We start from the raw sequence: 57,671 nt of genomic DNA, 5'->3' as shown, positions 1-57,671 counted from the left end.
GGCCCAGGTGGCCAGCAACATCCAGGCGCTCGCCTCGCCCGCCTTCGCCAAGAAGGCCGGGTGGAGTGGCCCGGTGGGCGAGGTGGACCGGGAGCGGGTCAACGTGAACGGCGGCTCCATCGCCCTGGGCCACCCATTCGGGGCGACGGGGGCGCGCATCGTCACCCAGGCGCTCCAGGAGCTGAAGCGCCGGAACAAGAACACGGTGCTGTGCACCGTCTGTGCCGCTGGCGGCCTGGGGGCCGCGGTGATTCTGGAGCGTGCGTGATGGCCATCCAACTGGAAGAGCTCGAGGTGAAGCACGGTTTTTCCTACCAGGTCGACGACGGCGTCGCGGTCTTCACGTTCGACCTGCCGGACTCGGCGGTGAACACGCTCTCGCCGGAGACGGGGCTCGCCTTCGACGCGCTGCTCACCCGCGCGGAGCAGGCGCCCGAGGTGAAGGCGGTGGTCTTCATCTCCGGGAAGAAGGACAACTTCGTGGCGGGGGCGAAGATCGACTTCCTCCAGAAGATCAAAACGGCCGAGGAGGCCGCTACCGTCGCCCGGAACGCCCAGAAGGGCTTCGACCGGCTCGATGCGTTCCCCAAGCCCGTGGTGGCCGCCATCCACGGCTCGTGCCTGGGTGGCGGGCTGGAGTGGGCGCTGGCGTGTGACTACCGCCTCATCACCGACAGCCCCAAGACGGTGCTGGGCCTGCCCGAGGTGCAGCTCGGCCTGTTGCCAGGCGGGGGCGGCACGCAGCGGCTGCCGGCGCTCATCGGCGTGCAGGCGGCGTTGGACCTCATCCTCACCGGCAAGCACGTGAAGCCCTCGAAGGCGAAGCGGCTGGGCCTGGTGGACGAGGTGGCGCCGGTGTCCCTGCTGCGCTCCCTGGCGCTGCGGCGCGCGCGCGAGCTGGCCGCCGGGACGCTGAAGGTGGAGCGCGCCCACGGCCAGGGGCTCAAGGCGGTGGCGGCCCAGTCCAAGAAGGGCCTCGCGGGGTTCTTCAAGGGGCTGGCCAACAAGGAGATGTGGACCGAGGTGGCGCTCGAGGACAACCCCCTGGGCCGCAAGCTCCTCTTTGACCAGGCGCGCAAGCAGCTCCTGAAGAAGACGCGCGGCCACTACCCCGCGCAGGAGAAGGCGCTGGAGTCCGTGCGCGTGGGCGTGGTGTCCGGGCGCCAGGCGGGGCTGGAGACCGAGGCGCGGCTGTTTGGCGAGCTGGTGGTGTCGGACGTCTCCCAGCGGCTCGTGGAGCTCTTCTTCGCCACCACGGCGCTGAAGAAGGAGAACGGCACCGCCAACCCCCAGGTGAAGGCGCGCGAGGTGAAGAAGGTGGGCGTGCTCGGCGGCGGGCTCATGGGCGGCGGCATCGCCTATGTGTCCTCGGCGCTCCAGGGCGTGCCGGTGCGCGTGAAGGACAAGGATGACCTGGGCGCCGGGCGTGCGCTCAAGCAGGTGCAGAGCATCCTGGATGAGCGCGTGAAGAAGCGCTCGCTGACGGGGCGCGAGGCCACCGCGAAGATGGCGCTCGTCTCCGCGGGCACGGACTACAGCGGCTTCAAGACGGTGGACCTCATCATCGAGGCGGTGTTCGAGGACCTGAAGCTCAAGCAGCGCGTGCTGGCCGAGACGGAGGCGGTGACGCACGATGGGTGCATCTTCGCCTCCAACACCTCCAGCCTGCCCATCACCGAGCTGGCCAAGGCCAGCCGCCGGCCGGAGCTGGTCATCGGGATGCACTACTTCAGCCCGGTGAACAAGATGCCGCTGCTGGAGATCATCACCCACCCGGGCACCGCCGAGTGGGTGACGGCCACCTGCGTGGAGGTGGGCCGCAAGCAGGGCAAGACGGTCATCGTCGTCAACGACGGGGTGGGCTTCTACACCTCGCGCATCCTCGCCCCGTACATGAACGAGGCGGCCTACCTGCTGGCCGAAGGCGCGGACATCGCCGAGCTGGACAGGGCGCTCGTGGACTTCGGCTTCCCGGTGGGCCCCATCACCCTGCTGGACGAGGTGGGCATCGATGTGGCGCACAAGGTGGGCCCCATCATGGAGGCGGCCTTCGGCAAGCGGCTGGCGGCCCCGAAGACGCTCGACCGAGTCATCGAGGACGGGCGCCTGGGCCGCAAGAACAAGAAGGGCTTCTACACCTACAACGGGAAGAAGAAGGAGGTGGACCCGTCGGTCTACGCGCTGCTGCCCACCGGCCAGGACCGCAAGGCCATCGATCGCGCCGAGATGGCCGAGCGGTGCGTCCTGCAGATGGTCAACGAGGCGGTGCGTTGCCTGGGCGAGGGCATCCTCCGCAGTCCGAGGGATGGGGATGTGGGCGCCATCTTCGGCCTGGGCTTCCCGCCGTTCCGGGGCGGCCCCTTCCGGTACGCGGACAGCCTGACGCCCGCGGCGTTGCTTCAGCGCCTGGAGCACTACCACGACACGTTCGGGGAGCGCTTCGCCCCGGCGCCGCTCCTGGTGGAGACGGTGAAGGCGGGGAAGACCTTCCACGCGCGCTAAAGCCCCTTGACCGGGGGCAGAGGTCTGGACCATGCCTCGCCCCCGCATGAACCGCTCTCCACCGCTCACCATCGCGCTCCTGGTTCTGGTCTCCGTCGCCGCCTGTGCCGTGGCGGCGGGGGCGGGCGCCTGGTACTTCCACCACAAGGACCCTGCGGCGCCCTCGCTGCGCCTGGACGAGTACCTGTCCATGGGCTGGGTGGCCTGGGATGCGAGCTGGTACAAGCGCATCGCCGAGGAGGGCTACAGGTATACGCCGGGCCAGCAGAGCTCGGTGGCGTTCTTCCCGCTGTACCCGCTGGCCATCCAGCTCTTCATGGGCCTGGGCCTGTCCGTCTACACGGCGGGCATCGCCGTCACGCTGCTGTGTGGCCCGCTGGCCATGGTGCTCTTCACCCGCTGGGCGGGCACCCGGGTGGAGCCCACCACCGCGCTTCAGGCCGGGATGCTCATCAGCCTGTATCCGTTCGCCTTCTACCTCTACGGCGTCATGTATTCGGACGCCCTGTTCCTGCTGCTGGTGGTGGGTGCCTTCCTGCTCCTGGAGAAGGGGTACCTGGTGCCCGCCGTGGTGCTGGGGGCGGTCGCCACGGCGGCCCGGCCCGTGGCCCCCGCCGTGGTGCTGGGGCTGCTGGTGCGCCGGCTGGAGTGGAAGCGCGAGCGGGGGCTGCGCTGGGACGTCTGGGATGTGCTCCCCGTGCTGTCCGCGGCCGGGTTCATCGCCTACGTGCTCTACCTGGGGGAGACCTTCGGTGCGCCCTTCGCCTTCGTGGAGGTCCAGGGCGCGCCCGGGTGGGATCAAGCGCCGGGGTGGCGCACCTGGCTCAAGCTGGCCTGGTTCAAGGCCGTGTTCTTCTCGGGCAACAACGCGGAGGTGGTGGGGCGGTTCATCACCCACGCGCTGCTCACCTTCCTCGCGCTGGGCCTGATCTGGCCCACCGCCCGCAGGCTCGGGTGGGGCTATGCCGTCTTCACCCTGGCCATCGTGGGCTTGCCCGCCCTGTCCACCAAGGACTTCATGGGCATGGGGCGCTACCTGCTCTCCGCCTTTCCCCTGTTCCTGACGCTCGCCCTGCTGCTGAAGGAACGTCCCCTGCTGCGCCGGGGGCTCCTCGCCGTCAGCGCCGTGGGGCTCGTGGTCCTCAGCGCCGCTTTCGGAATGGAACGGTACATCTCATGAGCACGCTTCAGTCCCAGGCGCTCGCCCTGTTCTCGGCGCTCCCCGCCCCGGAGCGCTTCCACGTCCACGCCCGGGCCTTCTCCGCCCCCCTGGAGGCGGTGGCGCGCCGGGCCCCGGCCGGTGCCTCCATCGCGGACGTGGGGTGTGGCCATGGGCTGCTCTCGGCGCTCCTGGCGCTGGAGGACCCCGCCCGCAGGGTGGTGGGCGTGGATCCGGATCCCCGCAAGGTGATGTGGGCGTCGAGGGCGCTGGGCCGGTTGCCCAACGTCCACATCGAGGTGGGCACCGTGGAGCGCCTGGCCGAGGCGCGCGAGGGCCAGTTCGATGCTGCCGTGGTGTGCGACGTCCTCTACCTGCTGCCCGAGGCGCGGTGGCCGGCGTTCTTCGCCACGGTGCGGCGCCTGCTGCGGCCGGGAGGGCGGTTCCTGTTGAAGGAGGCCGAAGGGGCGGGCTCCTGGAAGCACTACAAGTGCCTGGCGCAGGAGTGGGTGATGGTGAAGCTGCTGCGCAGGACCCAGGCGGGCGGCGCCCTGGCGCTCCAGCCGCGGGAAACCCTGCAGGCCTTGCTGCGGCAGGCGGGGTTCGAGGTGCACGAGACGGTGGAGATGGACCGGGGATACACCACCCCGCACATCCTCTACGTGGCGCAGGTGCCGGGGGCGGCCCCGCCTTCCCCGTAGGCTTTACGGGGTGGGCGCCGGGAGGTCGAGCACCATGCAGGTGCCCTGGCCCGGCTGGCTCTGGACGCGGACCTGCCCGCCCCAGGACTCGACGAGCTGCTTGACGACGGCCAGCCCCAGGCCCGTTCCGACGCCCGGAGGCTTGGTGGTGAAGAAGGGCTCGAAGATGCGGGCCAGGACGTCCTCGGACATGCCCGGCCCGTTGTCCCGGACCCAGGCCTCGAGCCGCCCGCCGGGCTGCGTCCGGATCCCCGCCTCGATGCGGGCGCCCGGGGTGGACACCACCGCGTCCGCGGCGTTGCCAATGAGGTTGAGGAACACCTGCTGGGCCTGCACCGCGCTGGCCCGGAGGACACAGCGCTCCTGGGGCAACACCAGGGAGACCGCCGCATGGCGGATGCGCCCGGTGAGCCGGAGCATGTGGTGGACCTCCTCCAGGATCTGCCCGAGCTCCACTTCGGGGGTGGGCCCGCCCGAGGGACGGGCGATGTGGAGCAGGGTCCTCGACAGCTCGGTGACGTGGTTGGCCACGTGGGTGAGCACCGTCTTGGATGTGGAGTTCTCCGCCAGGGCCCAGCCGTCCTCGTCCGATGCGCCCGGATCCAGGGCGCTGCGCAGCACCTGGGAGATGTTGTTCAGCTCGTGGCTGACGCTGGCGGCCAGGGTGCCCAGCGTGGCCAGGCGGTCCGCGTGCAGCACCTGCTGGCGCAGCAGCTCCACCGTGGCCAGCGCGCTGTCGCGCTGGGAGGCCAGGAGCTGATGGTAGGCGCGCACCTTGAGGAGGTTGGAGACGCGTGCCCTCAGCTCGGCGCCATGCACCGGCTTGTGGAGGAAGTCATCCGCCCCGGCCTTCAGCCCCTGGACGACATCGCCCCGGCCATCCAGCGACGTGACGAGGATGATGGGCACGTACTCGCCGCTCAGCCGCTCGCGCAGCCTGCGGCACACCTCGAAGCCGTCCAGGCCCGGCATCATCACATCCAGCAGCACCAGGTCGGGCCGCTCCTCGCCCACGGCCGCCAGGGCTTCCTCGCCGCTCGTAGCGAAGCGGATGCGGTAGTCCGAGGCGGCCAGCAGGGCGGCTGCGATCTTTCGACTCGCTGCGTCGTCGTCGGCGATCAGAACCTGTCGAGGGGATGGGAGCTGACCGTCAGAGGGAGGGCCCGACGTGGACGCCGTTGGTTCCATCTTGAATCACGGTATCACGGTTGCTGTATGGAGGGGCAGGGATAGAATCCGCGACGGGAGCCCCGCGTGCCCTTCTTGAGATGGCTGTGCATCCTGGCCTGGATCCCCGCCCTCGTGGCGTGCAGCGACTCCCAGCGGCCCATGGTGCCCGAGGTGGTCGCCTCCGTGTCCCCCCAGGCCCGGGGAGAGCCCGAGACCGCTCCCGACGCCCGGAAGATCGCCCTGGTGATGAAGACCCTCACCAACCCCTTCTTCATCGAGATGGAGAAGGGGGCGCGGCGCGCCCAGAAGGAGCTGGGCATCGAGATGCTGGTGAAGACGGCCTCCCAGGAGACCTCCATCGAGCAGCAGATCCAGATCATCGAGGATCTGATCCGGATGAAGTTCGATGCCATCGTCATCGCCCCGGGGGATTCGCTGCGGCTGGTGCCAGTCCTGAAGACCGCCCAGGAGGCGGGGCTTCAAATCATCAACATCGACAACCGGCTGGATGCCGAGGCCATGAAGGGCCTGGGGATGGCCCCGATCCCCTTCATCAGCGTGGACAACGAGAAGGCCTCGTACGAGTCCGCCGCGTTCATCGCCCGGCAGGTTCACAAGCCGGCCAAGGCCGCGATCCTCGAAGGCATCCGCAGCGCGGACAACGCGCGCCAGCGGAAGCTGGGGGCCGAGCGCGCCTTCAAGGAGAACCCCCTCATCCAGGTCGTGGCCCGCGAGACGGCGAACTGGAAGATCGACGAGGGCCGCGATGTGGCCAAGCGCCTCTTCTCCGCCCACCCGGACATCCGCCTGCTGTTCTGTGCCAACGACATGATGGCCCTGGGGGCCCTCCAGTACCTCCAGGAGTCGGGGCATGACGGGGTGCTGGTGGCCGCCTACGACGCCCTGGACGAGGCCAAGCGGGCCATCCGGGCCGGCCGCCTGCAGGTGACCGTCAATCAGCAGGCGGCCGAGCAGGGCTACCAGGGCATCCTCCTGGCGCATCGCGCGCTCCAGGGTGAGAAGGTGCCCGAGGTGGTTCTGGTCGAGGCGCGCCTGGTGACCTTGGAGAGCCTGAAGTAGTCCGGCTCCGGGACCCCGCGTGCCGATCCGACTGTCCATCACCATCAAGCTGATCGGCTACCTGCTCGCGGCCAGCGTGGTGCCGTTGGTGATTTTCGGGATGACCTCCTACCAGCTGTCGCGCGATGCCATCGTGCGCCTGGCCAGCGAGTACAACGCGCGGCTGCTGGACAATCAGCACGACTACCTGCGGCTCCAGACCGAGCAAGTCGAGAGCCTGGCCTCCAGCATCATCGGCATCGAGGACATCGCCGAGGCGCTCGTCTCCGTGGATGCCGACGACGGCTACGCCGCCTTGGCCACCCAGGCGAAGATGGGCTACATCCTGAGCGGCTACAGCGGCCTGAAGGGGCTGGAGTCCATCGACCTGTTCACCCCGTCGGGGCGGCACTTCCACGTGGGCTCCACGCTGGACATCTCCACGGTCCGGTGGGAGCTGCGCAGCCGCCTCTACGCCGCGTCGCTCGCCTCCCCGCAGACCATTGTCTGGCATGGGGTGGAGGACAACGTGAACGCGTCCTCGCCCCAGCGCAAGGTGCTCGTTGCCACGCGGCTCGTCCGGCGCATTCCCCCCGGGGGGATGACGCCCGAGCCGGTCGGCATGGTGGTCATCAACTACTCGACGGACCACCTGCACGAGCACTTCAGCCGCCTGGATGTGGGCCAGGGCGGCTACCTCATGGTCGCCGACCGGCGGGGGCGCCTGCTCGTCCACCCGGACAAGGCCCTCATCGGCCAGTTCCTGGTGCCGGGCTTCGAGGCCCTGCTCAAGGGCGGGCAGGGCCGGGTGGCGCTGCGGCTGGGCGGGCAGGACGTGCTGCTCAACTACCTGCGGTTGGACCCCATGGGCTGGCAGGTCATCAGCATCCTGCCCCAGGCGAGCCTCATGGCGCCCATGTTCCGCATCGGCGGGTTCGGGCTGCTGGTGCTGCTCGCCTGCTTCCTGGTGATCAGCCTGGTGGCGATGCGCTACTCCCGGCGGGTGGTGGCGCCCATCCGGGCCATCTCCGAGGGCTTCCAGAACATCCAGCAGGACCGGCTGGCGCAGGTCCAGCCGCTGCCGCCATCGCGCACCCAGGACGAAATCAAGGAGATGGTGGGCTGGTTCAACGCCTTCCTGGACAACCTGCATGGCAGGCGCCGGTCCGAGGAGGAGCTGCGGCAGGCGAAGGAGTCCGCCGAGGAGGCCAACCGGGCCAAGGGCGAGTTCCTGGCCAACATGAGCCACGAGATTCGCACGCCCATGAACGCCATCATCGGCATGACGCAGCTCGCGCTCGACGCGGGCTCCGCCGAGGAGAAGCGGGACTTCATCGTCAAGGCGAACCGTTCGGCCCAGTCCCTGCTCGGCATCATCAACGACATCCTCGACTTCTCGAAAATCGATGCGGGCCGGCTCGAGCTCGAGAACGTGCCGGTGCCGTTGAATGAGCTCATCTCCGGTCTGGCCGATGTCTTCGCCAGCGCCGCCCAGGACAAGAACCTCGAGCTGCTCTTCGACGTGGAGCCCTCGCTGCCGCGCACCCTGTCCGGAGACCCCTTGCGGCTCCGGCAGGTGCTCCAGAACCTCATCAACAACGCGCTCAAGTTCACCCCCGCGGGTGAAGTCGTCGTCCGGGTGGAGAAGGTGGAGGAGCGGGCCTCAGAGGTCGTCTGCCGCTTCTCCGTCCGGGACACCGGCATCGGCATCGAGGCCGGGCAGCTTCCGCGGCTCTTCCAGTCCTTCTTCCAGACGGACAGCTCGGTCACGCGCAAGTATGGGGGCACGGGGCTTGGCCTGGCCATCAGCAAGCGGCTCGTGGAGCTGATGGGCGGCCGCATCGGCGTGGACAGCCAGCCCGGCCAGGGGAGCTGCTTCTGGTTCGAGCTGGCGCTGGCCAAGCTCCCCGGGGCGGAGCGCGTGCCCCCCTCGCTGCTGGGGCCTCTGCGGGTGCTCGTCGTGGACGACAACGCCAGTGCCCGGCACATCCTCTGCTCGATGTGCACGTCCTTCGGCTTCGTGGCGCATGCGGTGGAGGGGGGCCCGCAGGCCCTGGACGCGCTGGCGCGCGGCATGAACGGCCAGCCCTACCACCTGATGCTCATCGACTACCACATGCCCGGGCTCGACGGCATCGAGACCAGCCGCCAGCTCCGCCAGCGCCAGGGCCTGGCGCAGCTGCCCACGGTCATCATGGCCTCCATGGACGAGCGCCCCCTCGTGGCCCAGCAGGCCCAGGCGGCCGGGGTCCAGGCCTACGTGAACAAGCCGGTGACGGCCTCGACGCTGCTGGATGCCATCCAGAAGGCCCTGGGCCACCCGTCCACGCAGGTCCGGGCGGCGCCGCTGTCGCCGGAGGCGGGCGTTCCGGAGGCCTACCGGCACCTGCGCGGCGCGCGAATCCTGCTCGTGGAGGACAACCGCCTGAACCAGGAGGTGGCGCTGCACTTCCTGCGGCGGGTGGGCCTGAAGGTGGACGTGGCGGCGCATGGCGCGGAGGCCCTCGAGCGCTTGGAGCAGGGCCCCTACGAGGCCGTCCTGATGGATTGCCAGATGCCGGTCATGGACGGATACGAGGCCACCCGGCGCATCCGCGGCATGGCCCGGTTCGCGGCCCTGCCCATCATCGCGATGACGGCCAATGCCCTGGAGGGCGACCGGGAGCGCAGCCTGGCGGCCGGCATGAACGACCACCTGAGCAAGCCCATCGACGCCAACCACCTCTACCAGACGCTGGGCCGGTGGGTGGTGCCCGGAGCTTGGGGAGGCGAGGCCGTACCGGCGCCTCCGGCCGAGGCGCCTTCGCCCGGTGATGGCCCCGCAGGGGCGGCGCCGGGCGTGCCCGACCCCCGGCACGTGAACATGGAGAGCGCGCTGCTCAACCTGGATGGGGATGTCGGCCTGTACCGGACGGTGGCGGAGCTGTTCCTCGGGGACGCGCCGGACTCCTGGGCCCAGTTCCTCGGGGCCTGGGCGGGCGGGGACCGGGAGGGGGCCCACCGGGCGGCCCATACGCTCAAGAGCATGGCGGCCAACGTCGGCGCCGAAGCCCTGCGCGAGCACGCGAAGGCCCTGGAGGCCGCGTCGCGGGAGGGGGACTCGCCCTCCATCGAGGAGCGCTTCCCCCTGCTGGAGCAGGAGCTGCGCTTCGTGGTTTCGGCCCTCCAGGGGTTCCTGGAGGCCTCCGCCCGCTGAGCCGCTCAGCGCGTGAGGCGGGCCCCGGCGTAGGTGGTGAGCTCGATGCCGCGCTCCTGGAGCCGGGCCTTCACGCGCGGGCTCGTCAGGGCCGCCAGCTCCGCCTGCCAGCCGTAGGTCCACGCCGGATCCTCGGGCACATGCGGGGCTCCCTCGCCCGGGTGGCACCCCACCTCGAAGTCCCCCTCGGGCAGCGTCTCCAGCAGGTTCAGCAGCGTGGCCTCATCGAGCCTGCCCGCCTCGAAGACGCCCCCGGCGCTCACCCGGCGGACCCCGGGTGGAGGGCGCGGCGCGGTCCGGGCCAGCACGGTGAGCAGCAGCGTCTTCAGCGCGGGCCCGGGCGCCTGGAGCCACGTGGCGCGCGGGAGCTGATCGGGCCAGCGCACCGGCAGCCCCTCGCGGCGGGCCAGCGCCTCGACGCAGCCCCGGAGGCCCGGCAGCAGGTGCAGGTGCTGGTGCGCATCCAGGTGGTCCACCTGCGCGCCCAGCTCGCGCGCCCGCGCCAGCTGCGCGGCCAGCTCCTGGGCCACCTCCGCGCGCCGCACCCGCCCGGTGAGCCACGCGCGCGCGAAGTCCGCCCAGCTCGCGCGCAGCCGGCCGCCGGGGGCCACGGAGGCCACCTCGGCCGCGGGGGCCGCGCAGGGCAGGCGCGTGGAGAGCGCCAGGTGCACGCCCAGGGCGAGCCCCTGCGCCTGGGCCTGGCGGATGGCCTCCGGCGCGCTCGGGCCCATGGCCAGCACCGTGGCGCTGGTGACGATGCCCTCGCGGTGCGCGCGGAGGATGCCGGCGTCCAGGGACGGGTGCATCCCCAGGTCATCGGCGTTGACGATGAGGCGCGTGGGGCGTCGCACGGGGGCCCTTAGCCGTGGGTGCGGCGCTTGGCCTGCGGGGCCGGGTGCAGCGCGGCCACGGACGGGGGCAGGCGCACGGGCTTCACGGGCTGCTGGGGCTTGAGCGTCTCGGGGTACAGGTCCACCAGCTCGCGCACCATCTTCAGGATGACCGAGGGCGAGGCCAGCGTGGACACGCCCCGGGTGCGCGGGAAGTAGTCCACGCCCATCTGGAAGACCCGGAAGCCCTTGCGGATGGCCTTCACCACCAGCTCCGCGTCGATGAACGAGCCCATGCTGCGCAGCTCCATCGACTCCAGCACCCGCCGGTGCATGACCTTGAAGCTGAAGTTCACGTCCTTGATGTTGATGTCGAAGAGCGAGCGGATGAGCAGGTTGTAGACGAACGAGTAGATGATGCGCTTGGGGCCCTCGCTCGTGCGGTCGAACCGGAAGGCGCAGATCATGTCCGCCTCCAGGTAGTCCATCAGGTGCAGCGCCCGCTCCAGCTCCCGCAAGTCCCACGGCAGGTCGATGTCCGTGTAGACGACGATGTCCTTGGTGGAGGCCGACAGGCCGGTGCGCATCGCCCCGCCCAGCTTCAGGTTCGTCTCGTGGGTGATGACGCGGAGCTGGGGAATCCGCTCGGCCAGGGACTCGGCGATCTCCTGGGTCCGGTCCGTGGACGCGTCGTTGACGACGATGATCTCGAAGTCGCTGGTGAGCCGGGGAAGAACATCCAACGCGCGGGTGACGGCGCGCTCGACGTAGTCCTCCTCGTTCCACGCGGGAAGGAAGAGGCTGATGCTGGGGTAGGTGCCCACGAATGGACCTCGTGACGGTTGATTCTGGAGGCTGGGTAACAGAGGCCGGTAGGGGGACGCAATCGTCAGGGTCGCTCCGCCCGCGAGCGGCATGCTAGCTTGCCGCGCCGTTCATTCGATGGGGGCACCGTGGGAGAGAAGCCCTTCGCCTTGCTGGTGGTGGATGATTCCCGGTCAACGGCGGCGAAGCTGGTCCAGAGCCTGACGCCCGAGGGCTTCGTGCTGCGCGTGGTGCCCCCGGCCCCCGAGGTGCCGGGGCTGGCCTCCGAGGTGGATCTCGTCATCCTCTGCCTGGGCCCGGAGACGCCCGCGGACCTGTCCCTGGTGCGCCGCTTCATGGATGTGGAGGCGCCGGGCCGCGGGGCGCCCGTGCTCGTGGTGGCCCCGCAGGAGGCCCGCGCCACACGGCTGGAGGTGCTCCGGCTGGGCATGGAGGTGGTGGCAGAACCTTGGGACACCGAGGAACTGCGGGCCCGCATCCACCGTTGCTTCTCCAATCACCACACGCTCTCGACGCTGGCCGCGCAGGTGATGGAGCTACAGCACCTCTCGGTGCTCGATGGGCTCACCCAGCTGCACAACCACCGCTACTTCCAGGAGCGGCTGCGCGAGGAGTTCCGCCGCGCCCAGCGCTACGACGATGCGCTGTGCCTCATCCTCCTGGACCTGGACTTCTTCAAGGACGTGAATGACCGCTACGGGCACCCGGTGGGGGACACCGTGCTGGTGGAGGTGGCGCGCATCCTCCAGCAGAGCGTGCGCGAGACGGACATCGTCGCCCGCTACGGGGGCGAGGAGTTCGCCGTGCTCCTGCCGCGCACCCACCTGGCCGGTGCCATCACCGTGGCCGAGCGGGTATGGAAAGGTGTGGCCAGCCAGCCCATGGGGGCGGGCGGCGCGCTGCGGATGACGGCCTCCCTGGGGGTGTCCGGTTTCCCCCACCGCACCGTGCTCACCCCGGAGCAGTTGCTGCTGACCGCCGACGAGGCCCTGTACCGGGCCAAGCGTGAGGGCCGCAACAGGGTCTGTCTGCACTCACCCATTCCGCTTCACTCCGCGTCCCGGGGATGGGAATCTAAGAGTGTTGACGACAAATGACCCGGGTCATTTTTCCCCCAGGGAACAGGGGTCATTTGCTACCCGTTTGTCAGTAATGGGTACAGGTTGACCCATGTTCTGGTCAGCGTACGAAATTGAAAGTACATAAGAATCAATGGCTTGGCCCAAGGGTCGAAAAAGACGCGGATGGCCACGTCATTGCAAATGTTCGACAACGAAAGATAGGTGGGACTGCGAGTGGGATTGGCGCACACACAGGAGGCGGGGGCTCGCGGCCGGCTGCTGTTGGTGGACGATGAGGAGAACATCCTCAAGTCCATTCGGCGGGTGCTGAGGCGGGGCGATTGGGACATCGAGACCGCCACGGACGCCGAGGAGGGGCTGAAGCGGCTGGAGCAGTTCCTGCCCCAGGTGGTCATTTCTGACTTCCGGATGCCGGGGATGAACGGGGTGGAGTTCCTGGCCCGGGTGAAGGAGCAGGTGCCGCGCGCCCAGCGCATCATGCTCACCGGGCAGGCGGACCAGACGGCCATCGAGGAGGCCATCAACCGCTCGGAAATCTTCCGCTTCATCTCCAAGCCGTGGAACGACAGCCACCTGGTGCTCACCGTCAAGAGCGCCTTCGAGCAGTACGCGCTCCTGGCGGAGAACGAGCGCCTGCACCGCATGACGCAGGACCAGAACGCGGAGCTCAAGCGGCTCAACGCGGACCTGGAGGCGCGCGTGGAGACGCGCACGCTGATGCTCAGCCAGGCCAAGCGGGACTGGGAGCAGACGTTCGACTGCATCGAGACTCCCCTGGCGGTGATGCAGGGCACCGACTACACGGTGCGCCGTGCCAACCTCGCCTACCTGAAGGTGGCGGCCTCGGGGGACGGGGCCACCGCCTCGGCGGTCAACTGCTTCCAGTACCTCTTCGGCCGGGACTCGCCGTGCATCGGCTGCCCGCTGCCCTCCGCGCTTGAGACGGGCAAGGGCGCGCGCTCGGAGATTCAGCAGAAGGGGCGCACCTTCGTGGTGGCCGCCTACCCCATGCCCGGCGAGGGCCGGGTGGTGTGCACCTACCGGGACGTCACCGAGGAGTACTCGCTCACCAAGCGGCTCATCGAGACGGAGAAGATGGCGGCGGTGGGGCAGCTCGCGGGCGGCGTGGCGCATGAAATCAACAACCCGTTGGGCGGCATCCTCGCGTTCGCGCAGCTGATGAAGCGCGACCTGGGCCGCTCCGAGGCGGACCGCGAGTCGTTGGATCTCATCGAGGAGAGCGCGCTGCGCTGCAAGCGCATCGTCGAGAGCCTGCTGAAGTTCAGCCGCCACTCCAAGGTGGAGGACCGCCGCCACTTCGAGCTGTCCAAGTGCGTGGAGGACGCGGCGGTGCTCTTCAAGGCCCAGCTCAAGTCCAACCCCCGGGTGACGCTGGAGCTGAACCTGGCCGCTGGGCTGCCCAAGCTCTTCGGGGACCCGGCGCAGCTGTCCCAGGTGGTGCTCAACCTCCTGCAGAACGGCCTCCAGGCGCTCCCGGGCGCCGAGGGCACCTTGAAGATCGACACGGGGCGCGAGGGGGACCGGTGCTTCTTCGCCGTCTCCGACTCGGGCACCGGCATCGAGGAGCGCCACCTGCCGCGCATCTTCGAACCGTCCTTCACCACCAAGCCGCCTGGCGAGGGCACAGGCCTTGGCCTGTCCATTGCTTACCGCATTGTGCAGGACCATGGCGGCGTCTTCCAGGTCGACACCCAGGTCGGCCATGGCTCCCGTTTCACCGTTTTTCTTCCTATCCCGCTGCAGCTTGAGAGGTTGCCGTGAACCAGCCCAAACGCGCCAAGATCCTCGTGGTGGACGATGACCCCGTAGTCCTCAAGGCCGTCACCTCGATTCTCCAGCGCGAGGGGTACCCCATCGTCGCCATCGACGATGCGGTGGAAGGGCTGACGGCGGCGAAGGATCCGTCCATCGACGTGGCGGTGCTGGACATCAACATGCCCCACCTGTCCGGCATGGACCTGCTCAAGGCCATCAAGGCCGAGCGGCCGGACGTGGAGGTCATCATGATGACCGCCTACGCCACGGTGGAGACGGCGGTGGAGGCGGTGAAGGCCGGCGCGTACGATTACCTCACCAAGCCCTTCGAGGACATCGACGACCTGAGCCTCACGGTGGGCAAGGCCGCCGAGCGCAAGGCGCTGAAGGACCGGACGCGCGCGCTGGAGGAGGCGCTCACCGCGCGCAGCCAGTTCGAGGACCTCATCGGCCAGTCCTCGCAGATGCGCGCCGTGTTCAAGCTGGTGGAGACGGTGAGCCACTCCACCGCCACGGTGCTCATCCAGGGCGAGAGCGGCACGGGCAAGGAGCTGGTGGCCCGCGCCATCCACTACCGCAGCGCGCGCAAGGACAAGCCCTTCGTGGCGGTGAACTGTTCGGCCCTCACCGAGACGCTGCTGGAGAGCGAGCTGTTCGGCCACATGAAGGGGGCCTTCACGGGCGCCACCGGCAACAAGAAGGGCCTCTTCGAGGCGGCCGACGGCGGCACCATCTTCCTGGATGAAATCGGCGACGTGCCGCCCGCCACCCAGGTGCGCCTGCTGCGTGTGCTGCAGGAGGGCGAGGTGAAGCGCGTGGGCGCCAACGAGCCCGTGAAGGTGGACGTGCGCGTGATTGCCGCCACGCACGTGGACCTGACGCGCGCCAAGGAGCAGGGCCGCTTCCGCGAGGACCTCTTCTACCGCCTCAACGTCATCACCATCGACCTGCCGCCGCTCCGGGACAGGCCGGAGGACGTGCCGCTGCTCGCGCACCACTTCCTCAAGCTGTACGCGGCCAAGCTGGACAAGAAGGTGACGGGCTTCACCCCGCGCGCCATGGAGGCGCTCACCGTGAACCGGTGGACGGGCAACGTGCGCGAGCTGGAGAACGTCATCGAGCGCGCCGTGGTGCTCACCTCCAACGAGGTGCTGGACGTGGAGGACCTGCCGCCGGGCTTCCAGGAGGCCCCGCAGGCCGGCTCGCCCGTGGAGGTGTTCAGCCTGGCGCACCTGCCGTACGCCCAGGCCAAGCGCCTGGCGATGCGCGCCTTCGAGCGGCGCTACCTCACCGCGCTCCTGGAGAAGAACAACAACAACGTCTCCAGCGCCGCGCGCGCCGCCGGGGTGGACCGCTCCAACTTCCGCCGCCTGCTCAAGCAGTACGAGGTGGCCGGCCGCACCATGAAGCAGCGCAAGGCGGACGGCAACGACACCTCCCCATTAGAGGTGGCCTGAAGCGGTGGCCCGAGGGCCTCAGCCCTCTTCGCCCGGCTCGCGTCCCCGTGAGGCGAGCTGGCGCTGGATGTCCGCGTAGCGCTCGGACAGCTCCCGCTCCAGCCCCTGGGTGCTCGGCTTGTAGAAGCGCCGGGCCTTGAGCGCCTCGGGCAGGTAGTCCTCGGGGACGTAGTTGCCCTCGAAGTTGTGGGGGTACTTGTAGCCGCCGCCGTAGCCCAGGCTCTTCATCAGCTTCGTGGGCGCGTTGCGCAGGTGCAGGGGCACCGGCAGTGCGCCCTCCTGGGCCACCGCCGCGCGCGCCGCGCCGTACGCGCTGATGACGGCGTTCGACTTGGGCGCCAGCGCCAGGTACGTCACCGCCTGGGTGAGCGGCAGCGCCCCCTCCGGCAGCCCCATGAGCTGGAAGGCGTGCAGCGCGTCCACCGCCACGCTCAGCGCCCGCGGGTCCGCGTTGCCGATGTCCTCCGAGGCGAAGATGACCATGCGCCGGAAGAGGAACACCGGGTCCTCGCCGGCCTCCAGCATGCGCGCCATCCAGTAGAGCGCCGCATCCACGTCCGAGCCGCGCATGGATTTGATGAAGGCGCTGACGACGTTGTAGTGCTCCTCGCCGCCCTTGTCGTAGAGCAGCGCCTTCTGCTGCATCGCCTCCTCCGCGGCCTTCCGGTCCACCCGGGTGCCGCCATAGGAGGCGGCGGCCTCCAGGGCGGTGAGCGCCTTGCGCGCATCGCCGCCGGCCGCCTGGGCGATGAACTGCAGGGCCTCCTCCTCCACCTGCACCTTGCCGCCCAGCCCCTTGGCATCCGTCAGCGCCCGGCGCAGCACGGCCAAGAGTTCCTCCTCCTCCAGGCCGCGCAGGGTGATGACGCGGGCGCGGGACAGGAGCGCCGCGTTCACCTCGAACGAGGGGTTCTCCGTGGTGGCGCCAATGAGCGTCACCGTGCCCTTCTCCACGTGGGGCAGGAGCGCGTCCTGCTGGGACTTGTTGAAGCGGTGAATCTCATCGATGAAGAGCAGGGTGCGCTGCCGGTGGAGCCGCCAGCGTTCCTGGGCCCGGGCCACCGTCTCGCGGATGTCCTTCACGCCGGAGAGCACCGCCGAGAGCGACTCGAACGAGGCGCCGGCGGCCTGGGCGATGACGCGCGCCAGGGTGGTCTTCCCCGTGCCCGGGGGCCCCCAGAGGATGAGGGAGGGCACCTGGTCCTGCTCGATGACCCGGCGGAGGAACCGGCCCTCGCCCGTCAGGTGCTCCTGCCCGGCGAACTCGGCCAGCGTGGTGGGGCGCATGCGCTCGGCGAGCGGCGCCTGGGCTTCCTGGTCCTTTTGGCCCGCGTGTTCAAAGAGGTCCATATGCGTGGAACCTATCGCTTGGGCACATTTCCTCCAGCGCCCCTTGCCTTCCTGGACTAAAAGCTTCCGCCACCGTGCAGACCCTGGCCATCGTCGCGAAGAGGGACAAGAAGGAGGCGGTCGCGCTGGCGGCCCAAATCTGCGAGCGCTACCCGCACCTCACCGTGCTGGGAGAGCGTTACCTGTCTCAGGAACTGGGCTGGCCGCGGGTGGAGGACCGGGAGCTGGCCCAGCGGGCCGACCTGGTGGTGGTGCTCGGCGGGGATGGCACCCTCATCTACACCGCGCGGCTGCTGGCGGGCCGGGCCGTGCCCATCCTGGGGGTGAACCTGGGCAGCCTCGGCTTCATGACCGAGGTGCCGGTGGAGGAGCTCTTCTACCACCTGGATGAGGTGCTGGCGGGCCGCTTCAACGTGGACTCGCGCATGAAGCTCACGTGCCGGCTGGTGCGCGAGGGGCGGGCCATCATCGAGGAAGAGGTCCTCAACGACATCGTCATCAACAAGGGGGCGCTGGCGCGCATCGCGGACCACGAGACGTCCATCGATGGGGTGCCCATCACCACCTACAAGTCCGATGGCATCATCCTGGCCACGCCCACCGGCTCCACGGCCTACTCGCTGTCGGCCGGCGGCCCCATCGTCCACCCCTCGGTGGACTGCACCATCCTGTCGCCCATCTGCTCGCACGCGCTCACCCAGCGCGCCATCGTGGTGCCTGCCGACCGCGTCATCCGCATCACCCTGCGCCGGGAGACGGCTGACACGTACCTCACCCTGGATGGGCAGACGGGCCATGGGCTGCAGGGCAATGACTGCATCGAGGTGGTGCGCTCGCCCAACCGGGTGAACCTCATCCGCAACCCGCGCGTGGCGTACTTCACCATCCTCCGGCAGCGGCTCCACTGGGGCGAGCGCTGAGCGGCCAGGCGAGGGGATGGGGCGGGGGCGGGAGGCGGTGCTAGGGTGCACGCATTGTGCGTGAGACCCAGGCCGTCCCTTTCGGGAAGTACGAGCTCTTGGAATGTCTGGGGACGGGGGGCATGGCGGCCGTCTACCGCGCGCGGTACCTGGCCGCGCCGGGCGTCACCAAGCCCCTGGTCATCAAGCGTGTCCTGACGCAGTACGCGGAGCACCCGGCCTTCGTGGAGATGTTCATCCAGGAGGCCCGCGTCTCGGTGGGGCTCAGCCACGGCAACATCGTCCAGGTTTTCGACTTCGGGCAGGTGGAGGGCGAGTACTTCCTGGCCATGGAGTTGGTGGAGGGCCAGCCCCTGTCGCGCGTCCTCAAGCGCGCCCAGGCGAAGGGGCTCGCCGCGCTGCCCGCGCCCCTGGCGGTGAGCATCGCCATCGAGATGTGCAAGGGCCTGCACCATGCCCACACGCGCACGGATGAGCACCGGCGCCCCCTGGGGCTCGTGCACCGGGACATCTCTCCGGACAACGTCCTGGTCAGCTACGAGGGCGAGGTGAAGATCTCCGACTTCGGCATCGCCAAGGCGCGGCTCGCCGGGCGCCAGGAGACGGAGGCCGGGGTGGTGAAGGGCAAGTACCTGTACCTCTCCCCGGAGCAGGCCCTGGGCCGGGAGCTCGATGCCCGCTCGGATGTGTACTCCGTGGGGGTGGTGCTCTACCGCCTGCTGTGTGGGCGCCTGCCGGCGGAGGGCGCGCAGCTGCAGGTGATGGAGCGCATCGTGAAGGGGCGGCTCGACCCGCTGCTCCAGAACAACCCCACCGTGGAGCCCTCGCTGGCCCACCTCGTGGACCGGGTGCTGTCGACCCGGCGCGAGGCCCGCCCCGAGAGCGCGGAGGCGCTGCGGCTGGAGCTGACGCGGTGGTTGGCCCAGCGGGCGCCGCTGTTCGCGGCCAACACCCTCAAGCACCTGATGGAGTGGCTGTACACGCCGGAGCTGGTGGCGCGGGGCACGCCCCCGCCCGTGACGGGGACGTTCCAGGAGCAACTGGCCGAGTGGACCTCCGCCGTGCCTCCCACCCCGCCGCCGAGGACTGCGGCCGTCCCCGAGGCCCCCCGGACGCTGGAGGTCCAGACGCTCCCCGAGGAGCGCCCCTCGCTCCCCACCGCGCCCCAGACAGTGGCCGTGGCCGAGGGCCGCTCGTACACCGGCTGGGTGGCGGCTGGGCTGGTGGTGCTGGGGCTCGCCTGGGTGGTGTGGCTGGAGCGCAGCAAGCCGGATCCCCTGGAGATCCGCTCCGAGCCCTCCGGTGCCCAGGTGCGCATCAACGGCCAGATTCTGGGCGTCACCCCGCTGGTGCTGGACACCATCGAGCGGGAGGAGCCCCAGCGGGTCGAGCTCTTCCTGCTGGGGCGGGCCCCGTGGGAGCAGGAGTTCGCGGCGGGGACGCTTCAGTCGCGCCTGGACGTCTCCCTGATGGAACCGCAGCCCCAGGAGCCCACCCTCCAGGCTCCCGGGGGGGAAGCCGTGGACCGCTTTGGCACGAGGCAGGTGCCGGCCACCTTCCTCCTGAGCGAGGCGTTGCACTCCTTCAGCCCGGTGGCGCGCTCCCTGCGCGTCGAACTCCACCCGGACCGGGTCTACACGGTCTGGACCACGGGCCGGCACTTCGTGCGGGATGGGCGCCGCTCGAACGTGCCGCCCCCCTTCTTCCGGCAGGCCTCCCTGTTCCTGGAGGGCGCGGACCTGGCTCCCGCCGCGCGGCTGATGCCCGTTGCCGCCGCGCCCCGCCAGGTGACGGGCGCCAGCGCGCTGAATGCCTTCGTGCTGTTCGGCGACTCGGTGGAACAGAACGACCACCAGGATTTCACCCTGAACGTGCGCGACGAGTCGGACCAGAAGACCCTTCGCAAGGAGCTGAACCCTCGCAGGTTCGCGCACCAGCTCGCCCTGGAAGGGCGGTACACGGTCCGCCAGCTCGACCCCAAGAGCCGTTACCAGCTCGCCATCCGGGCCCGGCCGGGCGCTCCCGTGAGCCCCGTGGCCCTGATGGCCCTTGCTGGCGAGAACGACACCGTGCAGGTGTCCTCGCAGCCCGCGGGCGAGGCGCTGCATGTGCTGGCGCCCGGCACCTACACGGTGACGGGGGCCCGGGAGCTGTGGCTCGCGCTTCCCCGGTGGAAGGACGATGGGGACGCGGAGGTGGACGTGAGCATCGCCGCGGCGCCCGCTGCGGCCTCCTCCCGGCCGAGCCTCCGCATCACGTCCACGGCCAACCCCTCGCCGGCCACCGCGGCGGAGAAGTACCGGCAGGCCCGGGACAAGCTCGCCCGCAGGCAGTTCCAGAAGGCCAAGGAGCTGTTCTGGGAGTGCCTGGCGAACGATCCGGCCGCGGCCCAGTGCTTCCACGGGCTGGGCGAAGTCTCCGTACGGCTTGGCAATGCCGAGGAGGCCATGGAGTACTACGGCCGCTTCCTGGAGCTGGCGCCGGAGTCCCTGAAGGCGCAGGAAGCGCGGGATTACATCCAGCTCCATCGCGGCAGGCAGGACGGGTAACGTCCAGTCCCGCTTCCCATGTTCCTCATTCTCTCCAAGATTCTGGATCTCTTCCTGGGCCCGCTCACCTGGGGCGTGCTGTTCCTCGTGCTGGGGCTCCTGTGGCGCCGGGGCGGACGGCGGGCCCTCGGGCTCCAGGTGCTGGGGCTGGGGGTGCTCTACACCTTCTCCATCGAGCCGGTGGCCGGCGCGCTCATGCGCTGGGTGGAGTCCGGCGCGAAGGAGACCTACCGGCCCGGCGTCGTCTACGACGCGGTCATCGTGCTGGGGGGCGGGTTGGATCCCGATGCCACCGAGCGCTCGGGCCGCCCCGAGTACAACGCCGCCGTCGAGCGGATTCTCCGCGGCTACGAGCTGCTCCGGGAGGGCAAGGCGCGGCACGTGCTGCTCTCCGGAGGGACGCTGGACACCCGCCCGGAGGCCGTCGTCGAGTCCCAGGTGCTCCAGCGCCAGCTCCAGGCGTGGGGCATCGCCCCGGAGCGCATCGTCATCGAGGGCCACAGCCGCAACACCCGCGAGAACGCCCTGGACTCGAAGCTCATCATCCAGGAGCGGGGCTGGAACACGCTGTTGCTCATCACCAGCGCGGCGCACCTGCCCCGGGCCTATGGGTGCTTCGCCGCGGTGGGCCTGCGCCCCGACACCCTGGCCGCGGACGTGCGGGCCTCGGACGGGAAGCGCCCGCCGAGCTGGCTCCCCCGCGCCAACCACCTCAACGCCAGCACGGATGCGCTCCGGGAGCTGGCGGGGCGGGTGGTGTACCGGCTGCGCGGCTGGACGGTGGAGTAGGGCGCGCTCAGCGGCTGGCGGCGGGGGGCGGCGCGCACTCGCCGGGCCGCAGGCTGGCGCGGGCGATGCGCTGGATGCGCCCGTCGCCCTGGCTCATGGGCCGGGGCTTTCCGGTGCGCAGGGCCTCTCCCACGATGTCCCGGGGCGTCTTTCCCTCCGGAAGCAGAGGCTTGGAGGGGAGGCCGCGGAGCATCTCGTAGCCATCCTTGCCGCCGGCGATGAAGCGCGTGACGGCGAGGCTGTACGTGGCGGTGGGGGACACCGGCTTGCCGCCCACCGTCGCGCAGAGGACGCGCTGGCCCTTGGGCAGGCCCGGATCAAACGAGAAGCGCAGCCCGGAGACCTGGGGGAACCGTCCGGGCTCCGGATCCTCGGCGCTCTTGCTCACCCCGTTCTCCAGGGCCGCGAGCAGCACGGCCCCGGTGACGTCCAGCCGGACCAGGTCGTCCCGGAAGGGGAAGATGGCGAGCAAGTCCCTCCGGGTGAGGGGGCCCGCGGGGAAGATGGTGTCGCCGCGGATGGCGCCGCCGTTGACGAGCACCACGTCGGTGCCTGTGACTTGGCGGAAGGTGTCCGTCACGAGCGAGGCCAGGTTCGTCTCCTGGCTGCGCACGGCCGTCTTGCGCGCATCGAGCGGGACGGGGGTGTTGCCCAGCGGCTGGGACAGATCCGCGACGAGCGCGTCGTAGGGCCGCATGGCCTCGGCGAAGGCGGCATCGTCCGGGATGGCGTCCGTCACGGGGAACACGTGCCAGCCGAGCGTCTTCAACTGGCCGGTCCGGCCATCCACGTCCAGGTCGAGCCGCCCCAGCTCCCGCGCGTCCGCCTCGACCTTGAAGATGGGGGTGCCGGTGGAGCGGTCCTCGATGCGGTAGTGCTCGTGGCCTCCGACGATGAGGTCCACGGACACGCAGCGCGCCAGCTCCTGGTCCAGCGCCAGGTCCAGGTGGGTGAGGGCGATGATGAGCGTGGCGCCTTGCGCGCGCAGCCGGGAGACGACGGGGCGGGCCGTGGTGCAGACGTCCCGGATGTTCGTGTCCGGGGAGACGCTGGAGGTCACCTCGGTGTCGGGGACGAGCAGGCCAAACAGGCCCACCTTCACGCCCGCCACCTCGCGGAGGACGTAGGGGATGACGCCCTCGAAGGGCTGGCCCGTGTGGTTGTCGAAGATGTTCGCGGCGAGCCACGGGAAGCGCGAGGCGCGGATGCTGTCCTTCAGCGCGCCATCCCCGAAGTCGAACTCGTGGTTGCCGGGGACGGCGTAGTCCACCCCCACGGCGTTCCAGGCGTCGATCATCTGCCGGCCATGGAGCGGCTTGCCGTTCACCTCGAGGAGCGACTCGACCGAGGGGCCCAGCGTGTCCCCGCCGAAGAGCGTCAGCGTGTGGGGAGACGCGGCGAGCGTCTGCTTGCGCAAGGTGGCGACGCGGGCGAGCCCTCCCACCCGGCCCTGCTCCAGCGGGGTGAACTGGTACACGTCATTGAGGTGCAACAGGGTGATGCGCACCGTCTCCGGGGCGGGCACGGGCCGCGCGGTCGAGGGACAGCCCGCCGCCAGGAGCAGGAACAGCAGGGGCACCACATGGCGGGCGGGCAGACGGCGTGCGGCGTTCAAGGGCATCACCTCCAGGGTGGCATGGAGCTTACCCTCCCGGGCGTGAAGGCTAGAGCCACTTGAAGTAACGCAGTGCAATCAAGAATGAGAGAAAGCCCCACGCACCCAGTATCAGACTTTGCGGCCAGAGGGCGGCAAGCGGGGCGCCGTCGATCATGATGGCACGCAGGCCGTCGTTGAGGGCCGTGAGGGGAAGGATCTGGATGAGGGGCTGCATCCACCCGGGAAAGTGATTCGCGGAGAAGAACACGCCCGACAGCAGCATCATGGGCATGCTGACCAGGTTCATCAGCCCGCTGGCCGCCTCCGATGTCTTCGCCCGGACGACGGTCAGCAGCGCCAGGCCCCCGAAGGACAGCGAGCCGAAGAGCCCCAGCACGATGAAGGCCAGGTGGCTGCCGGCCATGCGCACGTCGAAGAGCAGCCGGGCGAAGAGGACGAAGAAGAGGATCTCGATCAGCGCCAGGAGGCTGCGGCTCAGCAAGAAGGAGAACAGGAAGTGGGCGCGCTTCATGGGGGTGGCCACCAGCCGCTTGAGCAGCTTGCCCATGCGCAGCTGGACGATGGCCCAGCCCAGTCCCCACAGGCTGGAGGACAGCAGCCCGAAGCCCAGCAGGCCCGGAATGAGGAAGTCGATGTAGCGGGAGCCCGGCTCCGTCACCTCCTGAAGCCGGGGGGCCACCGGGTCCACCCGGCCTTGCAGCCGGTTGAGGGCATCCACGGTCATCAGCCGGGCCGTGCGGCCCTCCTCGCGCTGGGGGTCCACGACGAGCTGGGGGGGCGTGCCGGGGACGAGCACCAGCGCGGCCTTGCCACGGCGCAGCGCATCCCGCCCGGCGGCTTCGGGCATCCGCGAGGCCGTCAGCCCCTCCACCGCGTCGAGCGCGGCGGTGAGCGCATCCGCCTCGGGACCGTCCGCCACCGCCACCGTCAGCTCGGGCAGCGCCTGGTTGCGGAAGGCAAGCCCCAGGGCCAGGGACGTGAGCAGGGGGAAGGCGAAGACCCAGAAGAGCGCCTCGGGCTCCCGAATGAACCCCCGCAGGCGGAAGAGCACCAACTGCCAGAGCGGATGGCCGGCGCGCATCAGGACTCCTCCTCGCGAAGGGCCCGGCCCGTGAGGGTGAGGAAGACGTCATCGAGCGTGGCCTGCCGGGTGGACAGGTGCCTCAACCGGGCCCCCCGCGCGGCCACCACCGAGAGCAACCCGGGCAGGGCCGTGTGCAGCTCCCGCACCGACAGGGTGTGGCCATCGCCCCGGGAGCGGGCGGACACGAACGTGGGCACCTCCGCGAGCGCCTCGGCCGGGAGGTCCGGCGTCGAGGCGAACTCGATGATCTGCTCGGCGCCAATGGAGGCGATGAGCTGGGGCGGCGTGCCCTGGGCCACGATGCGGCCGTGGTCCATGATGACGACCTGATCGCACAGCACCTGGGCTTCCTCCATGTAGTGCGTGGTGAGGACCACCGTGCGGCCCTTGCCCTTGAGGCCCTCGATGACGTCCCACAGCGCGCGCCGGGACTGGGGGTCCAGCCCCGTGGTGGGCTCATCCAGGAAGAGAATCTGCGGGTCCGCCACCAGGGCGACCGCCAGCGCGAGCCGCTGCCGCTGGCCGCCCGAGAGCTTCATGGAGTACGTGTGGCGCTTCTCCTCCAGGTGCACCAGGCCGATGGCCTCCTCCACGGTGAGCCCCTGGGCATAGAAGGAGCGGAAGAGCCGCACGGTCTCCTCGACCGTGAGGCGCTCGGGGAAGCGCGTCTCCTGGAGCGCGATGCCGATGTGCTCCCGGAGGTACTTGGCGTCACGTGCCCAGCTTCGGCCAAGCAGCTCGACCTTGCCGGCGGTGGGGGGCTGCAACCCTTCGAGGATCTCCACCGTGGTGGTTTTGCCCGCGCCGTTGGGCCCGAGCAGGCCGAGGCACTGGCCCACGGGCACCTCCAGGTCGATGCCCGCCACCGCCACGGTGTCCTCGAAGCGTTTGATGAGCCCCTTCACCTCGATGGCGAGCGGCGAGGGAGTGGAGGCGAGAGAAGGTTGCACACCCCCCTCATACCGTGTAGCGGCGGCCCTGGGCGAGCGGTTCGATGACGCTCCCCTCGGTGTCGAAATCATCCGGGTAGTGGATGAGCCGCATCCGGGCCCGCAGCTCCGCGGGCAGCGCCGCGAGCTTCGCGTAGGGCGTGTGAACCCCGTAATTCGTCTCGTGAACGAGGAGGTCCGCCTCCGCCAGCCAGGCAATGAGCCCCTCGTCGAAGGACGTGTCGGCGCTGTAGCCCAGGCACCTGCCACCGGCCCGGATGCGCAGGGCCGTGGTGGGCAGGTGGTGGTAGGTGAAGCGGCACTCGATAGAGAACGGGCCGAAGCGGACGGCGGACTCGGTGGAGAGCGGGGTGTGGGCGAAGTAGTCGTCGAAGTGCTTGGGGTGGGGGGCCTCGCCGTGCTTCTCGATGAGGCACTCCATGCCGGCCGCCAGGTGCCCATCCCAGAGCCGCTTGGCCACCTCCGGGTGGCAGAGCAGGGACAGCTTCCGCTTCAGCAGGAAGAACGAGAAGTAGCTCAGCCCCTCCAGCCCCGAGCTGTGGTCGGCGTGCAGGTGCGTGAGGGCCACCCCCGCCACCCGGTCCGCGTCGAGGGAGACGCCGGAGGACTCCGAGGCCTCCCGCATCATCTTCCGGATGGGGTGGGGGCAGTCGATGAGCAGCACCTGGCCCTCGGCTTCCACGGCGAGGCAGGAGGAGTAGCGCAGCGCGGAGAAGGCATCGCCAACGCCCAGGGTGAGGAACGACAGGCTCATGGGAACTCCCGGAACTTCGTGCTCACCGCTTCAGCCAGTAAGAGGGGCGGCGGGTGCGCAATGCCGCTTCCAAGAACGCCGCGAACGAGTCTTCGAACTTCTCGCAATAGTAAGGATCTGGCCAGGCCTCGTGCCATGCGTCGGAAATAGGATAGCGGCCAGCCACCTGCTGGCTCACGTCGATCACCACGTAGTCGCCATCTTGAACGTCACAGAGGGCGTAAACGGAGGCGGGGCCGTGTTTGTCCTCATCCCTCCCGAAGATGGCCACGCGCGCCCGGACGACCCTGGAGAGCGGAAGGATCCGGTAAGGGCAATCCGGCCCTCGCTTGAGCAACTCGGCGCCATTGCAATGCAGGTAGAAGGCTCGCAGATCCGGATCCAACCGCCAGCCCACGCGCTGCTCGAACTCCGCGATCTCGGCTGCCGTGGCGGGCGGAGAAGGGAAGTGCGCCCGTGAAATTTCATCGAGCAGGGGGGGGATGGGGGGCGGCGTCATCGTCCGTTGTCCAAGTAGGGCCGATCGGGGCCCACCGTATTCCATGGAGGCAGTCTGTCGTAGCACCTTGGGTATTCAAGGCTGAAGATGTCGTGAACGTCGGCAGGCGCAGGCAAGATGTTGTTGGGGTCGACGGGATCTCCGCCGTGCTTCAGGTCGCGGATGTGGTGCCCTGGCCATGACTCGCCCGCCTCTTCGGGCCAATGCCCAAACTTCTTGCTCCAATCCTCGCGAAACTTCTCTCGAATATTCTTCCACCGGGCGCGGGCCGCTTGGGCCGCTTCCTTGGAGATCGCGGGGTAATCACAGCAGCAGTGCGTGATCGCGTACCGCCCCCCTGCGTTGTGGGGCGTGCCCTCCCAATCCAGTTTGAGATCCGCAAGCCACATGCACCCTTTGAGGAGGTATCCCTCGGTGGCGCAATGGCGTTGGCAATAGGTCATCCACCGTTGACTGCACTGCCAGGGACCGTAAAAAAACGTGGGCTTGAAACTTCCTGCCACAACGCTGATTCGTGGCCCTTCCAACTTCCGTGCGGGCAGTGCGCCCGGTGAAGGGATGGCCCCACTGGGTGTCCCGCACCCGCTTGCAACAAGGATCCATACCCCGGTGAGAATCCAGCGTATCGGCATGCAAGGGCAGCTTTCGCGTCAGGGCTCCAGGGGATTCAATCGATGTACTTGTACCCAGTCCCCGTATCGAAGACGACCACCCGCTCGGTGGGCTGGAGCTTCTGGGCGGCGAGCAGCTTCTTTACGGCCTCCCACGCCGCACCGCCCTCGGGCGCCGCGTAGAGCCCCTCGCTGGAGGCCAGCTCGTTCACGCCCCGGCGCATCTCGTCATCGGAGATGGTGATGGCCTCGCCCTTCGACTCGCGGAGGATTCTCAGCACGAGGTAGTCCGCATACGCCTTGGGGACCCTCAGTCCGCTGGCATAGGTGTGGGCGTTCTCGAAGCGCACCGAGACGTCCTTGCCCTCCGCGAAGGCCTTGGGAATGGGCGCACACCCCTCGGCCTGCACGGAAATCATCCGGGGCCGCTTCGAGCCAATCCACCCGAGCCGCTCCATCTCATCGAAGGCCTTCCACATGCCGATGAGCCCGGTGCCGCCGCCCGTGGGGTAGACGATGACATCCGGCAGCGTCCACCCGAACTGCTCGGCCAGCTCGTAGCCCATCGTCTTCTTGCCCTCGACGCGGTAGGGCTCCTTGAGCGTGGAGACATCGAACCAGCCCTCGGCCTCCTTGCGCTGCGCGACGATGCGGCCACAGTCATCGATGAGCCCATCCACGAGCGTCACCTGCGCGCCGTAGGCTTCGCACTCGAGCCGGAAGACCTTGGGCGTGTCCCGGGGCATGAAGACGTGGCAGGGCAGGCCCGCCTTCGCCGCGTAGGCCGCCGCAGCGCCCCCCGCATTGCCTGCCGTGGGCAGGGCGATGGCCTGCGCCCCGAGCGCCTTGGCCATCGTGACGGCGGCTCCCAGCCCGCGCGCCTTGAAGGAGCCGGTGGGGTTGCCGGCCTCTTCCTTGATCCAGACGTCCGGCATCGAGAGGCGCGCCCCGAGCCGCCGGGCGTGCAGCAGGGGCGTGCCCCCTTCGCCCAGGGTGATGATGTCCTCGGGCGTCCGGGCAGGCATCAGCTCGTGCCAGCGCCAGATGGTCCGGTCGCGCGAGGCGGTGTCCTCGCGCGAGAGCCGGGGCAAGTCGTACTCCGCGAAGAGCGAGCCGCCACACCCCGGCTCCTTGCAGACGTTGAGGAGCGCCGCCGGGTCATACGTCTTCCCGCACTTGGTGCAGGACAGATGCGTCAGGTGGGAAAAAGGCATGGGCGGCGACGCTACCAAAGGCGCTGACACGCGGGTTGACATGTCGGTCCACCGCCGTGGCGTGTCAGGGCCTCCGGTTCGATGCGCGGCCCCTCGTAGGCGGTTCGCGGCACACCTCTTGCGTTAGGGCGGCGCGCGGAAACAACCCGCACTGCACATCCTGAGGAGAAGAGATGAACGTCATGGGAGGTTTCTCGAAGCTGGGCGCGCTCTGCGTGGGAGCCCTGGTGCTGACGGCCATGCCTGCCTGGGCACAGAAGGAAGAACTCTGGCTCGATTCCCAGAGCGGCACCCCCGTGAGCGGCCAGAGGGTGCTCACGCGAGGCCGGCCTTATTTCGTTACGATGAAGGGGACCTACAGCCCGTGGAGGACGTTGGCGCCCCTGGGGACGAAGTCCGGCAAGCCGGAGGCCACGCCCCTGTTCGCGAGCCCGAAGGGGGCGAACAAGGAGGTCGGCGCCGATCCCGAGTTCGTCTTCGCGTGGCCCCAGGGCTCCAGCCTGGAGAAGAGCCCGGAGCCCTCGCCCCTGCGAAACAATACCGTCCAGGTCAGCCTGGACGGCGGGAAGACCTGGAAGCACCCGGCCAGCAAGGCTGCCTTCGATGCTGCGGGCCACGAGTACAACTATGAGCTGATGGGAGACGATGCCGCGCTGCAGGTGCGCCTCGTCGACAGTCCGGCCTCGGACAACTATGGACGCTTGCAGCTCGTCGTGCAGCCCGCCGAGGAACTGTGGCTCGACTCCCAGAGCGGCGCCCCGGTCCTCAGCGAGATGGTGCTCCAGAAGGGCAAGCCGTACCGTGTCACGATGAAGGGGACCTATGCCGTGTGGTCGACCTTCGCTCCGTTGGGGACGAAGTCCGGCAAGCCGGAGTCCGCGCCCATGTTCGCGAGCCCGAAGGGTGCGAACAAGGAAGTGGGCGCCGATCCCGAGTTCATCTTCGCGTGGTCCAAGGGCTCCAGCCTGGAGAAGAGCGCGGAGCCCTCGCCCCGGCGGAACTACACCATCGAGGTCAGCGTGGATGGGGGAAAGACCTGGAAGCACCCCTCCACCCCGGAGGCCTTCAACCCCTCCCACCAGTACACCTATGAGCTGGTCGGCGATGGCAGCGCGCTGCAGGTGCGCCTCCGCGACAATCCCTACCGCGACAACTCCGGCCGCGTGCAGATCTTCCTGCTGCCCGGGGCCTAATCGAGCAGCCCGGAAGCCATGCGCTTCACGGTGCTGGCCGCCGAGCCCGGGGGCACTCCCCCCGGCACGGATGCCGCGAGCACGAAGCGAGAGCTTCGGACTTTTATGAGGGGATGCCGCAGGAGTTCTACGGCTCACGTTATCCCTGCATGAGGCCGTCACACCACGGGCTGGCGCCAGGCGCGAGACAGGTGCTCCTGGCCTTCCTGGACGAAGCGCCGCACCAGCTCGTCCCGGCCTCGCTTCCCGTTTTCCAGCAGGTACGTCAGCTCCACAGGCAGCAGCACCTTGACGGTGACCAGCCGCACCTCTCCGGCCGGCATGGTGAAGTGGCCTGGAAGCGTGCTCGGCGCCAGGCCCAGCAGCACCCCCACCCTGTCCTCCTTCATCAGCAGAGGCTCAGGCATGCCTCGGCCGGAGACCTCCATGGATAGGAAGCCCGCCTTCACCTTTTCGCGCACGCTTGCGTGTTCCGCGATCTCGTTCCCCACCCGCTCCAGCAGCAGCAGGGGCCAGCTCTTCTCGACCTCATGGAGAGGCTCGCTCGTCTCCAGCGCCAATTCCAGGCCAAATCCCACGGACGGCTCCACGTGGTCCACGAAGAAGTCCGACAGCCCGTCCGTCACCAGCAGGGTGCGCCCCTTGGGGCGGTGAATGACGCGCCAGACCTGGCGCCGAGCCGGCCATCCACCACCGACGACGATGGGGATGATGGCTTCCTCGTCCAGCGTCCCCAGCGTGCGCCAGAAGGCTTCGCGGGCCGCGTCCGTCTGTTCCCGAAGCTCGATGAGCCTCCGGTTCCGTTCGCGCTCCTCGGGGCTGATGGCGCTCGGGCCAGTGACCTCCTTGAACTGGCAGCCCGTGACGCCTGTGTGCTCCAATGCCTTCTTGATGTCTTCGGACACGATGAGCGCCCCAGCCCATCCCCAGGTGCGAAATACCTTGGCTCCCCCCACCTTCGCCGGGTCGATGCGCATGCCGGACACTGCCCGGTACTTGCCGACCTTGTCCGGCCGGCCATCCTCCGGCTTCCAGTATCGCACTTCTACCGATGCATTGTCGTCAATGCACCGGATGAGTCGAGTGGTTACGAGGATGTTGTAAGGATCGGACTGCCCTACGACATCGACCGGAATGATTTGCACATCTTCGGGCGCCAACTCCGCGAAGATGTGTGCAGCTTTGTTATGAAGAACAGGGAAGTCATCAACTCCTGCCAGGGAGAAATCGAGAGGGCTTCCAGGGTGATAGATGGGAATTTTGAGTCGTCCATCAATCTGGACAGGTCCCCCATCCGTGAACTGCCATAGGTCATCAATCTCCTGTCCCTGTGAATCCGTGGGTTCTCCCAGGAGCCAGCGGCCTTGGATACTCATATCATCGGAGAGCTTGAAGTATCTCATCGCCATGGATTTCCCGCGCGTCAGTTCCGTGCGACAAGGACATTGAGTTGAGTGCCTGGTGTGGAGATTTCCTTGGCCAGAGTCTGGAGTTCCCGGACGAGCGCATCTCTACATTGTTGGATGCTCCGGCATTTCCCCATTGCATCCTTCAGCCTCTGATGCACCTCTGCATGGTACTCCTGAGGGTGCGGCCCCTTGTGGCCAGACACGCGGACCTTGTTCGCTGCGTCGTCCAGTGACAGACCAGCCCGGTCGAAGAGTTTCTGAAACTTCGGTGACCACGGGCCGCCCAGGCTGGTGGAATCCCACCACTTGTTCGTGGCGATGTGGTGCTCGTGCCCCTCGGGCTCCACGAGTCCCGACGCAGCGGCACTGGAGTCCCGAGCCATCATCGCCACCGCCCCCTGACCCAGCGCGATGGTCACGACACCTTCCGTGGATACCGCCACGGCCTCCACTTGCCCCGCCGCCGCCAGCCGGAAGCCGCCCTGCTCCACACCCACCAAGGCCGCCTGCGCGGAGCCGGGCAGCGTGGGAATCCTCGCTGCCAGCGTCTGCGCCGTGCTGCCCAGCGCCGCCATCGCGAGCATGACGAACGCCCGCGCGGCGTTCCTCCCCATCACCTTCCCGTACTGCGCTCCCGCGTCCTGTAGCTCATCGAAGGTGGTTGCCGTCTCTACCTCCCTCGCCAGCACCCTCCAGCCCTTCACCAGGCTCCACACCATGTCCCACCCCAAGTAGCCGATGAGCGCCACCGTCAACGTTGCGGCGATTCCTTTCGAGAGCACCGGGTCGGGTGCCAGCCACAAGGCGAAGTAGACGGCTCCCGTCGTGGCGAGCATCGTCACCATTGCCTCCTTGTCCGTCAGGTCTCCCAGGGCCTCGGCCGTTTCGTCCCAGACCGAATCCAGGGCCAGACGAAAGGCCAGGGTGCGCTTGCCCGCGTTGTCCAGCGTGACGTCCTCGGCCAGCAGATGCAGGCAGTCTTGGGATTTCTTCTGGCGTTGACACCAGCGTCCGTAGGCGCTCGCCAGCTTCGTTTCTGCGTCCGGCTCCTCGGCCACGAGAAGGCGGCCTCGCTGCGGATCTTCGACGGAGACCAGTCCCAGGCGCCCGCGCACGTGAGAGGAAGTGGGGGAAGAGCCCAGGTTGAACAGCCTCAGCGCGGCTTCCCTTGGCCGAGAGGAGAGGGGCGCGGTGCGCACCAGTTTCTGGACCGCCGCTTGGAACTCGCCGGCCTCTAGCCTGACTGGCTCCTCATCCGTGCGGGGTGTGTAGACGATGTGCCGCCCCTCGCCCGTGTCCAGGCGCACCACCCGAGAGGTGGCACAACCCGTGCCCACCAGTACCAGCAGCACCACGGCTCCCCAGCGCAACGTCATACTCTTCTCCGAGTCACCCGAGTCATCGCTCCCCCATCTGGCGTCCAGCGCCGTGGGGTAAGCCCAAACGCGTCTTGCGCGAATCTGTCTTAGCCTTTTAGGGAAGAGCGGGGCGCAGGGGCGGGCTCCGCATCGAGCAACCCCGAGGCCATGCGCTTCACGGTGCTGGCCGCCGAGCCCGGGGGCACCACGCCCGGCACGGAGGCGGCGAGCACGAAGTAACCTTGGATGGCGGCGAACAGCCCCGCCGCCACGCTCTGGGCCCGGCCGGGGCCCGTGAGGGCTTCGACCAGGGTCTCCAGGTGCTGGAGGTCCGTGCGGACCACCGTTTCGTAGATGGCGCGGACCTCGGGTTGCCGGATGGCCTCGGCGCTGATGGTGACCCAGCTGGCGACCGCGGCGGGGTTCGCGTCCTCGCCCGTGGCCAGGTAGGCATCCAGGAACGCCTCCACCCGGGCCTTGGGAGAACTCCCCTCCACCCGCGCCAGCCCGGCGGCCACGCGCTGGCGCACGCCCTGGGCGAGTTGTTCTACCAGGGTGAGGAGGATCTCCTGCTTGTCGTGGAAGTGGTAGTGCACCAGCCCGGGGCTCAGGCCCGCCGCCCGGGCGATCTCGGCCACGGAGGCCCGCTCGTAGCCCCGCTCGGACATGACCCGGAGCAGCCCGGCGACGATCTGCTGGCGGCGCTCATCGGTATTGGAGGGACGTCCCAAGGCAGGGTCCGGGGCAGGGGAGGCCTACAGGGTGATGAGGCGGTGCAGGCGGTGGGCGCCCAGCCGCTTCACGCCGTCCAGGAAGCCCAGGGCGATGAGGAAGCTGAAGCCCACCAGCTCGCCGCCCACCTGCGCGATGAGCTTCGCGGTGGCCTCGGCGGTGCCGCCAGTGGCCAGCACGTCGTCCACGATGAGGGTCCGCTCGCCGCGCAGCACCGCATCCTGGTGCATCTCCAGCGCGTCGGTGCCGTACTCCAGGGCGTAGCGCTCGGTGACGGTGCGGGAAGGCAGCTTGCCCGGTTTCCGCGCGGGGACGAAGCCGGCGTTCAGCGCGAGCGCCACCGGCGCCCCCAGGATGAAGCCCCGGGCCTCCACCCCCACCACCTTGGTGATGCGCTGATCCCGGAAGGGCTCCGCCAGGGCCTGGATGAGGCGGGGGAAGAGCACGGGATCGGCCAGCACGGGGGTGATGTCCTTGAAGACGATGCCGGGACGGGGAAAGTCCGGCACGTCGCGCATGCGGGCCTGAAGCTCGGCGGAGAGAGAAGTATCGGGATTCATGAGCGGATCTCCGGGGAGCGGAGGTAGATCTTCCTCCCACACCGTGAAGGGAGGCCCCCAAGGGAGGGCCCTGGGAAGCGTTGATGCTCTCACACCCGTCGGCCAAGCGGGGGAGCCTCCTGCACCGTTCCGAACGGGTTCTCGTTTTCCCTTCAACGCGAAGGGCCCCGTCTGTGGTATGCGCCCAGGTTCCCCTTTTCTGGGCTCATTCGCGACCCGTGCAATCATCCGTCGACACCCGAGACCCTCTTTCTCCGCAGGACGGCCAGTGGCTGCGTGCCCTGAAGGCCGAGGTCCCGTCCGCCACCTTCAAGCAGGGCCGTGAGGTCGCGGAGAACCGCCGCGTCTTCGGCCTCCAGCGTGAGGGGGGCCGCATCCGTGCCCAGGTAGCGGGGACCACGGGCGTGCGCTACGAGGTGGCGCTGGAGCCCAAGGACGGCAAGGTCAACTCGACCTGCACCTGCGAGGAGTGGAACACCGAAGGTCCTCACTGCAAGCACGTGGTGGCCGTGGCGCTCATCTACGCGGCGCGCTTCCGCCCGCTCCCGCCGCCCACGCAGGCCAACCCCGCCGCCCCGCCCGTGGCCGCGCGCGAGCCGTCCCGCCCGGCCCCCGAGCCCGAGCATCATGAGGAAGAGGATGAGGTGCCCGCCCCGGAGCTGTCCGGCGCGGATGCGGTGAGCCTGCCGGCGCTGGCCAAGGTGGAGAGCTGGTTGGGGCTCTCCGCGCAGGCCGACTACGAGTTCTTCTACCGGTTGACGCTGTCCACCACGGGCCCCGGAGGGCGCCACTGGGTGGTGGACGTGCGCCGCCAGGACGCCCAGATGAAGGGCCCCGTGCACGTCAAGCGCCTGCTCCAGGCGGGCACGCGCATCTCGCCGGCCGATGAGCGGGTGTTCGCCGTGCTGGCCCGGCACGAGCACCGCTACGACTCGCGCATCGTCCTGTCCGACGAGGACCTGGCCGAGGTGCTGGAGCTGCTGCGCCACCGCCGGGTCATCTACCGGGGCACGCCGCTCATCTACTCGGAAGAGCCCGTGCGTCCGCAGATCCACCTGGAGTCCCGGCCGGACGGGGCCACCGCCCGCATCGAGCTGCTGTTCCCGGATGGCGTGGGCGCGCAGATCAAAGACGTCATCCTCCTGGCGGGCCAGCGCACCTGGGTCATCCAGGCCCAGTTGCTGTTCTCGGTGGAGCCGGACTTTCCGCCCCGGCTGCTGCGCAAGTGGCTGCTGGAGCCGGCCATGGCCTTCCCGCCCGCCCAGCTCGACCGGGTGCTGACGTTCTTCGCCGCGCACCTGCCGCGCTTCCGCATGGTGCTCAAGGCGGACAACATCGACGTGGACGAGTCGGTGGAGCCGCACTTCCTGCTCACCCTGGAGGGCACGCCGGAGCGCGTGAAGGCGCAGCTCGCCGCGCGCTACGGACAGACCACGGTGCCGGTGTCCCCCACGGCCACGCACCTGGGCTACGCGAGCGGCGTGGGCAACGAGAGCCGCAAGCTCTACCGCCGGCGCGAGGAGCTGGAGCGCGGCGCGGGCAAGCAGCTCCTGGAGCTGGGCCTGCGCTTCGATGGAGGGGCCCAGGTCTACGAGACCAGCGGAGACGCGGCGCTGGAGTTCTGGGCGCGCGGGCTCGCCTCGCTGCCGGCCGCCTGGGAGCGCTTCGGCGTGCAGGCCCCCAAGGTGCGGCTGCGGCCGAAAATCAAGCCGCGCATCCGCGTGGGCATGAGCGGGGTGAACTGGTTCGACCTCGACGCGGAGTTCGTCACCGACGACCAGGCGGTGGACCTGGGCGCGGTGCGCATGTGGCTGGACTCGGGGCGGCGCTTCGTGCCCCTCAAGGACGGCAGCTTCGCGGAGGCGGACGCCGCCGAGCTCAAGCGCGTGGCGGACATTTTGGAAGAGGCCGGCGCCATGCCGGGCCGCACGCGGACCCGGCTGCCCCTGCACCAGTCCGTGGCGTTGGACCTGCTGGCGGACCTGGGCGAGTTCACCGAGGTGGAGGCCAAGGCGCGCCAGGCGATGATGGAGCTGCGCGACACGGCCGGGGTGCCCAAGGTGGCCCTGCCCGAGGGGCTCACCGCCACGCTGCGCCACTACCAGGAGTCGGGCCTCTCGTGGCTCTGGTTCCTGCACCGCCACGGCCTGTCCGGCATCCTCGCGGACGACATGGGCCTTGGAAAGACGGTCCAGTCCCTGAGCCTCCTGCAGAAGGTGGCCAACGAGGAGGGCCGCAAGCCCTCGCTCGTCGTGGCCCCTACGAGCGTGCTCGCCAACTGGGAGCGCGAGGCCGAGCGCTTCACCCCCAACCTCAAGGTCATGGTGTGGCACGGCCAGGACCGCAAGGAGCGCGCCGAGGACCTGAAGGACATGGACCTGGTGCTGACCTCCTACGCCCTGGTGCGGCGCGACTTGGACCAGCTCTCCCAGGTCGGCTTCCGCTACGTCATCCTCGACGAGGCGCAGAACATCAAGAACGCCGACAGCGCCACCGCGCAGTCGTGCAAGACGTTGCCCAGCGACTCGCGCCTGGCGCTCACCGGCACGCCGCTGGAGAACCGCCTGAGCGAGCTGTGGAGCCTCTTCGACTTCCTCATGCCGGGCTTCCTTGGCAGCGCCGAGGGCTTCAGCGACCGCTACGAGCAGCCCATCCAGGTGGCCAACGACGTCACCGCGCGGGACCGGCTGCGCCGCCGCATCCAGCCGTTCATCCTGCGTCGGCTCAAGACGGAGGTGGCCAGTGACTTGCCGCCCAAGACCGAGAGCGTCGCCTGGTGCGAGATGGAGCCGGGCCAGGCCGCGCTCTACCGCGAGGTGCTGGAGGAGAGCCGCCGCAAGGTGAGCGAGAGCATCGAGAAGCTGGGCTTCAAGCGCAGCCGCGTGTCCATCCTCGCCGCGCTGATGCGCCTGCGGCAGGTGTGCTGTGATCCGCGCCTGCTCAAGCTGCCGCCCAACACGCTGCTGCCCGCGAGCGCCAAGCTGGAGCGCTTCGGCCAGCTCGTGGATGACCTGGTGGCCGAGGGGCACCGCGCGCTCGTCTTCAGCCAGTTCACCGAGATGCTGGAGCTGCTCAAGGGCGAGGCCGAGCGGCGCGGCATGGAGTACCTCTACCTGGACGGCCGGACCAAGGACCGCATGGCCAAGGTGGATGACTTCAACCGCCCGGATGGCCCGCCGCTGTTCCTCATCAGCCTCAAGGCGGGCGGCACCGGCCTCAACCTCACCGCGGCCGACTACGTCATCCACTATGATCCGTGGTGGAACCCCGCCGTGGAGGACCAGGCCACGGACCGGACGCACCGCATTGGCCAGACGCGCGCGGTCATCAGCTACAAGCTCATTACCCGCGGCACCGTGGAGGAGAAGATTCTCTCCCTCCAGCGGCGCAAGAAAGAGCTCGCCGCCGGGGTGCTGGGAACGGAAGGCGATTTCGGCAAGTTGTTGACCGAACAGGACATCGCCGACCTGTTCACGGAAAGTTGAGCCTCAAAAGACGCTCTCCCTCCCCCCCGTCCGCCGGGCGTGCGCTCGACCGGAACGCCTGTGCAGTGTCGGAGTTACCTGCTAGGGTGTTCAGTGCCAGCGCCGTTAGCGGATTTCGGAGGGTGTGTGCTGCTCGGACTGCGGATTTCGAACGTGGCGGTGATTGAAGAGGTGGAGGTGGGGTTCGGGGCCGGTTTGACCGTGCTCACGGGGGAGACAGGGGCGGGCAAATCCATCTTGGTGGATGCCCTGGGATTGCTGCTGGGCGGCCGGGCGGATGCGGACGTCGTGCGCGCGGGGTGTGACGAGGCCTCCGTGGAGGGCGTCTATGCCTGCACGCCCGGGGTGGCCGCGCGCCTGGAAGAGCTGGGGCTGCCCAACCTGGGGGACGAGGTGTTGGTGCGCCGGGTGGTGGGACGCAACGGGCGGGGCAAGGCGTACGTGAACGGCTCGCTCGTCACGGTGGGCGTGCTGGCCCGCCTGACGCGGGGGCTGGTGGACATCGCCGGCCAGCACGAGCACGTGAGCCTCTTCGATGCGGGCCTGCACCGGGCCCTGCTGGACCGCTACGGCAACCTGGCCGACACGGTGGCCACCTATGCCCAGCACTACACGGCCTTCCGGGACGTGGAGGCGCGCATGGAGTCGCTGGGCGGCGACGAGGCCCGGGTGCGCGAGCGGGCGGAGTTCCTGCGCTTCCAGCGCGATGAGATCGACCGCCTGAGCCCCGAGCCGGGCGAGGACGTGGCGCTGGACGCGGAGCGCCGGCGGCTCGCGGGCGCGGAGAAGCTCAAGCGTCAGGCGGCCGAGGCCGAGGTGCTCGTCGCGGGGGATGAGAGCTCGGCCCTGGAGACGGTGGGGCGCGCGCTGGGGCTCATCAACGATGCGGTGCGCTACGACGCGACGCTCGGGCCCATCGCCCAGTCGCTGGGCTCGGCCCTGGCGGAACTGGAGGAGGCGCAGCGCCGGCTCAACCGCTACACGGAGGCGCTGGAGTCGGATCCGTCCCGGCTGGCGGAGGTGGAGGACCGGCTGGATGCCATCAAGCGGCTGTGCCGCAAGCACGCCACCTCGCTGGAGGGCGTGCTGAAGAAGCGCGGCGAGCTGGAGACGGAGCTGTCCACGCTGGAGAACCGCACGGAGATTCTCGAGGAGCTGTCGCGGGAGCGGCAGGCGGCCGAGGCCCGGGCGAGAGAGAGTGCTACAGGTCTGTCGCGCGCGCGCGCCGCGTGTGCCGGGGAGTTCTCCGCCCAGGTGCGCGAGGGGCTCGCGGGGCTGGCGCTGGGCAAGGCCGCCTTCGAGGTGCGCATCACCCCGGGGGGGCCCCTGCGCCCCGAGGGCACGGACGAGGTGGAGTTCTTCTTCAGCGCCAACCCGGGTGAGCCTCCGCGCGCCCTGGCGAAGGTGGCCTCCGGCGGTGAGGCGAGCCGGCTGCTCCTGGCGCTCAAGCGGGCCCTGGCCGACAGCGACGGGTGTGGCTCGTATGTCCTGGACGAAGCGGATTCCGGGGTGAGCGGCGCCATCGCGGACGTGGTGGGCCGGATGATGAAGGAGGTGAGCGGCCACCGTCAGGTGCTCTGCATCACCCACCTGCCCCAGGTGGCCGCCTATGCGGACGCTCACCTGCTCATCCGCAAGGGGCTCAAGGCGGAGCGCACGGTGTCCGAGGTGGTGCCGCTGGCCGCCGGGGACGAGCGCACCCGGGAGCTGGCCCGCATGTTGTCGGGCGTGGAGGTGACGCGCGAGGCAATGGGGGCGGCCGAGGCCCTGGTCCGTTCGGCTCACCGCGCCATGGGCGGCTCCCCCCGTCCCCGGAGAGATCCGGCGCCGGGGGGGGGGACCCGGGGGCGGCTCCGGCGGAGCGCTTGATGTTGGACGGAAGATTCACGTCCTTGCTCCGGTCCAAGCCGTCACATAGCATTCGGGTGTGTCCAAAACGGCAGGACAGACCGCTTCTCCGCGGCTGAAGGTCGTCTCGGCGGGTCTCACCGACGTCGGCCGGAAGCGGAACCACAACGAGGACAGCTTCCTCATCGACGAGGAGCTGCAGCTCTACGTCGTGGCGGATGGCATGGGTGGCCATGCAGGGGGCGGTACCGCCTCCCGCATCGCCGTCGAGACCATCGACAAAGAGCTGCGCCGGGCGCGAGAGAGCCGGGACAACCCGTTCATCTCCACCAGCAACCTCCAGGACGCGCTCATTCCCGAGGCCCTGCGCACCGCCGTCGAGAAGGCGTGCCTGGCCATCTACACCGCGGCGCAGGAGGACTCGCGCCTGTCGGGCATGGGCACCACGGTCATCTCCCTGGTGGTGAAGGATGACCAGGCCTTCTTCGCCCACGTGGGCGACAGCCGCGCCTACCTCATCCGCGGCGAGCTCATCCAGCAGATCAGCGAGGACCACTCGCTGGTCAACGAGCAGATCAAAGCGGGCATGATTACCCCCGAGGAGGCCAAGCACTCCCGGTACAAGAACATTATCACCCGCTCGGTGGGCTTCGAAGAGGAAGTCCAGGTGGACGTGATGGGTGTCATCTCCGAACCCGGCGACGTGTTCCTGCTGTGCTCCGACGGCCTGGCCAACATGCTCGAGGACAAGGAGATCCACGAGCTGGTGCTCCAGACGGCCCGCTTCCAGGATGTGCCGCAGAAATTGATTGATCTCGCCAACGAGCGGGGCGGCGACGACAACATCACCGTCATCGTTGTACAAGTTCAGGCCTGATGGAGTTTTCAGGGCCGTGTGTGGAGTAGGCAGGGCCTCGGGGGGCCGTTCAACTTGACACGTTGAAAAACCGGATGATAGCTGCGCAAACTGTTCCAACCGCAGCGAAATGCCCGGCAGTCATGGGGTCGGTGGGGACCAGGCCGGGCATCCACAGGGAGAGCTGTTCGTGGCGAAAAAGTCCTACACCCTCATGGTGGTCTCGGACCACAACTCTCCGGTCAAGCGCTTCCACATCCAGCGGGCCTTTCTGATCCAGCTGGGCGTAGGGGTGGTGCTGGTGACCGGCATGGCGTTGGGGGCGACGGCCCACTACTTCCAGGTGGCGAAGGACGCCGCGGAGAACCGCATCCTGCGCGAGGAGAACCTCACGCTGCGCGGCCAGCTCAAGTCGGTGCGCGAGCGCATCGAGCACATCGGCTCCACGCTGGACCGGGTGGAGCGCTTCGACCAGAAGCTGCGCGCCATGACGCTGCTGTCGGATCCGCAGCGCAACCTGGCCATGGGCCCCACGGAGCCGGGGACCACCTCGCCCACCACGGACACGCAGTTCACGCAGCTGTCCCACGCGGAAGTGCCCGGGGTGCTGCTGGGCAAGCTGGACAAGCTCTCGGCGGAGGCTACCCGGCAGGAGCAGAGCCTCCAGGAGCTGCAGGCCTACTTCCAGGATCAGAAGTCGCTGCTGGCCTCCACGCCGTCCGTGTGGCCCGCGCGCGGGTGGGTGACGAGCGATTTCGGCCAGCGGTTGGATCCGTACACGGCCGAGCGGGTGACGCACGCGGGCCTGGACATCGCGGCCCCCCACGGGAAGGAGATCCACGCGCCGTCGGACGGCACGGTGGTGTTCGCGGGGCTCGAGGGCGGCTACGGCAACGTCCTCGTCATCGACCACGGCTACGGCATCAAGACGCGCTACGGCCACCTGGCGAAGATGCTGGTGAAGGCCGGTGACAAGGTGAAGCGCGGGGCGCTCATCGCCGCTGTGGGCAACACGGGCCGTTCCACCGGACCGCACCTGCATTACGAGGTCCGCGTGAACGGCATCCCGCAGAACCCGCGCAAGTTCATCCTCGAGGAGTAGGCGCCCCGCCCCCGCGCGGCCTCAGCCCGCGGGGACGAAGCCATCGAGCCGGATGCGCCGCCGCTGCACGGTGTCGCGCGTCCGGCCGAGCCGTTCGAGCACGTGCGCGCGCTCCAGCTCGGCCCACAGCAGTGGCCCCAGCACCTGCCAGTGAGACGGTTGATCCACGGTGAGTTCCAGCAGCGTCACCGTGTGGCGGGGGAGCTCTTCCGGGCGGGTGTCCGCCGACAGCCGCTGGGCCACGTCTGCGGCGAGGCGTGCGCGGGTGGCCTCTCGCTGATCCGCCTGCACCGAGAGCTGGGAGGAGGGCGTGAGCAGGGCGGCGAAGGCATCCGCGTGGATGCGGACCACCTTGGCGCCGGGAAACTGGGCGGCCAGGGAACTCACGGTGGCCTGGAGCACCGCGTCCCCCAGGGGAAAGCCGAAGCGCGCGTTGACGGAGATCATCGCCTGGACATCGGCGAGGACGGCCCCCACGCGCCAGCCGTCGTGGTGGGCGTGGGTGGACAAGTCGAACTCCTCCTTGAGGAGGGGGCCCTGGGTGAGCGCGAGTGCCGCGAAGGCGCCCGTCTTGTCGGGCTGGCCCTGCCGGGCGCGCTCGGCCTCCAGCAGCGTCTCCACGGCGAGCTGGACCGGCTGGGCGCTCCGGGCAACGGTCCACGGGTGGAGGGCGATGAGGGCGGTGGCGGTGGCATCGTCGATGGGGTAGGGCATCGCCGCCCTTGTAACGCGAAGGCCTCCCCGGGCGCAGCCGGTGCCGCCCTAGCGGCGGTGGGCCGTCACCGTGACTTCATCCCGGTCATGGTAGAGCTGGCGCACGGTGAGCCCACTCCAGCCGCCGTCCTCAGTGAGGAGGTGGCGCACGCGCAGCAAGAGGGGGTTCTTGTCCTTCATGGGCAGCTTGATGTTGGCCACCAGATGCGAGGCCCACCCGCGCCGGCCCCACTTGGCCAGCAACTGGGCCACCTCCAGCGGCCGCCAGGCCATGTCGCAGAAGAGCCAGTCCGCCGGGTCCTCCGGGGCGAAGGCGAAGGCGCTCTCCTGCACGTGCCGGACGCGGGGATGGGCGGCCAGCTCCGGCATCAGCTTCGCGGGGTCCACGGCGATGACCCGGGCGCCCCGGGCCACCAGCCGCTGGGTCCACCCGCCCGGTGCCGCCCCCAGGTCCACGCACACCTCGCCCCGGCCGGGCTCGAAGGGCAGGCCATCGAGGGCCTCTTCCAGCTTCATCGCCGCGCGCGAGGGGGCATCGCCCTCGCGCCGCATCCGCCGCCGTCCTCCGGGCGCCAGGGACAGGGCCTCCCGCGCCAGCACCTCGCCCAGCACGGCCACGCCGGGGGCAAGGCACAGCGCCACCAGCCGCGCCCCAGCCTCCCGGGCCCGGTTCGGGTCCTCGAGCAGCCGCTCCGGGGGCAGGAGGGCGCGCGCGGCCTCCACGAGCGCGTCCGCCTGAGGGGCGAGCGCATTGCCGCTGGGCGTGTCCGGTGTGTAGGCCTGCAGCACCAGGGGCGCGCCCCGGGGCCGGGCCGCCACGCTCCGGGCCAGGGCATCCGCCGAGAGCCCGGGCGAGGGGGAGGGAAAGCTGGCCAACACCCGCATGCCCTGCCGGGCGAAGGCTGGGGAGAGGCCCGGGGCGCCGTCGCTTTCGATCAGCGCCTCGCCCAGCAGCCGGGGGGCGGTGCCCGCCCAGGCCAGCTCCTCGAAGAGGTGGGGCTCGAAGCCTGCACGGCAGGTCCATAGCCACCTGTCAGGCCGCGGCGGTAGGGTTTGCGCGGGTGTGTGGGGGATGCGCACCCGGGGGGGAACCTGAGGGCCTGGCGAGGCGGGCGTGGGCCGTTCGGGGGCCCGGCCGGGAGGGCGGGAGGGGCGCGGGCCCGGGCGGCGGCCGGAGCGGGGCGGGGGATTTCGGCGTGGGGACATTGCGTGGGCTCGGTTCCGCTTTACTGTGTCTTGACCGCGCGCAGGGCAGACGGCCAAGAGGAATGCCTCGGGATCGCGTGGGGTTCTCCCAGGGTTGTCTCTTACATCTCCAGGGATTTCCCTTCACTCGTTGCCGTCATTCGGGGATTCTCCCGCGCGAGAGAGCCAGAATTCATGATCGAATGGACGCTGAAGAAGCTCATCGGGACCAAGAATGAGCGCGAGCTCAAGAAGTCCCGTCTGAAGGTGATCCGCATCAACGAGCTGGAAAGCCGGATGCGGGAGCTGAAGGACGAGGACTTCGCCGCCGCGACGGCCCGGATGAAGCAGGAAGTGCAGAACGGCAAGCCGCTGGACGACCTGCTGTTCGAGGCGTTCGCCCTCATCCGTGAGGGAGCGCGCCGGGTGATTGGCCAGCGGCACTACGACGTCCAGCTCGTCGGCGGCATGTTCCTGCACGAGGGCTGCATCGCCGAGATGCGCACCGGTGAAGGCAAGACGCTGACCGCGACGCTGCCCACCTACCTCAACGCCCTGTCCGGGCGCGGGGTGCACGTGGTGACGGTGAACGACTACCTGGCGCGCCGCGACGCCGAGTGGATGGGCCGCGTCTACCGCTTCATGGGGATGACGACGGGCTGCATCCTCCACGAGCTGACGGATAAGCAGCGCCAGGAGTCCTACCGGTCGGACATCACCTACGGGCAGAACAACGAGTTCGGCTTCGACTACCTGCGCGACAACATGAAGTTCCGCCTGCAGGACTACGTCCAGCGCGAGCTGAACTACGCCATCGTGGACGAGGTGGACTCCATCCTCATCGACGAGGCGCGCACCCCGCTCATCATCTCGGGCCCCACCGAGGACAGCACCGACAAGTACTACCGCGTGGACCAGGTGATTCCGGGCATGGTGCCGGACCAGGACTACACGCTGGATGAGAAGGGGCGCTCGGTCTCGCTCACCGACGACGGCATCGAGAAGCTCCAGAAGCGGCTGGGCATCGCCAACCTGTACGATCCGGGTGAGATCGAGACCCTGCACCACGTGGAGCAGGCCCTGCGCGCGCACACGCTCTACAAGCGCGACAAGGACTACGTGGTGAAGGACGGCGAGGTGATGATCGTCGACGAGTTCACCGGCCGCCTCATGCCCGGCCGCCGCTGGTCGGACGGCCTGCACCAGGCCGTCGAGGCCAAGGAGGGCGTGAAGATCGAGAACGAGAACCAGACGCTGGCCACCATCTCGTTCCAGAACTACTTCCGCATGTACTCGAAGCTGTCGGGCATGACGGGCACCGCCGACACCGAGGCCGAGGAGTTCGCGAAGATTTACAACCTCGACGTGCGCGTCATCCCCACCAACCGGGACATGGTCCGCAAGGACCTGCAGGACCTCGTCTACAAGACGGAGCGCGAGAAGTTCGAGGCGGCGGCCAAGGAGATCGAGGAGCTGAACAAGAAGGGGCAGCCGGTGCTGGTGGGCACGGTGTCCATTGCCAAGAGCGAGGTGGTCTCCTCGTTCCTCAAGAAGCGCGGCGTGCCGCACAACGTCCTCAACGCCAAGCAGCACCAGCGCGAGGCCGACATCGTCGCGCAGGCGGGCCGCAAGGGCGCCGTCACCATCTCCACCAACATGGCCGGCCGCGGCACGGACATCCTCCTGGGCGGCAACGCCGAGGTGATGACCAAGGCGGCCATGGGGCCTGAGCCCGAGCCGCCCGCGCCCGTGGACGGCCAGCCCGCGGACCTGACGGGCTACCAGCAGCAGCTGGAGGACTACCGCAAGCGCTTCGCGGAGACGAAGGCGCAGTTCGACGCGCAGACCAAGGCCGAGCGCGCGGAGGTGATGGGCCTGGGCGGCCTGTTCATCCTCGGCACCGAGCGGCACGAGTCGCGGCGCATCGACAACCAGCTCCGCGGCCGCGCGGGCCGCCAGGGCGACCCGGGCGCCAGCCGCTTCTACCTGTCGCTGGAGGATGACCTGATGCGCATCTTCGGCTCCGAGCGCATCTCGGGGCTGATGGAGCGCCTGGGCATGGAGGAGGGCGAGGTCATCGAGCACGCGTGGCTCAGCCGCGCCATCGAGGGCGCCCAGAAGCGCGTCGAAGGCCACAACTTCGACATCCGCAAGAACCTCCTCGAGTACGACGACGTGATGAACCAGCAGCGGCGCACCATCTACAAGCTGCGCCGCCAGGTGCTGGCCGCGGGCGCGGGCCTGCCGCTGGTGGAGTACGAGGAGGACAAGAAGACGCGGGCGAAGATCCGCACCGAGCGGACCATCTCCTGGGCGGACTTCAAGGAGATGGTGCTCGACGCGCTGGAGGACGCCATCGTCGCCCAGGCGGACACCTACCTGCCCACGAAGAACCCGGCCACGTGGGACCTCGAGTCCCTCGAGCGCAACGTGAAGGAGGTCTTCAACCTGGAGATGTCCTTCTCGGGCAAGGGCAGCCGCGAGGAGGTGGAGGAGGACATCTACAAGGCCGCGGAGAAGATCATCCTCCAGCGCGAGCAGGAGTTCAGCGAGGAGTTTCTGCGCTTCCTCCAGTACCGGTACCTGGCCACCATCGACCAGCTCTGGAAGGACCACCTGCTGGCCATGGACCACCTGCGCCAGGGCATCGGCCTGCGCGGCTACGGCCAGAAGGACCCGAAGCAGGAGTACAAGAAGGAGGGCTACTCTGGCTTCATCCAGATGCTCGGCGCCATCAAGGTGCAGTTCGTCAGCCAGATGATGCGCGTGCAGGCGCGCAACACCGCCGAGGAGACCGCCCGCCTCCAGCGCCAGATGGCCCAGCGCCAGAAGCAGGCCCTGGAGGGGCGTGCCGGCGAGGACGGGAAGATCGACGAGGCCGCCGCGGCGCCCCGGGCCCCCGCCAAGGCGCCCGAGGCCAAGGGCGTGGGCCGCAACGACCCCTGCCCCTGCGGCAGCGGGCGCAAGTACAAGAAGTGCCACGGGGCGAACGAGGCCAGCGTCTAGGCGCTGTCCTCCTTCTGCCTACACCCACCCGGCGCGGTGCTGCTTCTCCCCTCTGGGAAGCGGGCCGCGCCGGTGGCGTTCAGGGGCTCGGGAGGCCGGGGGCCGGGCGGCCAGGCAGGCTCCCGTGGGGGGATGTGGGGGTGGTTTGACGCGAAGCTTGCGCACGCCAGAGGGGTTTTGTTAGGAACCGCCCGCCCCTGGCTTATGCCGGGGGTGGATGGCAAGCAGTACCCACTTCACACACGCCCGTTCCGGCCCAGGTGCTCCCGCGAAGGACGTCCTCACCCGAGGCGCCCCTCAGCAGGAGAGATGGCCGGTGTCTCGCTCGGGTGTGGCGGACCAACCGGAGAGCAACATGTCGATTGAAGGAACGCAGGACACACAGACCCAGGCGCAGGCCATGGCCGCCGCGAGCGGCATCACGATGAAGCAGCTGCTGGAGGCCGGTGTTCACTTCGGCCACCAGACCAAGCGCTGGAACCCGAAGATGAAGCCCTACATCTTCGGCGCCCGCAACGGCATCTACATCATCGATCTGCAGAAGACCGTCGTGATGGCTCGCTCGGCCTTCCGCTTCGTGGCGGACATCACCTCGCGCGGCGGCTCGGTGCTCTTCGTGGGCACCAAGAAGCAGGCCCAGGACGTCATCCGCGAGGAGGCGGCGCGCGCTGGCCAGTTCTTCGTCACCAGCCGCTGGCTGGGTGGCACGCTGACCAACTTCAAGACCATCAAGCAGGGCATCGACCGGCTGAAGACGCTGGAGAAGATGGCCGAGGATGGCACCTTCGACCGCCTGCCCAAGAAGGAAGTCGCCTCGCTGGAGCGCGAGCGCGAGAAGCTTGAGAAGAACCTGGGCGGCGTGAAGGAGATGGCGAAGCTGCCCCGCTGCGTGTTCGTCGTCGACCCGAAGAAGGAGCACATCGCCATCCACGAGGCGACCCGCCTGGGCATCCCCGTCATCGGCGTGGTGGACACGAACTGCGATCCGGACGGCATCGACTTCGTCATCCCGGGCAACGACGACGCCATCCGCTCCATCAAGCTCTTCACCTCGAAGATCGCCGACGCGTGCCTCGAGGGTGCGGCGCGCTACCGTGCCTCGGGCGCGGCCGACCGCGACGAGCAGGAGGAGCGTGAGGGCCGGGACGAGCGCCGCAACGACCGCGATGACCGCCGTGGCCCGCGCCGCGGTGACCGGGATCGCCGGGGTGGTGGCGGCGAGCGCCGCGGCCCCCTCGTGGAGATGAAGGGCGCGGCGCCTGCCGCCTCCGACGCCCCCGAGGCTGGCGGCGAGACTCCCGCGGCCGAGTAAGCCGCTCGCGCGGTGGCGAGCATGAAGTCTGGCCGGGCGGTGGGGACCCGCCGTCCGGCCGTTGCATTTCCCAAGCTGACGTATTGAACCTCAATTCCCCCACCAGCGCATGGCGCCGGACACGCGGGGCCTGGAGAAGAACATGGCCGAGGTAAGCGCCACGATGGTGAAGGAACTCCGCGAGAAGACGGGCGCGGGCATGATGGACTGCAAGAAGGCGCTGGCCGAGACCGGCGGCGACTTCGTCAAGGCCGAGGAGTGGCTGCGCAAGAAGGGCATCGCCAAGGCCGGCAGCAAGGAAGGCCGTGTCGCGGCCGAGGGCATCATCTCCACGTACGTCCACAGCGGCCGCATCGGCGTGATGGTGGAGGTCAACTGCGAGACGGACTTCGTGGCCCGCAACGAGGACTTCCAGGCGCTGGCCAAGGATGTCGCGATGCACATCGCGGCGGCCTCGCCCCAGTACGTGCGCCGCGAGGAGATCCCCTCCGACGTGCTGGAGAAGGAGAAGGAGATCCAGCGCGCCCAGTTGAAGGAGGCGGGCAAGCCCGAGGCCATGTGGGAGAAGATCCTCGTGGGCAAGATCGAGAAGTACTACGAGACGGTCTGCCTGGTGGACCAGTTCTGGGTGAAGGACGACAAGAAGCGCATGCACGAGATGATCACCGAGCGCGCCGCGAAGATTGGCGAGAAGGTGTCCGTGCGCCGCTTCGCCCGGTTCGTGGTGGGCGAGGGCATCGAGAAGAAGAAGGATGACCTGGCCGCCGAGGTCGCCAAGACGCTGGGCACCGCCCAGGCGTAAGGCCTCCTGCCGTGCCAGTGAGGGGCCGCGGCTCCGGCAAGTCCCTGCGAGGGGCCTTCCGGAGGGCGGCCCCTTCTGTTTTTCGGGACTTGGGGGCGTGCGGGGCCGAAGGGTTCACAGGCGACGGTCCGAGGGAGTCCTTGCGACTCGAACGTTGATCGTGGCCAGGGTGGGGGATAGAAGCGGGGCCACATGTCCGACCCGACCCGTTCTGGCCGTTACAAGCGCATCCTTCTCAAGCTCTCGGGCGAGGCCCTGATGGGCGATGGGAAGTATGGCATCCACCCGCCCACGCTTTCGCGCATCGCCTCCGAGGTGAAGGAGCTGATCGAGGCGGGCGTGCAGGTGGCCCTCGTCATTGGCGGCGGCAACATCTTCCGGGGCGTGGCCGGGGCCACCGAGGGCATGGACCGGGCGAGCGCCGACTACATGGGCATGCTCGCCACCTGCATCAACTCCATGGCGATGCAGGACGCGCTGGAGAAGCAGGGCGTCCACACGCGCGTGCTGTCGGCCATCAAGATGGAGCAGATCGCCGAGCCCTACATCCGCCGCCGTGCCGTGCGCCACCTGGAGAAGGGGCGCGTCGTCATCTTCGCCGCGGGCACGGGCAACCCGTACTTCACCACCGACACGGCCGCGTCCCTGCGCGCCATGGAAATCAACGCCGAGGTCATCCTCAAGGCGACCAAGGTGGACGGGGTGTACAACGCGGACCCGAAGAAGGATCCCGAGGCGCGGCGCTACCGCAGCCTCTCCTACCTGGATGTGATCAAGCAGGACCTGAACGTGATGGACTCCACGGCCATCTCGCTCTGCCGCGACAACAAGCTGCCCATCGTGGTGTTCGACTTGACGGTGCGGGGCAACATCGGCCGCGCGGTGCTGGGCACCGGCGACATCGGGACCGTGGTGGGGACCGCCGAGACGGTCTGGGCCTGACCTCTTCTAACCTGGGAGCTCACAATGGCGAATGAAGACGTGCTGAAGGAGTTGAAGGGCCGGATCGACAAGACGATCGATGATCTCAAGCGCGAACTGGCCAAGGTGCGCACCGGCCGGGCCAGCACCGCCATCCTGGATGGCGTCCGGGTGGACTACTACGGCACGCCGACGCCGCTGGCGGGCGTGGCCAACGTGAATGCCCCGGAGCCCCGCCTCATCACCATCAAGCCCTTCGACAAGAGCGTCCTGAAGGAAATCGAGAAGGCGCTGCGCGAGGCCAACCTCGGCATCAACCCGATGAACGACGGCGAGATGATCCGCCTGCCGTTCCCGCCGCTGACCGAGGAGCGCCGCAAGGACATCGCCAAGCAGGTGAAGTCCAAGGGCGAGGAGCACAAGGTCGCCATCCGCAACATCCGCCGGGACGCCAACGAGGCCCTCAAGGAGAAGCTGAAGGCGAAGACCATCACCGAGGACGACAACAAGCGGACCTCGGAGAAGGTGCAGAAGGAGACCGACGCGGGCGTGACCAAGGTCGACGAAATCATCGCGGCCAAGGAAAAGGAGGTTATGTCCGTTTGAAATTGGGGCTTTAATGCCCCCATGCGCTCCGCACTCATTGCCGAGCCGTCCCTCCCGGTCTCCACGGCACTCCGTAAGTTCCTGGAGAGCGCGGACTATGACGTGAGCATCGTCAGCACCCTGGACGAGGCGCTGCGGGAAGTCCACGCGCGCTCGCCCTCGGTGCTGCTGGCCTCCCAGAATGCCTCGCTCGACGGCGAGGCGCTCTGCCGCCAGGTGAAGGCGGAGGTGCCGGAGCTTCCGGTGCTCCTGCTCTACCTGCCGGAGGAAGAGCATCCCGAGCCGCGCGCCGCGGGCGCCGGGGCGGATGCCTTCCTGGTGGGGCCCCTCAAGCGCACCACGGTCGTCACCTGTGTGGGGCTGCTGCTTCAGCTCTTCCAGGCGCGCGCCGCCGCCGAGGCGGTGCCCGCCGCCGAGGCGGAGGCCCCCAACCGGCGCTCGGACACGGCGGGCTCCCCGGACTTCGAGTTCCTCAAGCGGCTGCTCCTCATGGAGGTGAAGCGCAGCCGGCGCTACCGCTACCCCATTGCCCTGGTGCTGCTGGAACTGGACCGGCTGGCCGAGCACCTGGCCCCGCTGGGCCCCCCGCGGCGCACCGCGGTGCTGGCCGAGGTGCTGGCGCTGCTCACCGAGGCGATGCGCGACATCGACGTCACCGTCCCCCTGTCCGAGGGGCGCTTCGTCTCCTTCATGCCCCACACCGCCAAGGACGGGGCGATGATGGTGGCCGAGCGGCTGCGCCAGCGGGTGAAGACGCTGGCCCCGCTGCCGGAGCTGACCCTGTCCCTGGGGCTGGCGGTGTTCGAGCCGGCCTCGGCGCGGGGGCAGACCCAGGTCAGCTTCGGCAACCTCATGCGGGATGCGAGCGAGGCGCTGCGCAAGGCGCAGGCCGCGGGCGGGGACCGGGTGGTGTTCAGCGAGCGGGGGCCGCCGCCTCCGGGCGAGGCGCCTCAGGAGGGGTAGGCGAAGTCCGCGCCGCTGATCTCCCGCACCACCTGGGCCACGAAGGAGAACAGCTCCAGCCCCCGGCCCTTGTCGTCCTTCCAAGTGCCGGTGGCCTCGTCATACAAGAAGTGGATGCCCTGGCTCTTGCCCGCCACCCAGATCTGCCGCACGGCGCGCTGGGTGTTGACGATGCACTTCTCGCGCGAGGGGGCGGTGAGGGTGAGCATGTCCCCGGTGGTGTCGGCCTCGAGGACGTCCGGATCGATGACATCCGCCGCGGCGACCATGCGCTTGAAGACCGTGGCGACGAGCTGGTTGTAGCGCGCTTCGTCCATCATCGCGTTGCTCCGGCCCGCGGGCCGCTCACTGGATGACGTCGAGGACCTGCTGCCCGGGCGCCGCGTAGAACAGGAACTTCAGCGGGGCGCCGGCTTCCTCGGCTCGCTCCAGGGCGATGACCGTGCCGGGGTTGACCGGCTTGGGGAAGGACTGCATGCCCAGCAGGTGCGCCGCCAGGGCGCCCATGGAGGGCTGATGCCCCACGAGCACCAGGTTCTGGTCCGCGTGCTCGGCGATGACGGGCTCCACGGCGCCCACGGGCATGTCGGGCAGCAGGCAGCGGTGCACCCGGAGCAGGCCCTCGTGCTTTGTCGCGGCGGAGAGGATTTGCGAGGTCTGGACCGTGCGGACCAGGGGGCTCGTCAGGATGAGGGAGATGGGCCCCATGCGCTCCGCCAGCGACGCGAAGTGCAGGGCAGTGTTGGCGCGGGCCTTCGCGGTCAGCGCGCGCGCCTCGTCGCCGAGTCCCTCGGGGATCTCTGCGTCCGCATCGCCGTGCCTTACCAGGAAAAGCCTCAAAGTCCCTCCACCGCTCTCGACAACGAATCGCGGTTCGTACACGACCGTGGGCAGGTTGGTCAAAGGTAATGCGGCGATTGTTCAATGCTGCCGTCCCTCCCGGTAGGTTGTCGGGGAGGCATCGAATCCCATCGGACAGGGTCCCGGGCCTATAGTCGCCCCCGTGATTCCAAGGGGAGTAGGCATGCGTCGGTCGTTGTGGGTGCTCTGGGCGGCGCTTGCCTGCTCAGCGTGCAAGAAAGAACAACCCGGCCCGGCGCCGGCCCCCGCTCAGGCAGGCCCCGCCTCGCCCGGGGCGGCCCCCGCCCCAGGTGAGCAGGACCCCGGGACGGCCGGAGGGGAGGCCGGGGAGGTGCCCAACACCTACCGGGTGACGCCCGAGAAGCTCGGGGCCTACGTGGGCTACCAGCGCCAGTTGCTGGAGGCCTACGCGGCGCTCACGAAGGAGCTGGCCACGGTGAAGAGCAAGCCGGACACGGTGGGCACCATGGCGGAGGTGAATGCCACGATGAAGTACATCGAGGGCAAGGCGGTGGCGGAGGAGAACGCGCGCAAGGCGGCGGGGCTCTCCGAGGTGGACGTCAACGGCCTGGCCGACGTGGTGACGGCGGTCATCTCCCAGCGCCAGATGCTGCAGACGCTCCAGTTCGACGAGGAGCTGAAGAAGCTGGAGGCCATGCAGGCGAAGCTCAGCCAGGAGCAGCAGAAGGAGCTGGCCCCGCAGATTGACGCCATGCGTGAGCGCGTGGAGTCCCTGCGCCAGCTCACCGAGGTCCGCCGCACGTACGGCGATGCCAACGTCGACACCGTCCTGACGCGTGAGGCGGACCTGGCGAAGAACTACCAGGACATGATGAGCACCTTCGGCAAGCGCTGAGCCGCTTGCCTCAGACGCGCTTGAGCTGCGGGGCCTTCTGGAGCAGGCGCGCCAGGAAGACGTCCGACACCTTCTCCATGACGGTGTTGCCGCGCAGCCGCTGGTTCAGGTTGACGAAGTCCACCTGGTCCAGGTTCTGGTCCTGGTTGTAGCAGGAGAACACCCACGTCTCCTTGCCGGTGCGCGGGTCCACGTGCTTCTGGAGGCACTGGGCGCAGATCTCCTTCATCATGCACTGCATCGGCGAGTTGATGGAGCCGATGGCCTCGTGGCCCGGCTTGAGGAAGGGCTGCAGCACGCCGTGGCGGGCCTCCTGCACCGCGCGCATCATCCGGTCCGAGCCGATGGCGATGATGCGGTCCACCTCGCTCAGGGAGATGACGGGCTGGGGGCCGAGCTGGCCCTGCGCGTAGGCGAGCATGGCCTGGACGACGTTGCCCCGGAAGGCGGCGTCCTGGGGCCGCCGGGGCTGGATGGTTTCCCCGCTGTCCACCGACCAGATGATCTGGTCCGTGCCGGCTTCGATCTCGGCCTGCTTGAAGCTGTCCACCTTCTGCCGGTAGCCGGCGAAGTAGACGACGCGGCAGCCCGCGGCCTTGAGCGAGCGGGCGATGGAGAAGAGCACCGCGTTGCCCAGGCCACCGCCCACCAGCACCACCGTCTCGTTGTGGGCGATCTCCGTGGGCGTGCCGGTGGGGCCCATGAGCACCACGGCCTCACCGGGCCGCAGCGCGGCGCACAGGCGCGAGGAGGAGCCCATCTCCAGCACGATGGTGCCCATCAGCCCCTTCTCCTTGTCCACCCACGCTCCGGTGAGCGCCAGGCCCTCCATCGTCAGCCGCGTGCCGTCCACGACGGGCGCCAGCCGCTCGAAGTTCTGCAGCCGGTAGAACTGGCCCGGCTCGAAGTGGCTGGCGGCGAACGGCGCCTTCACCACCACCTCCACGATGGTGGGCGTCAGGCGGTTGACGGCCACGATGGTGGCGTTCAGCGCCTCGTCCAGCTTCGCGAAGTGGGCGGCGAGCCGCGCCTCGCGCGCGGCCTGGGCCGCCCCGTCCGAGAAGTCCATCGCCGCGACTTCCCGGGCGAACAGGCGGGCCACCTGCGGGTAGCCATCCTTGGCGCTCGCCATGGCCTTCACCACGTTGCCCGCGTAGGTGGGGTGGTTGTCCCCGTAGAAGGAGATGAAGCGTCCGTCCTTCTGGTACGAGGTGAAGAAGCCCACCTTCGCATCCAGGTCCTCGACCGCCTCCACGGGCCTGAGCGCGAAGGCCTCACCGGCCTCGTCCAGCTCGAAGCCCTGGAAGTACTCCTTGTTCTCGTCGAGCTGGAAGGTGCCCGGGTACTCCTTCTCGTAGGTGACGTTGGGCGAGGTGCCCGCGGCCACGCATACCGTCTTCGCGGGCATCTCGAAGAACTCGCCGCTGCCCTTGAGCTTGCCGTCCTGGGTCACCATGCGCTCGAAGCGGATGGCCCGCACCGCGCCGCTCGCGTCCTGCAGCGCCTCCGTGGGGCTCATTCGCTCGATGAAGCGGATGCCCTCCTCCAGCGCCTTCACCACCTCCTCGTGGTTGAGGCGGTAGGCGGGGGACTCGGTGAGGCTGCGGCGGTAGACGAGGCTCACGCCGCCCCAGCTGCGCACCAGGTGGATGAAGTCCGGGCTGCGGCCCTCCGCGAGCGCCTTCTCGCGCTCGGCGCGCACCGCGCGGCCGTGCTCCAGGAACATCTGGTAGGTGGCGCGCTCCTCGGCGTCCAGCCGCGCCAGGACGGTCTCCTCGCTCAGCTCCGCGGTGAGCTGCTCGTGGCGCTCCAGCATGCGCTGCACCTGTACCGGGTAGTACGCCATCAGCTCCGTGGCCGTGTCGATGCCCGTCAGGCCGCCGCCGATGACGATGGCGGGCAGCTGCACCTGGAGGTTCGCCAGGGAGTCCCGCTTGAAGGCGCCCGTGAGCTGCAGCGCCATCAGGAAGTCGCTCGCCTTGCGGATGCCCCGGATGAGGTTGTTCTTCATCCCGATGATGGTGGGCCGGCCCGCGCCCGCCGCGATGGCGATGTGGTCGAACCCCAGCGCCCACGCATCGTCGATGGTGAGGGTGCCACCGAAGCGCACGCCGCCGTAGATGTGCAGGTTCGCCCGGCGCGCCAGCGTCAGGTGGATGAGGGTGAGGAAGTTCTTGTCCCAGCGCACGGTGATGCCGTACTCGGACACGCCGCCGAAGCCCTCCAGCACCCGCTCGTCCAGCTCGCGGGTGAGCGCCCGCCAGTCCCGGATGGGCTGGAGCGCCTGGCCGTTGCGGCCCACCAGCTCGTCGGGGGAGGGCTCAATCTTCAGCCCGTCCACGCCGGTGACGCCGAAGCCCTCGTTGAGCAGGTAGTGCGCGAGCGTGTAGCCCGCCGGGCCCAGGCCCACCACCAGCGCGTTGCGGCCGATGTACGGCAGCGCGTACGGGCGGCGCACGTTGAGCGGGTTCCACCGGGACAGGAGCCCGTAGATTTCAAAGCCCCAGGGCAGATCCAGCACGTCCGTGAGCGTGGAGGTCTCCGCCAGGGGGATGTTCACCGGCTCCTGCTTTTGGAAGATGCAGGCCTTCATGCAGTCGTTGCAGATGCGGTGGCCGGTGCCCGGGCACATGGGGTTGTCCAGCATCACCATGGCCAGCGCGCCCACCGAGAGCCCCTCGCGCTTGAGCGCGTGGACCTCCGAGATGCGCTCATCCAGGGGGCAGCCCGTCAGCGGGATTCCCAGCGGGTTCTTCTTGTAGGTGTGCCCCTCGGCCACCGGGTCCTTCGCCTTGAAGCCCTTGGAGCAGGAGTCCTTCTCGCGCTCGTGGCAGATGACGCAGTAGTCCACCTCGTTCATCACGTCGCGCGGGGTGCCGCGGCGGTCGGTGAGCTTGAACCCATCCCGGTGGCGCAGGTGGTGGCCGGGGCTCTCGGAAATCTCGGGCAGCTGCGGGTCCGGCCGGTGCAGCGTGACGAGCTGGTCGAAGACCAGGGGCTTGGGGATGCGGTGCGTGGGCCAGGTGTGGAACAGCTCCTTGAGCTCCGGGTGCAACGCGCGGGCGTACGTCCAGCGGTCGGCCAGGGAGAGCAGGGCGCGCACGGCCTGGAGTTCCGCCGCGTCCTCCCCTTGCGTGACGAGGCTGGCGCCGAAGGCCTCCTTGCCCTCGGGCGTGGACGCGAGCGCGGTGCGCAGCGCCGTCCACCGCGCGCGCAGCTCCGGCTCCCGGGCCTTGTTCGCCGGGGGCAGGGCGCCCGAGAAGACGCGCTCCAGGTCCATCAGCGTGAGCACGGACTCGGCCAGGCTCCGCTCCGGGTCCAGGGCCAGGGCCTCCGGGAAGCCCAGCTGCAGGAGCAGGCGCATCCGGGCATCCAGCGAGGGGTACTCGGCGAGCGACGGGCGGTCCGGAGCGCCCTTCTTGAAGACGCGGCGGGTGATGAAGTCGCGCTTGAAGTCGAACAGCGGCAGCTCCCCGGTCAGCCGGCGCGCCAGGCTCTCGGTCTCCTCGCCGATGCTGAACAGGCGGGCCAGGAAGGCGCCCACGTGCCGCGAGACGCGGATGAGCAGTTCGGACTCCGCGGGGCCCGAGACGCTCGTTCCCCCCGACTTCCGGTAGGCGTCGAAGGCCTGGAGCAGCTCGGGCTCGTGCTCGGACATCCACGCGTCGAAGCGGTCCGCGAGCCGGCGCAGCCCCTGGGGACGGTAGAGGTCTTCGAAGGTGAACCCGGGCAGGCCCAACGTCAGCGTGGGGCTGGAGGAAGCAGTGGAGGCGTTCAAGGAAGGCATGTGACTTTGGATAGACGGGGAACCGGGGAGAACAGGCTCTTCGCTACACTGTTTTCAGGCTCGCGGTCCATCGTCTGGCGCACGGGCAGGGCCGATGCTCAGGAAGGCCGCTGCGTCAATAGGGTTTATTCTCGGGGATTGAGGTCTCTTCTCCGTTGGGACTACGGTGCAACCCCCCATGCCCCTAGATGTAACCGCCCGAGCGCCGTCCGAGCCCTATCTGTCCCCGGTCCCCGGCGCCTGCTACCTGTGCAAGGGACGGCGGCTGCGGTTGCGCTACCCCGCCCGGGGGCCGAGGGGCGCGGGGGATGCCGCGGCCTACCGGTGCACCTCCTTTGGCCACCGCACCCACCCGCCCATCTGGGAGTGCGAGGAGTGCCAGATGCTCTTCCAGTGGCCCCTGCCGTCCGCCGCGGAGCTGCTGCGGGCCTATCAGGACGTGGAGGATCCGCTGTACGTGGCGGAGAAGGACAACCGCTACCGGACCTTCCGGCGCGTCCTCCAGGCGTTGGGGCCCGCGCAGGGCCGGACCCTGCTCGATGTGGGGGCCTACTGTGGCTACTTCCTGGATGTGGCCCGCGAGGGGGGCTTCCGACCCGAGGGGTTGGAGTTGTCGCGCTGGGCCGCAGGGCATGCCCGGTCGCTGGGCTTCACCGTGCATGGCCGGCCCCTGAGGGAGCTGGCCACGGAGGGCCGCACCTACGACGTGGTGACGCTCTGGGACGTGGTGGAGCACTTCGCCGACCCGCGCGAGGAGCTCGCCGCGGCGTTCCAGCTCGTGCGCCCCGGGGGCCGCCTCTACCTGTCCACCATCGATGTGAGCAGCCTCGTGGCCCGCGTGCTGGGCGGCCAGTGGCCCTGGCTGATGGACATGCACCTGTTCTACTTCGGCCGCTCCACGCTCGCGATGCTGCTGGAGGAGGTGGGGTTCCAAGTCGTGGAGGCGCGGACCTACACCCACATCATCTCCGCCGATTACCTCCTGCGAAAGCTGGGGGCGAGCTTCCAGCCCCTGGCGCCCGTGATGGGCGGGCTGCGGCGGCTGGTGCCCTCGCGCTGGTCGGTGCCCTTCAACCTGGGCGACAACATGTTGATGGCCGCCGAGCGGCCTTGAACCGGTGGCCTTCCCCGTATGTCTCCACTCTCGCGGTGGGTGCTCCACCCGCTGATCCTGCTGTGCTTCACGCTGCTGTCCGCCTTCCACACGTGGCCCCTGCTGGGCCGCCTCCAGGGCTTTGTCCTGGGGGGCCGCGAGGACGGCTACATGAACATGTGGCACCTCTGGTGGATGCGGCGGGCGCTGTGGGAGGCCCCCCAGAATCCATTCTTCTCCCCGCTGCTGCACTGGCCCCTGGGCGCCGAGCTGTACTGGCACACCCTGTCGCCCGCGAAGACGGGCTGGGGCGTGGTGCTCCTGCCCTTCCTGCGGCTGGAGGTGGCCTACAACCTCGTCATCTTTGGCACCTTCGTGCTGACGGGCTACACGGCCTGGCTGCTGCTGAGGGACTTGCTGCTGCGGGCGGGGTTCAGCCCGGGGCTGGCGGCGGCGGCGGCGATCGCCGGGGCGTGTGCCTTCGACTTCTCGCGGTACCACCTGAGCCACGCCAACGCGCACCTGAACCTGTCGGCGCTGGAGGGGATTCCGTTCTACCTGCTGTGCTTCTTCCGGTGGCTGGACGGGGGCAAGCGCCGGTGGCTTTGGGGCGTGGCGCTCGGCGCGCTCTACGTGCTGCTGTGTGACTACTACTACCTGCTCTACATCGCGCTGCTGTCCTTCGTGTGGGTCGTCGCGGAGCGCTGGCGCCACGGCCCCGTGCTGTCCCTGGACGCGCTGAAGGACCCTCTGTTGCGCCGGGCGGGGTGGGCCGCCCTGGCCGCGGGGATTGCCTGTACGCCGCCCCTCCTGCCGCTGCTCGCGCACCTCCATCCGGCACCCATTGGCGGCCACCATGGGGACTCGGACTACTACACCGATGTGTATGCCCTGTTCCTGCCGGATCCGTCCTCGGCGTGGTTCGAC

The 57,671-nt window shown here is 69.1% G+C and carries 45 protein-coding genes (2 of these 45 cut by a window edge); 26 read left to right on the top strand and 19 right to left on the bottom strand.

Features of this window, described 5'->3' with window-relative positions:
• The 4 genes in view from fadI to KY661_RS23020 are tightly spaced (at most 46 nt apart) and all read left to right on the top strand, a layout consistent with a single transcriptional unit that may run on beyond the window.
• Positions 1–268: the 3' end of an acetyl-CoA C-acyltransferase FadI gene (gene fadI / locus KY661_RS23035; protein ID WP_225412265.1), read on the top strand. 1,031 nt of this gene lie to the left of the window's left edge; 268 of the gene's 1,299 nt are visible here — the last part of the coding sequence; its start codon lies off the left edge, out of view; its stop codon occupies positions 266–268.
• A complete protein-coding gene (gene fadJ / locus KY661_RS23030) occupies positions 268–2,502 on the top strand; it encodes a fatty acid oxidation complex subunit alpha FadJ (protein WP_225412264.1) in 2,235 nt (744 codons plus the stop codon). Before fadI ends, fadJ begins: the two co-directional genes overlap by 1 nt.
• Positions 2,503–2,548: 46 nt before the next feature.
• Positions 2,549–3,682: a mannosyltransferase family protein gene (locus KY661_RS23025; protein WP_225412311.1), complete on the top strand. Its 1,134-nt coding sequence runs from the start codon at positions 2,549–2,551 to the stop codon at positions 3,680–3,682.
• Positions 3,679–4,362 (top strand): class I SAM-dependent methyltransferase, encoded by a 684-nt coding sequence (locus KY661_RS23020; protein WP_225412263.1) that lies wholly within the window; start codon positions 3,679–3,681, stop codon positions 4,360–4,362. Before KY661_RS23025 ends, KY661_RS23020 begins: the two co-directional genes overlap by 4 nt.
• Positions 4,363–4,365: 3 nt before the next feature.
• On the opposite strand, the gene KY661_RS23015 is transcribed toward KY661_RS23020, so the two are convergent.
• The gene (locus KY661_RS23015) at positions 4,366–5,550 is read right to left on the bottom strand and encodes a sensor histidine kinase (RefSeq protein ID WP_225412262.1); all 1,185 of its coding nucleotides are present in this window, start codon (positions 5,548–5,550) and stop codon (positions 4,366–4,368) included.
• A gap of 66 nt (positions 5,551–5,616) precedes the next feature.
• Between KY661_RS23015 and KY661_RS23010 the strand changes: the two genes are divergently transcribed.
• Both KY661_RS23010 and KY661_RS23005 read left to right on the top strand, forming a co-directional pair.
• A complete protein-coding gene (locus KY661_RS23010) occupies positions 5,617–6,612 on the top strand; it encodes a sugar ABC transporter substrate-binding protein (protein WP_225412261.1) in 996 nt (331 codons plus the stop codon).
• 19 nt (positions 6,613–6,631) lie between these two features.
• Positions 6,632–9,787 (top strand): response regulator, encoded by a 3,156-nt coding sequence (locus KY661_RS23005; protein ID WP_225412260.1) that lies wholly within the window; start codon positions 6,632–6,634, stop codon positions 9,785–9,787.
• A gap of 5 nt (positions 9,788–9,792) precedes the next feature.
• On the opposite strand, the gene KY661_RS23000 is transcribed toward KY661_RS23005, so the two are convergent.
• Together KY661_RS23000 and KY661_RS22995 are read right to left on the bottom strand one after the other, a co-directional pair.
• On the bottom strand, positions 9,793–10,638 hold the full coding sequence (locus tag KY661_RS23000; RefSeq protein WP_225412259.1) for a ChbG/HpnK family deacetylase: 846 nt from the start codon (positions 10,636–10,638) through the stop codon (positions 9,793–9,795).
• A gap of 8 nt (positions 10,639–10,646) precedes the next feature.
• On the bottom strand, positions 10,647–11,441 hold the full coding sequence (locus KY661_RS22995) for a glycosyltransferase family 2 protein (protein WP_075007347.1): 795 nt from the start codon (positions 11,439–11,441) through the stop codon (positions 10,647–10,649).
• A gap of 99 nt (positions 11,442–11,540) precedes the next feature.
• Here KY661_RS22995 and KY661_RS22990 point away from each other — a divergent pair, with 99 nt between their 5' ends.
• From KY661_RS22990 to KY661_RS22980, 3 genes are all read left to right on the top strand, one after another.
• Positions 11,541–12,539 carry a GGDEF domain-containing protein gene (locus tag KY661_RS22990; RefSeq protein WP_225412258.1) on the top strand — a complete coding sequence of 333 codons (999 nt, stop codon included), beginning with the start codon at positions 11,541–11,543 and terminating at the stop codon, positions 12,537–12,539.
• Between the two features lie 198 nt (positions 12,540–12,737).
• Entirely contained in the window at positions 12,738–14,306 is a 1,569-nt protein-coding gene (locus KY661_RS22985; protein ID WP_225412257.1) for an ATP-binding protein, read from the top strand.
• Positions 14,303–15,757, top strand: a complete 1,455-nt coding sequence (locus KY661_RS22980) for a sigma-54-dependent transcriptional regulator (RefSeq protein ID WP_075007344.1) — start codon at positions 14,303–14,305, stop codon at positions 15,755–15,757. The genes KY661_RS22985 and KY661_RS22980 overlap by 4 nt, the downstream gene beginning before the upstream one ends.
• An 18-nt stretch (positions 15,758–15,775) precedes the next feature.
• Here KY661_RS22980 and KY661_RS22975 read toward each other — a convergent pair whose 3' ends face one another.
• Positions 15,776–17,107, bottom strand: coding sequence for a replication-associated recombination protein A (locus KY661_RS22975; protein ID WP_225412256.1), 1,332 nt, complete (start codon positions 17,105–17,107; stop codon positions 15,776–15,778).
• A 74-nt stretch (positions 17,108–17,181) separates the two neighbouring features.
• Between KY661_RS22975 and KY661_RS22970 the strand changes: the two genes are divergently transcribed.
• Genes KY661_RS22970 through KY661_RS22960 form a run of 3 tightly spaced genes read left to right on the top strand, consistent with a single transcriptional unit; the run spans position 17,182 to position 21,365 of the window.
• Positions 17,182–18,027: an NAD(+)/NADH kinase gene (locus KY661_RS22970; protein ID WP_225412255.1), complete on the top strand. Its 846-nt coding sequence runs from the start codon at positions 17,182–17,184 to the stop codon at positions 18,025–18,027.
• Between the two features lie 56 nt (positions 18,028–18,083).
• Positions 18,084–20,576, top strand: a complete 2,493-nt coding sequence (locus tag KY661_RS22965; RefSeq protein ID WP_225412254.1) for a protein kinase domain-containing protein — start codon at positions 18,084–18,086, stop codon at positions 20,574–20,576.
• 18 nt (positions 20,577–20,594) lie between these two features.
• The gene (locus tag KY661_RS22960; protein WP_225412253.1) at positions 20,595–21,365 is read left to right on the top strand and encodes a YdcF family protein; all 771 of its coding nucleotides are present in this window, start codon (positions 20,595–20,597) and stop codon (positions 21,363–21,365) included.
• Positions 21,366–21,372: 7 nt separating this feature from the next.
• On the opposite strand, the gene KY661_RS22955 is transcribed toward KY661_RS22960, so the two are convergent.
• The 6 genes from KY661_RS22955 to KY661_RS22930 all read right to left on the bottom strand — a co-directional run bounded on the left by KY661_RS22955 (position 21,373) and on the right by KY661_RS22930 (position 28,095).
• A complete protein-coding gene (locus KY661_RS22955; RefSeq protein ID WP_225412252.1) occupies positions 21,373–22,980 on the bottom strand; it encodes a bifunctional metallophosphatase/5'-nucleotidase in 1,608 nt (535 codons plus the stop codon).
• A gap of 49 nt (positions 22,981–23,029) precedes the next feature.
• Positions 23,030–24,064, bottom strand: coding sequence for an ABC transporter permease (locus KY661_RS22950; RefSeq protein ID WP_225412251.1), 1,035 nt, complete (start codon positions 24,062–24,064; stop codon positions 23,030–23,032).
• The gene (locus KY661_RS22945) at positions 24,064–25,017 is read right to left on the bottom strand and encodes an ABC transporter ATP-binding protein (RefSeq protein ID WP_225412250.1); all 954 of its coding nucleotides are present in this window, start codon (positions 25,015–25,017) and stop codon (positions 24,064–24,066) included. Before KY661_RS22945 ends, KY661_RS22950 begins: the two co-directional genes overlap by 1 nt.
• A gap of 7 nt (positions 25,018–25,024) precedes the next feature.
• Positions 25,025–25,771: an MBL fold metallo-hydrolase gene (locus KY661_RS22940; protein ID WP_225412249.1), complete on the bottom strand. Its 747-nt coding sequence runs from the start codon at positions 25,769–25,771 to the stop codon at positions 25,025–25,027.
• 22 nt (positions 25,772–25,793) lie between these two features.
• Entirely contained in the window at positions 25,794–26,270 is a 477-nt protein-coding gene (locus KY661_RS22935; protein ID WP_225412248.1) for an SMI1/KNR4 family protein, read from the bottom strand.
• A gap of 667 nt (positions 26,271–26,937) precedes the next feature.
• A complete protein-coding gene (locus KY661_RS22930; protein WP_225412247.1) occupies positions 26,938–28,095 on the bottom strand; it encodes a threonine synthase in 1,158 nt (385 codons plus the stop codon).
• 173 nt (positions 28,096–28,268) lie between these two features.
• Between KY661_RS22930 and KY661_RS22925 the strand changes: the two genes are divergently transcribed.
• Positions 28,269–29,288 carry a hypothetical protein gene (locus KY661_RS22925; RefSeq protein WP_225412246.1) on the top strand — a complete coding sequence of 340 codons (1,020 nt, stop codon included), beginning with the start codon at positions 28,269–28,271 and terminating at the stop codon, positions 29,286–29,288.
• A gap of 158 nt (positions 29,289–29,446) precedes the next feature.
• On the opposite strand, the gene KY661_RS22915 is transcribed toward KY661_RS22925, so the two are convergent.
• The 4 genes from KY661_RS22915 to KY661_RS22900 form a co-directional block, all read right to left on the bottom strand.
• A complete protein-coding gene (locus KY661_RS22915; RefSeq protein ID WP_225412245.1) occupies positions 29,447–30,691 on the bottom strand; it encodes an imm11 family protein in 1,245 nt (414 codons plus the stop codon).
• A 20-nt stretch (positions 30,692–30,711) separates the two neighbouring features.
• Positions 30,712–32,073: an AHH domain-containing protein gene (locus tag KY661_RS22910; protein ID WP_225412244.1), complete on the bottom strand. Its 1,362-nt coding sequence runs from the start codon at positions 32,071–32,073 to the stop codon at positions 30,712–30,714.
• A gap of 89 nt (positions 32,074–32,162) precedes the next feature.
• Positions 32,163–32,786, bottom strand: a complete 624-nt coding sequence (locus KY661_RS22905; RefSeq protein ID WP_225412243.1) for a TetR/AcrR family transcriptional regulator — start codon at positions 32,784–32,786, stop codon at positions 32,163–32,165.
• Positions 32,787–32,810: 24 nt separating this feature from the next.
• A complete protein-coding gene (locus KY661_RS22900; protein WP_225412242.1) occupies positions 32,811–33,347 on the bottom strand; it encodes an adenine phosphoribosyltransferase in 537 nt (178 codons plus the stop codon).
• A gap of 218 nt (positions 33,348–33,565) precedes the next feature.
• On the opposite strand from KY661_RS22900, the gene KY661_RS22895 reads away from it, so the two are divergent.
• From KY661_RS22895 to KY661_RS22880, 4 genes are all read left to right on the top strand, one after another.
• On the top strand, positions 33,566–36,832 hold the full coding sequence (locus KY661_RS22895; RefSeq protein ID WP_225412241.1) for a DEAD/DEAH box helicase: 3,267 nt from the start codon (positions 33,566–33,568) through the stop codon (positions 36,830–36,832).
• A 126-nt stretch (positions 36,833–36,958) separates the two neighbouring features.
• Positions 36,959–38,701, top strand: coding sequence for a DNA repair protein RecN (gene recN / locus KY661_RS22890; protein ID WP_225412240.1), 1,743 nt, complete (start codon positions 36,959–36,961; stop codon positions 38,699–38,701).
• A gap of 58 nt (positions 38,702–38,759) precedes the next feature.
• Positions 38,760–39,557, top strand: a complete 798-nt coding sequence (locus KY661_RS22885; protein ID WP_225412239.1) for a Stp1/IreP family PP2C-type Ser/Thr phosphatase — start codon at positions 38,760–38,762, stop codon at positions 39,555–39,557.
• 169 nt (positions 39,558–39,726) lie between these two features.
• Complete coding sequence (locus KY661_RS22880; protein WP_075007397.1) at positions 39,727–40,638, top strand: M23 family metallopeptidase; 912 nt, start codon at positions 39,727–39,729, stop codon at positions 40,636–40,638.
• Between the two features lie 21 nt (positions 40,639–40,659).
• On the opposite strand, the gene KY661_RS22875 is transcribed toward KY661_RS22880, so the two are convergent.
• Complete coding sequence (locus tag KY661_RS22875) at positions 40,660–41,352, bottom strand: diguanylate cyclase domain-containing protein (protein WP_225412238.1); 693 nt, start codon at positions 41,350–41,352, stop codon at positions 40,660–40,662.
• A 48-nt stretch (positions 41,353–41,400) separates the two neighbouring features.
• Positions 41,401–42,615 (bottom strand): SAM-dependent methyltransferase, encoded by a 1,215-nt coding sequence (locus KY661_RS22870; RefSeq protein WP_398577226.1) that lies wholly within the window; start codon positions 42,613–42,615, stop codon positions 41,401–41,403.
• A gap of 117 nt (positions 42,616–42,732) precedes the next feature.
• Here KY661_RS22870 and secA point away from each other — a divergent pair, with 117 nt between their 5' ends.
• The 6 genes from secA to KY661_RS22840 all read left to right on the top strand — a co-directional run bounded on the left by secA (position 42,733) and on the right by KY661_RS22840 (position 50,147).
• Positions 42,733–45,543 (top strand): preprotein translocase subunit SecA, encoded by a 2,811-nt coding sequence (gene secA, locus KY661_RS22865; RefSeq protein ID WP_225412236.1) that lies wholly within the window; start codon positions 42,733–42,735, stop codon positions 45,541–45,543.
• Between the two features lie 400 nt (positions 45,544–45,943).
• Positions 45,944–46,855 (top strand): 30S ribosomal protein S2, encoded by a 912-nt coding sequence (rpsB, locus tag KY661_RS22860; RefSeq protein WP_225412310.1) that lies wholly within the window; start codon positions 45,944–45,946, stop codon positions 46,853–46,855.
• A 142-nt stretch (positions 46,856–46,997) separates the two neighbouring features.
• The gene (tsf, locus tag KY661_RS22855; RefSeq protein ID WP_075007394.1) at positions 46,998–47,657 is read left to right on the top strand and encodes a translation elongation factor Ts; all 660 of its coding nucleotides are present in this window, start codon (positions 46,998–47,000) and stop codon (positions 47,655–47,657) included.
• A gap of 192 nt (positions 47,658–47,849) precedes the next feature.
• Entirely contained in the window at positions 47,850–48,599 is a 750-nt protein-coding gene (gene pyrH, locus KY661_RS22850; RefSeq protein WP_225412235.1) for a UMP kinase, read from the top strand.
• Positions 48,600–48,623: 24 nt separating this feature from the next.
• Complete coding sequence (gene frr, locus KY661_RS22845) at positions 48,624–49,184, top strand: ribosome recycling factor (RefSeq protein WP_225412234.1); 561 nt, start codon at positions 48,624–48,626, stop codon at positions 49,182–49,184.
• A 21-nt stretch (positions 49,185–49,205) separates the two neighbouring features.
• On the top strand, positions 49,206–50,147 hold the full coding sequence (locus KY661_RS22840) for a diguanylate cyclase (protein WP_225412233.1): 942 nt from the start codon (positions 49,206–49,208) through the stop codon (positions 50,145–50,147).
• Here the strand turns inward: KY661_RS22840 and cyaY are convergent.
• Positions 50,135–50,467: an iron donor protein CyaY gene (gene cyaY / locus KY661_RS22835; protein WP_225412232.1), complete on the bottom strand. Its 333-nt coding sequence runs from the start codon at positions 50,465–50,467 to the stop codon at positions 50,135–50,137. The genes KY661_RS22840 and cyaY overlap by 13 nt on opposite strands.
• A gap of 25 nt (positions 50,468–50,492) precedes the next feature.
• Positions 50,493–50,987 carry a SixA phosphatase family protein gene (locus KY661_RS22830; RefSeq protein ID WP_177241399.1) on the bottom strand — a complete coding sequence of 165 codons (495 nt, stop codon included), beginning with the start codon at positions 50,985–50,987 and terminating at the stop codon, positions 50,493–50,495.
• A 184-nt stretch (positions 50,988–51,171) separates the two neighbouring features.
• Between KY661_RS22830 and KY661_RS22825 the strand changes: the two genes are divergently transcribed.
• Complete coding sequence (locus tag KY661_RS22825) at positions 51,172–51,864, top strand: hypothetical protein (RefSeq protein ID WP_225412231.1); 693 nt, start codon at positions 51,172–51,174, stop codon at positions 51,862–51,864.
• Positions 51,865–51,874: 10 nt separating this feature from the next.
• On the opposite strand, the gene KY661_RS22820 is transcribed toward KY661_RS22825, so the two are convergent.
• Entirely contained in the window at positions 51,875–55,651 is a 3,777-nt protein-coding gene (locus tag KY661_RS22820; protein ID WP_225412230.1) for an FAD-dependent oxidoreductase, read from the bottom strand.
• Positions 55,652–55,829: 178 nt separating this feature from the next.
• Between KY661_RS22820 and KY661_RS22815 the strand changes: the two genes are divergently transcribed.
• Positions 55,830–56,765: a class I SAM-dependent methyltransferase gene (locus tag KY661_RS22815; protein WP_225412229.1), complete on the top strand. Its 936-nt coding sequence runs from the start codon at positions 55,830–55,832 to the stop codon at positions 56,763–56,765.
• Positions 56,766–56,783: 18 nt separating this feature from the next.
• Positions 56,784–57,671 carry the start of a hypothetical protein gene (locus KY661_RS22810; protein ID WP_225412228.1) on the top strand. Its footprint extends 1,005 nt past the window's final position, so the window shows 888 of its 1,893 coding nt (coding positions 1–888); it begins with the start codon at positions 56,784–56,786; the stop codon falls past the right edge of the window.

Source organism: Allostigmatella hybrida (genome assembly GCF_020103775.1).
Lineage (GTDB): Bacteria > Myxococcota > Myxococcia > Myxococcales > Myxococcaceae > Hyalangium > Hyalangium aurantiaca.
This window is presented reverse-complemented; position numbering and strand designations above follow the sequence as displayed.

What these genes read in the sequence shown, in the direction of transcription:
- fadJ (WP_225412264.1), top strand. Translation starts at nt 268, where the DNA reads ATGGCCATCCAACTGGAAGAGCTCGAGGTGAAGCACGGTTTTTCCTAC.
- KY661_RS23025 (WP_225412311.1), top strand. Translation starts at nt 2,549, where the DNA reads ATGAACCGCTCTCCACCGCTCACCATCGCGCTCCTGGTTCTGGTCTCC.
- KY661_RS23020 (WP_225412263.1), top strand. Translation starts at nt 3,679, where the DNA reads ATGAGCACGCTTCAGTCCCAGGCGCTCGCCCTGTTCTCGGCGCTCCCC.
- KY661_RS23015 (WP_225412262.1), bottom strand. Translation starts at nt 5,550, where the DNA reads ATGGAACCAACGGCGTCCACGTCGGGCCCTCCCTCTGACGGTCAGCTC.
- KY661_RS22975 (WP_225412256.1), bottom strand. Translation starts at nt 17,107, where the DNA reads ATGGACCTCTTTGAACACGCGGGCCAAAAGGACCAGGAAGCCCAGGCG.
- KY661_RS22960 (WP_225412253.1), top strand. Translation starts at nt 20,595, where the DNA reads ATGTTCCTCATTCTCTCCAAGATTCTGGATCTCTTCCTGGGCCCGCTC.
- KY661_RS22950 (WP_225412251.1), bottom strand. Translation starts at nt 24,064, where the DNA reads ATGCGCGCCGGCCATCCGCTCTGGCAGTTGGTGCTCTTCCGCCTGCGG.
- KY661_RS22940 (WP_225412249.1), bottom strand. Translation starts at nt 25,771, where the DNA reads ATGAGCCTGTCGTTCCTCACCCTGGGCGTTGGCGATGCCTTCTCCGCG.
- KY661_RS22935 (WP_225412248.1), bottom strand. Translation starts at nt 26,270, where the DNA reads ATGACGCCGCCCCCCATCCCCCCCCTGCTCGATGAAATTTCACGGGCG.
- KY661_RS22930 (WP_225412247.1), bottom strand. Translation starts at nt 28,095, where the DNA reads ATGCCTTTTTCCCACCTGACGCATCTGTCCTGCACCAAGTGCGGGAAG.
- KY661_RS22925 (WP_225412246.1), top strand. Translation starts at nt 28,269, where the DNA reads ATGAACGTCATGGGAGGTTTCTCGAAGCTGGGCGCGCTCTGCGTGGGA.
- KY661_RS22915 (WP_225412245.1), bottom strand. Translation starts at nt 30,691, where the DNA reads ATGAGATACTTCAAGCTCTCCGATGATATGAGTATCCAAGGCCGCTGG.
- KY661_RS22910 (WP_225412244.1), bottom strand. Translation starts at nt 32,073, where the DNA reads ATGACGTTGCGCTGGGGAGCCGTGGTGCTGCTGGTACTGGTGGGCACG.
- KY661_RS22900 (WP_225412242.1), bottom strand. Translation starts at nt 33,347, where the DNA reads ATGAATCCCGATACTTCTCTCTCCGCCGAGCTTCAGGCCCGCATGCGC.
- KY661_RS22875 (WP_225412238.1), bottom strand. Translation starts at nt 41,352, where the DNA reads ATGCCCTACCCCATCGACGATGCCACCGCCACCGCCCTCATCGCCCTC.
- secA (WP_225412236.1), top strand. Translation starts at nt 42,733, where the DNA reads ATGATCGAATGGACGCTGAAGAAGCTCATCGGGACCAAGAATGAGCGC.
- rpsB (WP_225412310.1), top strand. Translation starts at nt 45,944, where the DNA reads ATGGCCGCCGCGAGCGGCATCACGATGAAGCAGCTGCTGGAGGCCGGT.
- tsf (WP_075007394.1), top strand. Translation starts at nt 46,998, where the DNA reads ATGGCCGAGGTAAGCGCCACGATGGTGAAGGAACTCCGCGAGAAGACG.
- pyrH (WP_225412235.1), top strand. Translation starts at nt 47,850, where the DNA reads ATGTCCGACCCGACCCGTTCTGGCCGTTACAAGCGCATCCTTCTCAAG.
- frr (WP_225412234.1), top strand. Translation starts at nt 48,624, where the DNA reads ATGGCGAATGAAGACGTGCTGAAGGAGTTGAAGGGCCGGATCGACAAG.
- KY661_RS22840 (WP_225412233.1), top strand. Translation starts at nt 49,206, where the DNA reads ATGCGCTCCGCACTCATTGCCGAGCCGTCCCTCCCGGTCTCCACGGCA.
- cyaY (WP_225412232.1), bottom strand. Translation starts at nt 50,467, where the DNA reads ATGATGGACGAAGCGCGCTACAACCAGCTCGTCGCCACGGTCTTCAAG.
- KY661_RS22825 (WP_225412231.1), top strand. Translation starts at nt 51,172, where the DNA reads ATGCGTCGGTCGTTGTGGGTGCTCTGGGCGGCGCTTGCCTGCTCAGCG.
- KY661_RS22820 (WP_225412230.1), bottom strand. Translation starts at nt 55,651, where the DNA reads ATGCCTTCCTTGAACGCCTCCACTGCTTCCTCCAGCCCCACGCTGACG.
- KY661_RS22815 (WP_225412229.1), top strand. Translation starts at nt 55,830, where the DNA reads ATGCCCCTAGATGTAACCGCCCGAGCGCCGTCCGAGCCCTATCTGTCC.